The sequence below is a fragment of the Tritonibacter litoralis genome (assembly GCF_009496005.1).
GTDB lineage: Bacteria > Pseudomonadota > Alphaproteobacteria > Rhodobacterales > Rhodobacteraceae > Epibacterium > Epibacterium litoralis.
Genome location: NZ_WIBF01000004.1, coordinates 110,035 through 167,221, shown reverse-complemented (window position 1 = coordinate 167,221; position 57,187 = coordinate 110,035). Strand labels below are relative to the sequence as shown.

General features: G+C 57.5%; 53 protein-coding genes (2 of these 53 running past the window's edge). 25 read left to right on the top strand and 28 right to left on the bottom strand.

The features are described 5' to 3' along the window. A protein-coding gene (locus GFB49_RS08780; RefSeq protein WP_153215481.1) for a c-type cytochrome crosses the window boundary here: on the top strand, nt 1-207 show its final stretch. Its footprint begins 207 nt before the window's first position; only the last 207 of its 414 coding nucleotides appear in the window; the start codon falls outside the window, past its left edge; its stop codon occupies nt 205-207. 160 nt (nt 208-367) lie between these two features. Further along, a complete protein-coding gene (gene idi / locus GFB49_RS08775) occupies nt 368-898 on the top strand; it encodes an isopentenyl-diphosphate Delta-isomerase (protein ID WP_153215480.1) in 531 nt (176 codons plus the stop codon). Between the two features lie 12 nt (nt 899-910). On the opposite strand, the gene panC is transcribed toward idi, so the two are convergent. From panC to GFB49_RS08760, 3 genes are all read right to left on the bottom strand, one after another. Then, a complete protein-coding gene (gene panC, locus GFB49_RS08770) occupies nt 911-1,762 on the bottom strand; it encodes a pantoate--beta-alanine ligase (RefSeq protein WP_153215479.1) in 852 nt (283 codons plus the stop codon). Further along, entirely contained in the window at nt 1,759-2,601 is an 843-nt protein-coding gene (panB, locus tag GFB49_RS08765; RefSeq protein ID WP_153215478.1) for a 3-methyl-2-oxobutanoate hydroxymethyltransferase, read from the bottom strand. The genes panC and panB overlap by 4 nt, the downstream gene beginning before the upstream one ends. 254 nt (nt 2,602-2,855) lie before the next feature. Next, entirely contained in the window at nt 2,856-3,974 is a 1,119-nt protein-coding gene (locus GFB49_RS08760; RefSeq protein WP_153215477.1) for an acetoin utilization protein AcuC, read from the bottom strand. Between the two features lie 133 nt (nt 3,975-4,107). Between GFB49_RS08760 and GFB49_RS08755 the strand changes: the two genes are divergently transcribed. Further along, nucleotides 4,108-4,668 carry a GNAT family N-acetyltransferase gene (locus tag GFB49_RS08755; RefSeq protein WP_214644948.1) on the top strand — a complete coding sequence of 187 codons (561 nt, stop codon included), beginning with the start codon at nt 4,108-4,110 and terminating at the stop codon, nt 4,666-4,668. A 145-nt stretch (nt 4,669-4,813) separates the two neighbouring features. On the opposite strand, the gene pncB is transcribed toward GFB49_RS08755, so the two are convergent. The 3 genes from pncB to pncA form a co-directional block, all read right to left on the bottom strand. Beyond that, nucleotides 4,814-6,106 carry a nicotinate phosphoribosyltransferase gene (pncB, locus tag GFB49_RS08750; RefSeq protein ID WP_153215476.1) on the bottom strand — a complete coding sequence of 431 codons (1,293 nt, stop codon included), beginning with the start codon at nt 6,104-6,106 and terminating at the stop codon, nt 4,814-4,816. A 6-nt stretch (nt 6,107-6,112) separates the two neighbouring features. Further along, nucleotides 6,113-8,263, bottom strand: coding sequence for a PAS domain-containing hybrid sensor histidine kinase/response regulator (locus GFB49_RS08745; RefSeq protein ID WP_194269298.1), 2,151 nt, complete (start codon nt 8,261-8,263; stop codon nt 6,113-6,115). Between the two features lie 216 nt (nt 8,264-8,479). Further along, nucleotides 8,480-9,076: a bifunctional nicotinamidase/pyrazinamidase gene (gene pncA, locus GFB49_RS08740; RefSeq protein WP_153215474.1), complete on the bottom strand. Its 597-nt coding sequence runs from the start codon at nt 9,074-9,076 to the stop codon at nt 8,480-8,482. Between the two features lie 194 nt (nt 9,077-9,270). Between pncA and trhO the strand changes: the two genes are divergently transcribed. Both trhO and GFB49_RS08730 read left to right on the top strand, forming a co-directional pair. Beyond that, a complete protein-coding gene (trhO, locus tag GFB49_RS08735; RefSeq protein WP_153215473.1) occupies nt 9,271-10,182 on the top strand; it encodes an oxygen-dependent tRNA uridine(34) hydroxylase TrhO in 912 nt (303 codons plus the stop codon). 268 nt (nt 10,183-10,450) lie between these two features. Then, nucleotides 10,451-11,200 carry a phosphate ABC transporter ATP-binding protein gene (locus tag GFB49_RS08730; RefSeq protein ID WP_153215635.1) on the top strand — a complete coding sequence of 250 codons (750 nt, stop codon included), beginning with the start codon at nt 10,451-10,453 and terminating at the stop codon, nt 11,198-11,200. Between the two features lie 45 nt (nt 11,201-11,245). On the opposite strand, the gene gyrB is transcribed toward GFB49_RS08730, so the two are convergent. Both gyrB and GFB49_RS08720 read right to left on the bottom strand, forming a co-directional pair. After that, complete coding sequence (gene gyrB, locus GFB49_RS08725) at nt 11,246-13,663, bottom strand: DNA topoisomerase (ATP-hydrolyzing) subunit B (RefSeq protein WP_153215472.1); 2,418 nt, start codon at nt 13,661-13,663, stop codon at nt 11,246-11,248. Nucleotides 13,664-13,760: 97 nt separating this feature from the next. Next, nucleotides 13,761-14,354 carry an NAD(P)H-dependent oxidoreductase gene (locus GFB49_RS08720; protein WP_153215471.1) on the bottom strand — a complete coding sequence of 198 codons (594 nt, stop codon included), beginning with the start codon at nt 14,352-14,354 and terminating at the stop codon, nt 13,761-13,763. A 102-nt stretch (nt 14,355-14,456) separates the two neighbouring features. On the opposite strand from GFB49_RS08720, the gene GFB49_RS08715 reads away from it, so the two are divergent. After that, complete coding sequence (locus tag GFB49_RS08715; protein ID WP_153215470.1) at nt 14,457-15,041, top strand: TetR/AcrR family transcriptional regulator; 585 nt, start codon at nt 14,457-14,459, stop codon at nt 15,039-15,041. Here the strand turns inward: GFB49_RS08715 and recF are convergent. The 6 genes from recF to mutM all read right to left on the bottom strand — a co-directional run bounded on the left by recF (nt 15,031) and on the right by mutM (nt 21,761). Continuing rightward, nucleotides 15,031-16,128 (bottom strand): DNA replication/repair protein RecF, encoded by a 1,098-nt coding sequence (gene recF / locus GFB49_RS08710; protein ID WP_153215469.1) that lies wholly within the window; start codon nt 16,126-16,128, stop codon nt 15,031-15,033. The two genes, GFB49_RS08715 and recF, sit on opposite strands and share 11 nt — an antisense overlap. A gap of 63 nt (nt 16,129-16,191) precedes the next feature. Beyond that, a complete protein-coding gene (gene dnaN / locus GFB49_RS08705; protein ID WP_153215468.1) occupies nt 16,192-17,313 on the bottom strand; it encodes a DNA polymerase III subunit beta in 1,122 nt (373 codons plus the stop codon). Nucleotides 17,314-17,558: 245 nt separating this feature from the next. Continuing rightward, nucleotides 17,559-19,019, bottom strand: coding sequence for a chromosomal replication initiator protein DnaA (dnaA, locus tag GFB49_RS08700; protein WP_153215467.1), 1,461 nt, complete (start codon nt 19,017-19,019; stop codon nt 17,559-17,561). Nucleotides 19,020-19,571: 552 nt separating this feature from the next. Then, nucleotides 19,572-19,835: a 30S ribosomal protein S20 gene (gene rpsT / locus GFB49_RS08695; RefSeq protein ID WP_153215466.1), complete on the bottom strand. Its 264-nt coding sequence runs from the start codon at nt 19,833-19,835 to the stop codon at nt 19,572-19,574. 232 nt (nt 19,836-20,067) lie between these two features. Next, nucleotides 20,068-20,844: an enoyl-CoA hydratase gene (locus GFB49_RS08690; protein WP_153215465.1), complete on the bottom strand. Its 777-nt coding sequence runs from the start codon at nt 20,842-20,844 to the stop codon at nt 20,068-20,070. A 65-nt stretch (nt 20,845-20,909) separates the two neighbouring features. Next, complete coding sequence (mutM, locus tag GFB49_RS08685; protein ID WP_153215464.1) at nt 20,910-21,761, bottom strand: bifunctional DNA-formamidopyrimidine glycosylase/DNA-(apurinic or apyrimidinic site) lyase; 852 nt, start codon at nt 21,759-21,761, stop codon at nt 20,910-20,912. 93 nt (nt 21,762-21,854) lie between these two features. Here mutM and ubiE point away from each other — a divergent pair, with 93 nt between their 5' ends. The 5 genes from ubiE (at nt 21,855) to tdh (ending at nt 27,134) form a co-directional block, all read left to right on the top strand. Continuing rightward, the gene (gene ubiE, locus GFB49_RS08680) at nt 21,855-22,607 is read left to right on the top strand and encodes a bifunctional demethylmenaquinone methyltransferase/2-methoxy-6-polyprenyl-1,4-benzoquinol methylase UbiE (RefSeq protein ID WP_153215463.1); all 753 of its coding nucleotides are present in this window, start codon (nt 21,855-21,857) and stop codon (nt 22,605-22,607) included. A gap of 3 nt (nt 22,608-22,610) precedes the next feature. Continuing rightward, complete coding sequence (ubiB, locus tag GFB49_RS08675; RefSeq protein WP_153215462.1) at nt 22,611-24,140, top strand: 2-polyprenylphenol 6-hydroxylase; 1,530 nt, start codon at nt 22,611-22,613, stop codon at nt 24,138-24,140. 53 nt (nt 24,141-24,193) lie between these two features. Beyond that, a complete protein-coding gene (locus GFB49_RS08670; RefSeq protein ID WP_153215461.1) occupies nt 24,194-24,760 on the top strand; it encodes a helix-turn-helix domain-containing protein in 567 nt (188 codons plus the stop codon). Nucleotides 24,761-24,903: 143 nt separating this feature from the next. Further along, a complete protein-coding gene (locus GFB49_RS08665) occupies nt 24,904-26,088 on the top strand; it encodes a glycine C-acetyltransferase (RefSeq protein WP_153215460.1) in 1,185 nt (394 codons plus the stop codon). Between the two features lie 14 nt (nt 26,089-26,102). Next, a complete protein-coding gene (gene tdh, locus GFB49_RS08660) occupies nt 26,103-27,134 on the top strand; it encodes an L-threonine 3-dehydrogenase (protein WP_153215634.1) in 1,032 nt (343 codons plus the stop codon). Nucleotides 27,135-27,193: 59 nt separating this feature from the next. Here tdh and GFB49_RS08655 read toward each other — a convergent pair whose 3' ends face one another. The 3 genes from GFB49_RS08655 to GFB49_RS08645 form a co-directional block, all read right to left on the bottom strand. Then, on the bottom strand, nt 27,194-27,943 hold the full coding sequence (locus GFB49_RS08655; RefSeq protein WP_153215459.1) for a metallophosphoesterase: 750 nt from the start codon (nt 27,941-27,943) through the stop codon (nt 27,194-27,196). A gap of 133 nt (nt 27,944-28,076) precedes the next feature. After that, complete coding sequence (serA, locus tag GFB49_RS08650; protein ID WP_153215458.1) at nt 28,077-29,672, bottom strand: phosphoglycerate dehydrogenase; 1,596 nt, start codon at nt 29,670-29,672, stop codon at nt 28,077-28,079. A gap of 69 nt (nt 29,673-29,741) precedes the next feature. Further along, on the bottom strand, nt 29,742-30,887 hold the full coding sequence (locus tag GFB49_RS08645) for a phosphoserine transaminase (RefSeq protein WP_153215457.1): 1,146 nt from the start codon (nt 30,885-30,887) through the stop codon (nt 29,742-29,744). Between the two features lie 257 nt (nt 30,888-31,144). On the opposite strand from GFB49_RS08645, the gene serB reads away from it, so the two are divergent. The 3 genes from serB to GFB49_RS08630 all read left to right on the top strand — a co-directional run bounded on the left by serB (nt 31,145) and on the right by GFB49_RS08630 (nt 33,162). Then, nucleotides 31,145-32,020: a phosphoserine phosphatase SerB gene (gene serB / locus GFB49_RS08640; RefSeq protein WP_153215456.1), complete on the top strand. Its 876-nt coding sequence runs from the start codon at nt 31,145-31,147 to the stop codon at nt 32,018-32,020. Then, nucleotides 32,020-32,778 (top strand): TSUP family transporter, encoded by a 759-nt coding sequence (locus tag GFB49_RS08635; RefSeq protein ID WP_153215455.1) that lies wholly within the window; start codon nt 32,020-32,022, stop codon nt 32,776-32,778. The genes serB and GFB49_RS08635 overlap by 1 nt, the downstream gene beginning before the upstream one ends. Before the next feature lie 63 nt (nt 32,779-32,841). Beyond that, complete coding sequence (locus tag GFB49_RS08630) at nt 32,842-33,162, top strand: YciI family protein (RefSeq protein ID WP_153215454.1); 321 nt, start codon at nt 32,842-32,844, stop codon at nt 33,160-33,162. A 6-nt stretch (nt 33,163-33,168) separates the two neighbouring features. On the opposite strand, the gene GFB49_RS08625 is transcribed toward GFB49_RS08630, so the two are convergent. Beyond that, complete coding sequence (locus GFB49_RS08625; RefSeq protein ID WP_153215453.1) at nt 33,169-34,167, bottom strand: asparaginase; 999 nt, start codon at nt 34,165-34,167, stop codon at nt 33,169-33,171. Nucleotides 34,168-34,336: 169 nt separating this feature from the next. On the opposite strand from GFB49_RS08625, the gene GFB49_RS08620 reads away from it, so the two are divergent. After that, nucleotides 34,337-34,903, top strand: coding sequence for an invasion associated locus B family protein (locus GFB49_RS08620; protein ID WP_153215452.1), 567 nt, complete (start codon nt 34,337-34,339; stop codon nt 34,901-34,903). Nucleotides 34,904-35,076: 173 nt separating this feature from the next. Beyond that, nucleotides 35,077-36,270: a dual-specificity RNA methyltransferase RlmN gene (gene rlmN, locus GFB49_RS08615; protein ID WP_153215633.1), complete on the top strand. Its 1,194-nt coding sequence runs from the start codon at nt 35,077-35,079 to the stop codon at nt 36,268-36,270. A 34-nt stretch (nt 36,271-36,304) separates the two neighbouring features. Here rlmN and GFB49_RS08610 read toward each other — a convergent pair whose 3' ends face one another. Further along, a complete protein-coding gene (locus GFB49_RS08610; RefSeq protein ID WP_153215451.1) occupies nt 36,305-37,153 on the bottom strand; it encodes an LOG family protein in 849 nt (282 codons plus the stop codon). 185 nt (nt 37,154-37,338) lie between these two features. Here GFB49_RS08610 and GFB49_RS08605 point away from each other — a divergent pair, with 185 nt between their 5' ends. From GFB49_RS08605 to GFB49_RS08595, 3 genes are all read left to right on the top strand, one after another. After that, nucleotides 37,339-37,938: a GntR family transcriptional regulator gene (locus GFB49_RS08605; RefSeq protein ID WP_153215450.1), complete on the top strand. Its 600-nt coding sequence runs from the start codon at nt 37,339-37,341 to the stop codon at nt 37,936-37,938. 92 nt (nt 37,939-38,030) lie between these two features. Then, nucleotides 38,031-38,858 carry a 2,3,4,5-tetrahydropyridine-2,6-dicarboxylate N-succinyltransferase gene (dapD, locus tag GFB49_RS08600; RefSeq protein WP_153215449.1) on the top strand — a complete coding sequence of 276 codons (828 nt, stop codon included), beginning with the start codon at nt 38,031-38,033 and terminating at the stop codon, nt 38,856-38,858. Nucleotides 38,859-39,057: 199 nt separating this feature from the next. Next, on the top strand, nt 39,058-39,408 hold the full coding sequence (locus GFB49_RS08595) for a hypothetical protein (protein ID WP_153215448.1): 351 nt from the start codon (nt 39,058-39,060) through the stop codon (nt 39,406-39,408). 12 nt (nt 39,409-39,420) lie between these two features. Here GFB49_RS08595 and GFB49_RS08590 read toward each other — a convergent pair whose 3' ends face one another. The 3 genes from GFB49_RS08590 to GFB49_RS08580 all read right to left on the bottom strand — a co-directional run bounded on the left by GFB49_RS08590 (nt 39,421) and on the right by GFB49_RS08580 (nt 43,186). Continuing rightward, nucleotides 39,421-40,476, bottom strand: a complete 1,056-nt coding sequence (locus GFB49_RS08590) for a transporter substrate-binding domain-containing protein (protein ID WP_281347149.1) — start codon at nt 40,474-40,476, stop codon at nt 39,421-39,423. Nucleotides 40,477-40,543: 67 nt separating this feature from the next. Beyond that, nucleotides 40,544-41,617 carry a Hint domain-containing protein gene (locus tag GFB49_RS08585; RefSeq protein WP_153215447.1) on the bottom strand — a complete coding sequence of 358 codons (1,074 nt, stop codon included), beginning with the start codon at nt 41,615-41,617 and terminating at the stop codon, nt 40,544-40,546. A gap of 3 nt (nt 41,618-41,620) precedes the next feature. After that, nucleotides 41,621-43,186 (bottom strand): Hint domain-containing protein, encoded by a 1,566-nt coding sequence (locus tag GFB49_RS08580; protein ID WP_153215446.1) that lies wholly within the window; start codon nt 43,184-43,186, stop codon nt 41,621-41,623. A gap of 355 nt (nt 43,187-43,541) precedes the next feature. Between GFB49_RS08580 and dapE the strand changes: the two genes are divergently transcribed. From dapE to GFB49_RS08555, 5 genes are all read left to right on the top strand, one after another. Next, nucleotides 43,542-44,687 (top strand): succinyl-diaminopimelate desuccinylase, encoded by a 1,146-nt coding sequence (gene dapE, locus GFB49_RS08575; RefSeq protein WP_153215445.1) that lies wholly within the window; start codon nt 43,542-43,544, stop codon nt 44,685-44,687. Next, nucleotides 44,684-45,109, top strand: a complete 426-nt coding sequence (locus GFB49_RS08570; protein ID WP_343032521.1) for a GNAT family N-acetyltransferase — start codon at nt 44,684-44,686, stop codon at nt 45,107-45,109. Before dapE ends, GFB49_RS08570 begins: the two co-directional genes overlap by 4 nt. Beyond that, on the top strand, nt 45,106-45,690 hold the full coding sequence (locus GFB49_RS08565) for a TIGR04282 family arsenosugar biosynthesis glycosyltransferase (RefSeq protein WP_153215444.1): 585 nt from the start codon (nt 45,106-45,108) through the stop codon (nt 45,688-45,690). The genes GFB49_RS08570 and GFB49_RS08565 overlap by 4 nt, the downstream gene beginning before the upstream one ends. A gap of 52 nt (nt 45,691-45,742) precedes the next feature. Beyond that, nucleotides 45,743-48,022: a ribonuclease R gene (gene rnr / locus GFB49_RS08560; protein WP_153215443.1), complete on the top strand. Its 2,280-nt coding sequence runs from the start codon at nt 45,743-45,745 to the stop codon at nt 48,020-48,022. Nucleotides 48,023-48,129: 107 nt separating this feature from the next. Further along, nucleotides 48,130-49,443: a lytic murein transglycosylase gene (locus GFB49_RS08555; protein ID WP_153215442.1), complete on the top strand. Its 1,314-nt coding sequence runs from the start codon at nt 48,130-48,132 to the stop codon at nt 49,441-49,443. A gap of 48 nt (nt 49,444-49,491) precedes the next feature. On the opposite strand, the gene GFB49_RS08550 is transcribed toward GFB49_RS08555, so the two are convergent. From GFB49_RS08550 to GFB49_RS08525, 6 genes are all read right to left on the bottom strand, one after another. Then, nucleotides 49,492-50,412, bottom strand: a complete 921-nt coding sequence (locus GFB49_RS08550; RefSeq protein ID WP_153215441.1) for an ABC transporter permease — start codon at nt 50,410-50,412, stop codon at nt 49,492-49,494. Between the two features lie 4 nt (nt 50,413-50,416). Next, nucleotides 50,417-51,733: an ABC transporter permease gene (locus tag GFB49_RS08545; RefSeq protein ID WP_153215440.1), complete on the bottom strand. Its 1,317-nt coding sequence runs from the start codon at nt 51,731-51,733 to the stop codon at nt 50,417-50,419. Nucleotides 51,734-51,830: 97 nt separating this feature from the next. Continuing rightward, nucleotides 51,831-52,904 (bottom strand): ABC transporter substrate-binding protein, encoded by a 1,074-nt coding sequence (locus GFB49_RS08540; protein WP_153215439.1) that lies wholly within the window; start codon nt 52,902-52,904, stop codon nt 51,831-51,833. Between the two features lie 86 nt (nt 52,905-52,990). Then, nucleotides 52,991-54,082 carry an ABC transporter ATP-binding protein gene (locus GFB49_RS08535; RefSeq protein WP_343032533.1) on the bottom strand — a complete coding sequence of 364 codons (1,092 nt, stop codon included), beginning with the start codon at nt 54,080-54,082 and terminating at the stop codon, nt 52,991-52,993. A 355-nt stretch (nt 54,083-54,437) separates the two neighbouring features. Further along, on the bottom strand, nt 54,438-55,832 hold the full coding sequence (locus GFB49_RS08530) for an aspartate aminotransferase family protein (protein ID WP_153215437.1): 1,395 nt from the start codon (nt 55,830-55,832) through the stop codon (nt 54,438-54,440). Between the two features lie 43 nt (nt 55,833-55,875). Then, on the bottom strand, nt 55,876-56,580 hold the full coding sequence (locus GFB49_RS08525; protein WP_425505195.1) for a GntR family transcriptional regulator: 705 nt from the start codon (nt 56,578-56,580) through the stop codon (nt 55,876-55,878). Between the two features lie 140 nt (nt 56,581-56,720). On the opposite strand from GFB49_RS08525, the gene GFB49_RS08520 reads away from it, so the two are divergent. After that, nucleotides 56,721-57,187, top strand: the beginning of a protein-coding gene (locus tag GFB49_RS08520; RefSeq protein WP_153215436.1) for a polyamine ABC transporter substrate-binding protein. 619 nt of this gene lie beyond the right edge of the window; 467 of the gene's 1,086 nt are visible here — the first part of the coding sequence; it begins with the start codon at nt 56,721-56,723; the stop codon falls past the right edge of the window.

The window sequence follows — 57,187 nt, the reverse complement described above, 5'->3', positions numbered from 1 at the left end:
GGCTTTAAATACAGCAAGTCGATGATTGCGGCGGGTGAAGCTGGTCAGGCCTGGGACATGGAGTCCTTTGCGGCGTTCACCGCAGATCCCAATGGGTATCTGAAAGAGGCAACTGGCGATTCAAAAGCCAAATCCAAAATGTCCTTCCGCCTGAAAAATGGCGCTGAGGATGTTTACGCCTATCTGGAAAGTGTCGCCGCCGAATAAGGCCGACCACCCGCTTGGATGACGCGGGTTCTGTGATTTTCTCAAAGCCGCGACCACGGGCCGCGGCTTTTCTTGTGCCGAGGGCCTTGTTCTCCTGCTATCCTTTTCTCCTCACCCTGCCCATTTGGGCACGCGCAACCCTTCTGGATCCCGTCTGCACATGAGCCATCTCATCCCGGCTTGGGTAAATGGAGAATTACAACCCGTCGACAAGGTCGCAGCCCATGAGAAGGGTCTGCGCCACAAAGCCGTGTCGGTGTTTGTGGTGAAATCCGGCGCAATCCTGATGCAGCGGCGCGCGCTCAGCAAATATCACACGCCCGGTCTGTGGGCGAACAGCTGCTGCACCCATCCCAAATGGGATGAGGAACCCGTGGCCTGCGCCATGCGGCGGCTGCGCGAAGAACTGGGCATTCGGGGCCTTTATCCCGAATTTCGGCACCGGCTGGAATACCGCGCAGATGTCGGCAATGGCATGATCGAGCATGAAGAGGTCGATGTGTTTCTGGCCCACGCCCACCGGGTGATCAATGTCACGCCAAATCCCGAAGAAGTTATGGAAACCCGCTGGGTGGATTATCACGACCTGCAGGCCGAGATCGCGCGCCACCCGGAACGTTTCACGCCCTGGCTCAAGATCTATTTGGCGGATTATGCCGATGTGATTTTTGGCCCAGATCTCAAGATCTGAGCGGCCGCGCGTTTACGCAGAGGCCACCGCAATATTGTCGATCAGCCGAACCCCATCCAGCCAGGCCGCCGCCAAAAGACGCGCGGGTTTTGTAAGGTCGGACACAGGTTGCAAGGTGTCCGCGCAGCGCAGTTCAAAATACTCAACCTCGCCAAACCCGGCCTGTGCCAGTTCGGTGAGTGCGGATTTCTGAACCTCTTCCCAATTCATGCCTTCCGCCAATTGCGCCGTTGCAGCGGTCATCAGTTGATACAGAACACAGGCTTTGGCCTTGGCCGCATCACCAAGGCGCAGATTGCGTGAGGACATCGCAAGGCCCGAGGCTTCGCGCACAGTGGGACAGCCGACCACCTCGATCGGGATGTTCAGATCCCGCGCCATCTGACGCACCAACATCAGCTGCTGATAATCCTTCTCGCCAAAAAACGCCTTGTGCGCGCCGGTCATCAGGAACAGCTTGGCCACCACCGTTGCCACCCCGTCAAAATGGCCGGGACGGAAGGCCCCTTCCAATGTGTCGCTGACTCCGGTTACAGACACCGTGGTTGCATAGCCCTCAGGATAGATCTCATCCGCGTTGGGGACAAAGACCACATCCACATCAAAGGGCGCCAGCTTGGCCGCATCCTGGTCTTCGGTTCGGGGGTATTTTGCCAGGTCTTCCGGGCTGTTGAACTGTTTGGGGTTCACGAAGATGGTAACAATCACCCGGTCACAGGCCGCTTTGGCGGCTTGGACCAGCGACAGATGACCTTGGTGCAGCGCGCCCATTGTGGGCACAACACCCACAGTTTCACCTGCTCGCACCCAAGTTTGATATTGCGCCCGCAGATCCGCAAGGGCGCGCACAATTGGCGCGCTCATGAGGCTGTCCCTTTTTTGGCAGGGGCCTGATCTGCAAAGACATGTTCAGGGGCCGGGAAGCTTCGCGCGCGCACTTCGGCTGCATATTCCGCAATCGCCGCTTCGGCTGCCGGGCCAAGATCTGCATAGCGTTTCACAAATTTCGGCTTAAAGGCGGTGAAAAAGCCCAGCATGTCATCCACCACAAGGATCTGCCCGTCACAGCCTACAGAAGCTCCAATCCCAATGGTCGGGATCGCGATTTCAGCAGTGATCCGATCCGAAAGCGAAGCGGGCAGTTTTTCCAGAACAACAGAAAAGGCCCCCGCCGCTTCAATCGCCTTGGCATCGGCCAGAACCTGTTCCGCGGCTGCATCCCGGCCCTGCACCTTGTATCCGCCCAATGTGTTCACAGATTGTGGTGTCAAACCAATATGGGCCATCACAGGAATGCCGCGCTGAGTCAGGAAGCGGATGGTCTCTTCCATATGGACGCCACCTTCCAGCTTGACCGCCGCTGCGCCGGTTTCCGCCATCAAACGCGCCGCATTGCGAAAGGCCTGGGCCGGTCCTTCCTCGTATGAGGCAAAGGGCATGTCGATCACCAACATGGATCTCTCAATGCCGCGGGCAACCGCCTGCCCGTGCATGATCATCATCTCCATCGTCACAGCCAGGGTCGAAGGCAGACCATGCAACACCATACCAACGCTGTCTCCAACCAGAACAATGTCGCAATGAGGATCCATCAAACCCGCCATTGGCGTGGTATAGGCGGTCAAGCAGACCAGGGGCTCCCCCCCTTTGCGGGCTCGAATGTCATCAGCATTTGGTGCTTTTTTGCGGGCCGTCGCGCTCATTGGCGGTCCTCCAGTCGGCTGCGGTTGGGGTGACCTATCAATTTTGGACAGGAGATTCCAGTGGTTCAAACGCCGCCCCGCTGCGCTGCAGCGCAAGATTGTTACCCGACCGTTTGATCGCGGCTCATAAAAAAGCCCCACCCAAACAGGGGTTTACCCGCTGTGGGCTTTTCTGATTTGAGCCCTTTGGCCGCACCTTCAAAGGGTTCCGTAAAAATACGGGGCGTTGCGTCAAATGACGCCTTTTCCTGTGATCACAGCTGGTGGCGGGCCTGCAAAAACGCAATTCGCTCGGCGACCTCGTCGCTGATCGGCCCATTGCGCGGCGCGTCCCGCAGCGTTGTAAACCAATGCTCTGGCGGATTGCGCCCCAGCCGGTGGCCATCAAACCGCAGCTGCCGCAAAACAGCCTGGGCTGGTTCGGGCAATAGGGCTGGGATATCAAACCCGTTGAGCGTGCCCCAAATTCCCGTCCACAGTCGTGCCACCGACCAGGGGTTATAGCCGCCGCCACCCAGAACCAGCAGGCGGGGGGCCACCCCCATCAGATGGTCCAGAAACGCCCAATGCGCATTGTTGGACAGGGCAAGATGCGCCAGCGGATCTTCAACCACCGCGTCCGCTCCGCATTGCAGGATAATCGCCTCTGGCTCGAACCGCTGTACCAGGGGTAAAACCAAAGCCTCCCGCGCCAGGGCCATTTCGCTGTCGTTGAACCCACGTGGCACCGGCAAGTTGACCGCCGATCCGCCTGCAGTCTCCTGCACGCCGCCGGTCCGTGGCCACAGATTGTCTTCGTGGATGGAGATCATAAGAACCTCCGGATCCCCTTGAAAACCCACCTCCACCCCATCCGGGTGATGTGCGTCGATGTCCACATAGACCACCCGGCGCACACCTTGATGGCGCAAGGACAAAATCGCCAAGACCGGATCGTTCAAATAGCAGAACCCATTGGCCCGGTCCGGCATCCCGTGGTGGGTCCCGCCCGCGGGGTTATAGACCTGCCCCCCCCGGGCCAAAAGCTCACCCGCCAGAATGGACGCCCCGGCTGAGGTGGCCGGGCGGCGGAACATCTCGGCAAAGACGGGGTTGGAATGGGTGCCCAGCTGATGCCGCTTGCGGGTGTCTTCTGTGACCTGTTGCGCCTGTTCGGCGGCCACCAGCGCAGCGATATAGTCCGGGTGATGCCAGGCCTCCAACGCACGGGGTTTTGCCCGCGGCGCGCGCCGAAAGGCCGAGGGCGGCAGCCAGCCCAAGGCGCGGGACAAGTCCATCACCGACGACACCCGTGGCACGCGCAAAGGGTGGCTTTTGCCATAGCTGGAGAGGCGGTAAATATCGTGGCCGATAAAGAGCGGATCATGAAGCATAGTCTGGATCTAACCCGAGCGCGTCGTGATCCAAACTGCTTTTACAGCCGGAGTTAATCACTTTGCCTTAGGCTCCAATGCGCTATCGGCACTGTGAGCCGACGATTCGACATTTAACACCGGGTCCATAGACTTGCGCAGCAGCCCACCGACGACCGCACCGACGCATCTGACGTCTCTCCAGCACACTCCGACGGGCGTGCAGGCAGATCGATCGCCTGTTGACGGTTTGGTTCTGCGGCCCATCGCACCACAAGAGGCCTTGCGGTTCCTGCCGCTGTTTTCACGCTATCTTGGGGAAAGCGATCCTCAGACCGTTTCTGATGCGATCAAGAAAAGCAAACGCGCCTTGAACCGCGCCGATCATGACGCGTTCTGGCTGCTCCATGCCGGGCGCGAGATCGGGTTTGCCGTGGTTTTGCACCTTCCCGAAGGGCAACACGAATTGTCGGATTTCACCATATTTCCGGAGCACCGCCGCCACGGGTATGGCCAACGGGCTGCGCGCCATCTGTTTGCACGGTTTCCGGGGCGCTGGCGAATGGGCGTATCCAGCACGTCCCTGGCCGCGGCAGCCTTTTGGGGCACCTGCCTGAGTTCGCTTGCCAATGTGGAGAATGTGGCCACCGGCGCGCCATTTACCAGCCGTCAAAGCAAGAGCTTCAGCTTTTGCGTTAAGCCCGGTATCACCTGATACAAGGTCAGAGGTTTTGCGCCGCGCGATGCGCGTCGCCGGGGGGCAGGCCGCGCCTTCGGCGCGGCCTGCCTGGCCCAAGAGGATGGGGATGCATTTTTAATGCAGACCAGACGCGCGGGAGCTCCCCCTTGCCCGGCTGCGGTTAAACAACCACCTCAAAACTGTCTTGGCGTCCGACGTTGAACACACGTTTGTAGCGCGCGATTTCATCTGCGGGGCCCATCGCCTTTTGTGGATTGTCCGACAGCTTGACCGTGGGTTTGCCATTGGCGGACACTGCTTTGCAGACCAGCGAGAACGGCGCGAGGCGATCATCAGGAACTAGACCGCGGAAATCATTGGTCAACAATGTGCCCCAGCCAAACGAGACCTGCACACGGCCCGCAAACTGGGCGTGTAACTCTTCCATTTTGGTCACATCCAACCCATCCGAGAAAATGACCCGTTTCTGCGTTGGATCCTCCCCCCGTTCGATCCACCAGCGGATCGCGGTCTCGGCTCCTGATGCCGGGTCACCACTGTCAATGCGAATGCCTGTCCACCCGGCCAACCAGCCCGGTGCCCGATCCAGGAATCCTTGGGTGCCGTAAGTATCCGGCAGAATAATACGCAGGTTGCCGTCGTGTTCCTCATGCCAATCCGACAGAACCTCATAAGGGGCCTTTGCCAGGGCGGCGTCATCCGCTGCCAACGCCGAATAAACCATTGGCAACTCATGGGCATTGGTGCCGATCGCCTCAACTTCGCGACGCATGGCGATCAAACAATTTGATGTGCCGGTAAACCGCGGCCCCAACCCTTCGATCATCGCTTGTACGCACCAGTCCTGCCACAGGAACCCGTGACGGCGGCGGGTGCCGAAATCTGCAACCGACAGTCCATCAATCTGACGCAGACGCTCGATTTTCTCCCAAACCCGGGTCATTGCGCGCGCATACAGCACCTGCAGTTCAAACCGGCCCATCTGGTCCAGCACCGCACGCGAGCGCAGTTCCATCAGCACTGCCAGTGCCGGGATTTCCCACAACATGACCTCGTGCCATTTGCCTTCAAAGGTCAGCTCGTATTGGTCGCCCTTGCGCTCCAACTCGTAAGGGGGCAGCCGCAGGTTCTCAAACCACTCCATAAAATCAGAGCGGAACATCTGGCGTTTGCCATAAAACGTATTGCCGCGCAGCCAGGTGCTTTCGCCGCGTGACAAGGACAGAGAGCGGATATGGTCCAGCTGTTCACGCAGTTCACCTTCGTCGATCAACTGGGCCAGCGGCACATCCTGCGATCGGTTGATCAGCGAGAACCGCACCTGTGCGTCTGGTCGGTTGCGAAACACCGACTGACACATCAGAAGTTTGTAGAAATCCGTGTCGATCAAGGATCGGACAATCGGATCGATCTTCCATTTGTGATTGTAGACCCGTGTCGCGATATCCACCATGTCGCCCTACCTGACCGTTTTCTCCGTTTGTAAGGCAGCTCCGGGTTCGGCGCAAAGAGAAAGGGGTGTGCCGAGGTCATGCTGGGAAAAGGCCAGCACCAAGCTCTCGACAAGTTGTTGTCGGCTCACGGGTTTAGACAGGAACTCATCCATGCCCGCCTTCAAACAGGCGTCCCGATCTTCGTCAAAGGCATTGGCTGTGACCGCAATGATATAAGGCTGGGGCACGCTGGATTGGCGAATGCTCTGCGTCGCCTCAAGCCCGCTCACATTCGGCATCGACAAATCCATCAATATCACCTGCGGTTCCAGCTCGATTGTGCGGTCAATGGCCTCTTGCCCGTCCACAGCGAAACACAGCTGCGCCCCTGTGCCTTTGAGGAATTTCTGAACCAAGAGCCGGTTCACCTGATTATCATCTGCAACCAGGATCCGCGCGCCATTGAGGTCGACCTCCTGCGGGCTTCTTTTTTCGGGCACCTCAGCAAGCTGACAGGCCGGGGCCAGTTGCAGCTGAGTGGTGAAACAGGAGCCCTGCCCTTCGGCCGAGGACACGGTTATTGTTCCCCCCATCGCATGTGCCAACCGTTGTGAGATCGTCAGCCCCAGTCCGGTGCCGCCAAATTTGCGGGAAATCGCCGTGTCGGCTTGGGAAAACCGTTCAAAAATCCGGGCCTGCAGCTCTTCGGGGATGCCGATGCCGGTATCAAACACATGGAAGTTCAACTTTGGAGCTTTGGGCGTACCACTGACATCCACAACCACCCGTACGCCACCTTTGGCCGTGAACTTTAGTGCATTACCAACCACATTCATCAATATCTGAGTGATGCGGCGGTCATCGCCATGCAGAACCTCTGGCACATCCGAAGCCACATCGAGCTCGAAGTAAATTGATTTCTCCTGCGCCAGAGGTTTCAGCAGGTCGATCGTATTTTCAAAACAGCGCCGCACATCAAAATTGGTCGGCGTCAGGGTGACATCGCGCGCATCCATCTTGGACAATTCCAAAACGTCATTGATCAGCGCCAGCAACGACCGTGCAGAGCTGTGGATGGTTTCCGCGTATTTTCGCTGGTCTTCGTCAAGCTGCGTATGTTCCAGCAGCTGGGTCATGCCAATGACACCGTTCAACGGCGTGCGGATCTCATGGCTCATCGTGGCCAGGAATTCGGCCTTGGTTCGGGCCCCTTCTTCGGCGGCGCGGCGGGCTTCCTCAAGCTCTTTTTCATGCTCTTTGGTGGCTGTGATGTCCCGCTCGACGGCAATAAGCGTCTCCAGCTCACCTGCGGCGTTCAGCATTGGCACTTGGCTGGTTTCGAGCCAGATCCTCCGGCCATCTTTACGGCGGCTGAACAGCACGGTTCGAACCGTATCACCTTTGATAAGCCGCGCGTTCATATCAGCGACCTCATCCAGGTCGGTTTCATCACAATTTAACAAATCCGCCGGTCGTTGGCCGATTGCGTCCTTTGCCGTGTATCCCGTTATGCGTGTAAAGCTTTCGTTCACCCATGTGATCCGAAAATCTCGGTTGATGATCATCACACTGTCATTGGCGCTCTCGGCAACCAATGCCAACCGGCGGGCTTCAACTTGTTGCGAATACATCTGCGCATAAGCGTTTTGTAGCTCACGTTGTTGGCGGGCCTGCTTGAGCTCGGTCTGGAGGCGGCGGACGTGGCGGGATTGTACCAGCCGGGCGATCCAAATGGACGTGAGGGCAAAAATAACAACCCCGCCAATATCCAACTCGTGGGCGTAATACCCAAATTCATGATGGGGCCCACCGGATACCAAAATCCCCAAGGGTACGACAAAATAGATAACCGCACGAATGATAACACCTATGGGATTCAGCGGCACAAACATCAAATGTGCGATCCCGGCGCCCATCAACAAATAGATAGAGAAAATAGGCTTCCAATGCGCGTGCCCATACTCGGGCTCTAGACAGCAAAGGTAAGTCGGCAAACTGGCAGCAATAACAAAGCAAACAGCGTCAAACGTGCCTGCAGCTATGCTGATACGCTTTGCGCGCTGTTCATCAATCTCGTCAATGCGAGCTGCGGACAAACGGCGCATAAAATACGTCTCGACCAGATCTCCCGCGACGACAAGCGCCAGACAAATCATCGCGATTTCAAAAGACGCCATGACAGCAACAAAACTGCACCACCCGACGGCAAACAAAAGCCGCGTATTAAGATGGTCTACCTTGTGACCGGCATAGCGTTGCAGCAGGCCAACAGGGCTGTATCTTCTTTCATGTTTGGCGACCGGACAGGTGGCTGGAGACATTGAACAGAACTTCCCTGTGAGCACATCCCTTTGACTAGAGATTCTATCTACTAAGGGTTATTTTTTGGTAGTTTAACTCTTTAGCGTCACGCCAGAGCCCCGCATGTAAGTCAATGACGCCTCTAACGAGCCGTCCAGATCGATACCGCGACAGGCAGACAGCCCCACTGTGACCTCATATCCCAGCTTTCGGGCATCCAAAGCGGAATAAGATACGCAGAAATCTGTGGCCAAACCCACAAGCGTCAGCTGGGTTATTCCGCGTTCGCTGAGATAGCCGTGCAAACCTGTGACCGTCTCTTGGTCGTTTTCAAAAAACGCGGAATAGCTGTCGATGGCGCTGCGAAATCCTTTGCGGATAATCAGATCCCCGTCCGTGCGCAATTCCGGGTGAAACGCGGCACCTTCGGTGCCCTGCACACAGTGGTCGGGCCACAGGACCTGCGGCCCATAAGGCAGGGTCACTGTCTCATAGGGCGCTTTGCCCGGATGGGCGCTGGCAAAGGATTGGTGCCCCGCTGGGTGCCAGTCCTGTGTCAGAATGACGGTATCAAACACATCCATCATCGCATTGATCGGCGCGACAACCTCGTCCCCTGCGGGCACAGCAAGAGCACCGCCCGGGCAAAAGTCATTCTGCACGTCGATGACAAGTAATGCTGCGGTCATTTGTTTGCTCTCCTCGACTTTTGGCCTGGTCTTCTTTTTGTCGTTATCAAAACTTTGCCTGTCTCTGCGCATCACGCAAGCGTTAATAATATATTTACGATATGTTATTTTTGGAACACAAACCCAGCAAATACTGCGTCTGGCGCGTGTTTCCTGCGCTTGAATTACGGCGCGTGTCGATTTAAGGGCGAGGCATGTACACAATCGCTGCTCTCTATCACTTCACCCGATTTGAAAACCCGGCTGACATCAAGCCTGCGTTGCTGGACCTGTGTCAGGCGCAAGAGGTCAAAGGCTCGCTGCTGCTGGCCAAGGAAGGCATCAACGGGACCATCGCCGGTCCCCGTGTCGGCATTGATGCGGTTTTGAACCATATCAAAGCCCTACCGGGTTGTGCCGATCTGGAGTGGAAAGAGGCGACCAGTGATCATCCGCCGTTTGGCAAGATGAAGGTACGCCTGAAGAAAGAGATCGTCACCATGGGCCAACCCGACGTCGATCCCCGCGCCAAGGTTGGCAACTATGTCGAGCCACAGGAGTGGAACGATCTGATCCGTCAGGACGATGTTGTGGTGATCGACACCCGCAACGATTACGAGGTGGCGATTGGCACGTTTGAGGGCGCAATCGACCCGAAAACCGTGAGCTTTGGTGAATTCCCGGACTGGTGGGAGGAAAACCAAGCGCGATTCCACAACAAACGTGTGGCAATGTTCTGCACCGGAGGGATTCGTTGCGAAAAATCAACGAACTACTTGCTGGGGCAAGGGGTTGAGGATGTCTATCACCTAAAAGGTGGCATTCTGCGCTACTTGGAAGAAATGCCCGCCGAAGACAGCACCTGGCAGGGCGAATGCTTTGTCTTCGACAACCGCGTCTCCGTCGGTCACGGGCTGGAAGAAGGGCCGCATTTGTTGTGCCACGGTTGCCGCCGCCCGATCTTGCCCGAGGATATGAAGCGCCCGGAATTTGAACTGGGTGTCTCCTGCCACCATTGCGCCCATGAAACGTCAGAGGCGGACAAGGCGCGGTTCCGCGAACGGCAGAAACAGATCCGTCTGGCCCGGGAACGCGGGGACAAGACCTATGCGGGCAATCCCCTGTAAGACCTGCCTGCAAGACCGCCCTGTAAAACCCCTCTCAAAGCAGCCCATTTAGTGCTGTTCCGACGAGCCCGCACCGATGGTTGCGGGCTTTTTGTGCGTTGGTGCTGTGTTCACCAAGTTTCAAACAGAGGTTTGTCGCAGATCAATTCACGGTGGCGGGAATCATGGCACTTGGAGGGCGCGGAACCCAAAGGAGGCCACGATGTTGGATCAAGCCTTTCTCAAGACCCCGATTGCCCAAGTTTTAAACCACAATAGCGCGCCACTGATGCAAGTGCGTGACCTGTCCCTGTTTTATGGAGCCAAACAGGCGCTGGAGGACGTCAGTTTTGACCTTTTCCCGCGCGAGATCCTTGCCTTTATCGGCCCGTCCGGCTGCGGCAAGACCACTGCCTTGAAATGCCTGAACCGAATGCATGACGGCACCCGTGGCGTGCGGATCGAAGGCAGTATTGAAATGGATGGGCGTGACATTCACCATCCCGATATTGACCCGCCGCTGTACCGGCGTCGGTTTGGTTGGGTGGCGCAAAAGCCGAACCCGTTTCCAAGCTCCATTTGGCAAAACGTCGCCTATGGCGCGCGGATCCACGGGCTGATGAACACCTCGGCGGATATGGAGGCCCATGTCGAAGACTGCCTGCGCCGCGCGTTCCTGTGGGATGAGGTCAAGGACCATCTGCACAAGAAACAAGGCACCGACCTGTCCGGCGGCCAACAACAACGTCTGTGTGTGGCCCGAGCCTTGGCCACGCAGCCAGACGTTCTGTTGATGGATGAGCCCACCGGCTCGATCGACCCGATCGCAACGGCCAAGCTCGAAGAGCTGATGGTGGAGCTCAAATCCAACCACGCCATTGTGGTGGTGACCCATTCTATGATGGAAGCCCGCCGCATCGCTGACCGTGTCGCCTATTTCCACATGGGCAAACTGTTAGAGATCGGCCCGACTCAGATGATCTTTGATCATGCACAAAACGCCAAAACCCGCGCTTTTGTGGGTGGTGAGTTCGGATAGATCTGCGCAAATGAAAATCCCCGGCTTGAAAGCCGGGGATTGGTATCAGAAGTCCAGGTTTTCGACGCTCAGCGCGTTTTTCTGGATGAACTCACGACGGGGTTCCACAACGTCCCCCATCAGCTTGGTAAAGAGGTCGTCAGCTTCCATGCTGTCATCAACACGGACCTGCAACAGGGTGCGCGCATCGGGATCCAATGTGGTTTCCCACAGCTGATCAGGGTTCATTTCACCCAGACCTTTGTAACGCTGCAGGCTGAGGCCCTTTTCACCCTCTTCCAGGATCGCTTTCAACAGCCCCAGCGGGCCGTGGATCATCTGGCTGCGATCCTTGCGCTGAAGAACGGCGGTTGATCCATAGATCTCCTGCAACGAAGCCGTAAAGCTGCCGGTTTTGCGCGCCTCGCCTGAGCGCAGCATTGGGCCGTCCAACGTGCGCACTTCTTCGACGCCGCGCAGGATCCGCGCCAAGCGGATACCATGGTCCTGCGTGATCCGGCCCTGCCAGCCGCGTTCATATTCCAGTGCAATCTGGTCCAGACGGGCCGCAACCTTGTCTGCCACGCCTTGCAAATCGGAATCCACCGCACCGGGGATAAAGGCGCCGGCCACTGCGGCCTGTTCCAGGATCTGGCGCGGATAATGGGTCGGGAAGGCATCCAGCACACGTTTCAGCTGCCGCGCTTCCTCCACCACACGTGTGAGGTCGGCACTGGCGATTTCCGCACCGTTGCCCAGTTTCAGAACCGCACCTTCCACGCCCTGATTGATCAGGTAATCATCCAGTGCATTCTGATCCTTGAGGTAAACCTCAGACTTGCCGCGCGAAACCTTATAAAGCGGCGGCTGCGCGATGTAGAGGTAGCCCCCTTCGATCAACTCCGGCATCTGGCGATAGAAGAACGTCAACAGCAGCGTCCGGATATGGGCCCCGTCGACGTCCGCATCGGTCATGATGACGATCTTGTGGTAACGCAGTTTGTCGATGTTGAATTCATCCCGGCCAATGCCGGTTCCCAGCGCCATCACAAGGTTGCCGATCTCTTGCGACGACAGCATCCGATCAAACCGCGCCCGTTCCACGTTCAGGATTTTACCGCGCAAGGGCAAGATCGCCTGCGTCTGACGGTCACGACCTGTCTGTGCCGAACCACCAGCGGAGTCACCCTCCACCAGGAAGACTTCGGTCTTGGACGGGTCTTTTTCCGAACAATCCTTGAGCTTACCGGCCAGGAAGTTCACATCCATCGCGGTCTTGCGGCGGGTCAGTTCGCGGGCTTTTCGGGCGGCTTCACGGGCCAGGGCGGCCTCGATGATTTTACCCACCACCTGTTTGGCCACATTGGGATTTTCTTCGAACCACTCGGCCAGTTTCTCCCCCATCAGGCTTTCGACCACCGGGCGCACCTCAGACGAAACCAGCTTGTCCTTGGTTTGGCTCGAAAATTTCGGGTCCGGCACTTTGACGGACAACACACAGGTCAAGCCTTCGCGCGCGTCATCACCGGTAAAGGAGACCTTCTCCTTCTTGGCGATGCCGGACGACTGGGCATAGTTGTTGATGGTCCGGGTCAACGCGCCCCGGAAACCGGCCACATGGGTGCCGCCATCACGCTGCGGGATGTTGTTGGTAAAGGGCAGAACGGTTTCATGATAGCTGTCGTTCCACCACATGGCGATTTCCACGCCAATCTCATCCTTTTCGCCCTTGATATAGATCGGCGCATCCATGACCGGCGATTTGGAGCGATCAAGGTATTTCACAAACTCATTGACGCCGCCTTCGTAGTACAGCTCTGTCTCAAGCCGTTCCGCGGGACGTTCGTCGATCAAAATGATCCGCACGCCTGAATTCAAAAACGCCAGCTCCCGCAAGCGCTTTTCCAGCGTGTCAAAAACATACTCCAGGTTGGAAAACGTATCCGTTGACGCCAGAAACCGCACTTCGGTTCCTGTGCGATCCCCGCAGTCGCCGACCACTTCCAGATGTTTGGCGGTATCGCCGCGTTCAAACCGCGCCACGTGTTCTTTGCCATTGCGCCAGATGCGCAGCTCCAGCCAATCTGACAGCGCGTTGACCACCGACACACCCACACCATGCAGACCGCCGGACACCTTATAGGAGTTGCTGTCAAACTTACCACCGGCGTGCAGCTGGGTCATGATCACCTCAGCCGCTGAAACACCTTCTTCTTGGTGGATATCCACCGGAATCCCGCGCCCGTTGTCGCTGACAGAAACACTTGAATCCGCGTGAATTTTAACGGTAACGGCATCCGCATGACCGGCCAGGGCTTCGTCGATCCCATTGTCGACAACCTCATAGACCATATGGTGGAGGCCCGAGCCATCATCCGTATCACCGATATACATGCCAGGCCGTTTGCGTACAGCCTCCAACCCCTTGAGAACTTTGATGGAATCTGCGCCATATTCTGCTGGGGTCTGCTCGTTTTCGGACATTCACATTTTCCTGCTTTAGCTTTCAGATTTTATACGCTGAAAGCGGGGGCTTGTCACGCGCAAGCCCCCTTTTTTCTTGCCAGAATCGGGGCTCGAATCAGGCGGCGTCAGCGCCAAGCTGCGCAACTTTTTGACGCCAGCTTTGCACCGTTTTCTCATCGGCATGAGAGGCCGGAGCAAACCAGGTGAAACGGGTGGGATGAATGCCGACAAATCCAAAGATCTGACGGGCAAAGATCTTCTTGATCGCATTGCCGTACATCAACCACAACAGAACCGCCGGGGTATCCGATGTCATCAGGACACGCGCGGTTTTGCCTTTGAGCATCGGCTTTGGAAACCCAACGGCCGTTGTGTTGCGGGTGTCAAACGCGCGGCCCGGCTTCAGCGCCCGATCCAAGGCCCCCTTGAGCTTGGCAGGCATCGCACCCCACCACAGCGGCGAGGTCAAAACCACATGGTCCGCCCACTCCAGATCGGACAATAGCGCCTCTAGCACCGGCTCCAGCGGCTTGGGATTGGCATAGCCCCCTTCCCCGTAATCCATGTCAAACTCCATGGCAGAGATATCGTGATAGCGCACCTCATGCCCACGCGCCTCAGCGCTTTGACGGTAGGTTTCCGCCAAGGATTTATTCAGCGACGACTGACCGGGGTGGCCATTGATGAGGATGATCTTCCTGGTGGACATGACGGGCTCCAGATTGCTAAATTGACCTTGGTCAGTTTATGACTCACAAAAATGACCAAGGTCAATTTTTTTTTGACCATGGTCACATTTAATGGAGACCTCATGTCACGCGCGCCCCAGAAACGCCGCTTGGAAACCCGCGCCAAACTGCTTTTGGTCGCACAGGAAATCGTGTCCGAACAGGGCTACAGCGGCTTGCGGGTCGAAGATGTCGTTGCCCGTGCAGGCGTGGCCAAGGGCACGCTGTTTTCCCATTTTGGCGACAAGGACGGGCTGCTTGCGGTGCTGATCGGTGGCGAAGTCATGGGCCAGCTGGACCAGATCCATGGCCTTGGCAGCCCCGAATCAATCCACGACTTGACCGAGCGCCTGTTTGTTCACGTGGATTTTGTCGCCAAGGATCGGATGATCTTTGACATCCTGCTGCGCTATTCCGGCGCCACAGGGTCCGAGACCAATGAGGTTGTAGCAGCATCCTTCACCCGACGCTGCGACCTTGTCACAGGGTGGATTTCCCAGATGCAGACTGCAGGCACAGTGCGCACGGGGCTGGACCCTGAATTTCTGGCTGAAGGGATCGAGGCCTTTCTTGCCCATGTCCTCGCCATCAGCTTTTGCATGGAACATGAGCTGCGCGACCCTAAAGCTGCGCTTCCCCCCTTTTTACACGCCTGGCTCAGCCCGTAACGAGGGTTGATTGCCCATCGTCTTCGCGCACCTCAACCCTTTGCGCCCGATCACCAAGCTCACCAAAGAGCTCAGGCCCCGTGCCCGTCATCCAGGCCTGCACACCAAGCGCGCAAATCTCATCATAAAGCGCGGCGCGACGTGTGCTGTCCAAATGCGCCGCAACCTCGTCCAGCAACAGGATCGGCGGGCCGCTTCCCTGCTCCATCAGCGCGCGCGCATTGGCCAGGATCAACGAGATCAAAAGCGCCTTCTGCTCACCGGTTGAACAATCCTTGGCCGGCAGGGATTTCGCGCGATAGGTCCCCAAAAGATCCGTGCGGTGGGGCCCGATCAAGGTACGCCCCGCTACCAGATCGCGAAACCGGCTTTCCTCCAAGGCGGCCTGCAGATCCGCAGCACTGTCGGGCATATCGCCATCGGTCTGCAGCAACTCAAGCTCAGCCGTGGGAAAGGCCGTCTCGGCGTTGGACTGCGCCTGATGCAGGTAATCCACGGCTTGAACCCGCGCCTGATGGATGCGGTGCCCGGCCTCTGCCATCTGCTGTTCAACCGCGCGATACCAGACCGCATCGCGGATTTCCTGCTTCAACAGCTTGTTGCGCTCCCGCATGGCTTTTTCATAGATCAGCGTGGCTTCGGCGTGATCCGGTGCAAAACTGAGCGCAACCCGGTCCAGAAACCGCCGGCGCCCTTCGGCGCTTTCGATCCACAGACGATCCATTGCGGGCACCAGCCAGACCACCCGCGCGATTTTCCCCAACGCGATCTGATTACTGGCCTTATTGTCGATCCGCACCTGCCGCGCGGCCCCGGCTTCGGACCAGGTCTCCACCTCGAAATCCTGACCGCCACTGGCCAGAACCCCGCTCAGCTTCCAGCCCAAAGCCTCGGGTTTGCGCGCCATATCCGACGCACTGGCACGGCGAATGCCACGGCCCGGCGAAAACAGCGACACGGCTTCCAACACATTGGTTTTGCCAGCGCCATTGTTGCCAAACAGCGCCACCGGACGACCATCCAATTCCAGATCCGCCCGCAGATGCGAGCGAAAATGCGACAGCGTCAAAGAGGTCAGTGCGCGCATGGGACCGCCCTCGCTTTCATCTTTTCCGAAATACTTCCGCCGGAGGCTGTGCCGTCAGGCACATCAAACCCGCATGGGCATCACGACGTAAACCGCGCTTTCATCGCCGCCTTCGCGCATCAGGGTTGGATCCCCGGATGAGTTGAACATGAACACCGCGTTTTCGCGATCCACCTGATTGGCGATTTCCAGCAGGTATTTGGCGTTAAACCCAATGTCCAGATGTTCGTCGTTATAGGCGACGGCCAGCTCTTCCTCGGCGGCGCCGCTGTCCGGCGCATTGACCGACAGAACCAGACGATCCTCGCCCAGCTGCAGCTTGACGGCCCGCGACCGCTCTGATGACACGGTGGCCACACGGTCCACAGCCTGAGCAAACTCGCTGGCATCCACTTCCAGACGGCGGGTGTTGCCCACTGGAATAACACGCGTGTAATCCGGGAAGGTGCCATCGATGACCTTGGAGGTCAGGGTGATGTTTGGCGTCGCAAAGCGTACCTTGGTTTCCGAGACCGAGACAGCGATGTCCATCTCATCATCATCCAACAGCTTGCGCAGCTCACCCACTGTCTTGCGCGGAACAATTACACCCGGCATGTCTTCTGCACCCGGCGGGACATCCGCGTCGATGCGGGCCAGACGGTGGCCGTCGGTTGCGACACAGCGCAGAACCCGTCCACCGGTGCTGCCGTCGGACACATGCATGTAGACACCGTTCAGGTAATACCGCGTCTCTTCGGTGGAAATGGCAAATTTCGATTTATCAAACAGACGGCGTAGGACCGCGCCATTGGCGGCGAAATTCGACTGATACTCGGACGAGGCCATCACCGGGAAATCTTCGCGCGGCAGGGTCGCCAATGAGAAGTTCGAACGCCCCGCCTCAACCGTCAGACGACCAGTGGCGGCATCGGCGGTCAGGGTCACCAAGGCACCATCGGGCAGTTTGCGCACAATCTCATGCAGGGTGGTGGCGGCGACCGTTGTGGCGCCGGCGCGTTCCACTTGGGCATTGGCTTTGTCGACGACCTCAATATCCAGGTCAGTTGCCCGGAACTGTACGGTATCGCCTTCGGCTTCGATCAACACGTTGGCCAGGATCGGAATGGTGTTGCGACGCTCCACAACCGACTGGGCTTGCGCCACAGCTTTGAGAAGGGTGCCGCGTTCGATACTGATCTTCATATCCCTCATTCCTTTCGTCTGGCTTCACCAGCAACCGGGCGCCAAGCCGGGAGGCCACGGTAACCTTTTCAGCCCCCAAGACAAGACTTTATTCGATTTCTCCAATTGTAGGTGACCAGCGTCAAGAGGCCAAAGGGCGCTATTTCACAGAAGCCCGTGAAACGTTGCTTTCTGGCTGTGTCTTTACGTAAAAAACGGCCGCGCCCCGGGGGCGCGACCGTTTCCAAATTCGCTCCAGTTGCAGCTTACGCTTCCAGCGCGCGCCGCAGCATTTCCACATCTTCTGCAATCTGGCCGTCAATCAATCGCAGCTCTTCAATTCGCTTGACCCCATGCATCACTGTAGTGTGGTCGCGCCCCCCAAACCGGCGGCCAATTTCAGGCAACGAGCGGCTGGTCAGCTGCTTGCTCAGATACATCGCCACCTGACGCGGGCGCGCATAAGAGCGCAGACGTTTGGGGCCGATAATATCGGACATGCGGATGTTGTAGTATTCCGAAACCTTGCGCTGGATTTCCTCGACGGTAATCTTTCGCTCTGACGCCCGCAGAACATCCGCCAGACAGTCCTGGGTCAGCTCCATGTCGATCTCGCGCCCGACCAAGGATGCAAAAGCAAACAGGCGGGTCAGAGCGCCTTCCAGCACGCGCACGTTGGTCGAAATACGATGGGCCAAAAACTCCAGCACGCCATCAGCGATTTGCAGATCTGGAAAGGTCTGACGGTGCTGCTGCACTTTGGTCTGCAAAATGCCCAGACGCAATTCGTAATCAGTCGGGTGCAGATCCACCACAAGGCCACATTGCAGGCGGGATTTCACCCGCTCTTCCAGCTCTTTGATCTCACCCGGTGCACGGTCGGCCGAGATGATGATCTGTTTGTTTTGATCCACCAAAGCGTTAAACGTGTGGAAGAACTCCTCCTGTGTGGAGTCCTTGCCGGCGATGAACTGGACGTCATCAACCATCAACACGTCAACAGAGCGGAACAGATGTTTGAAATCCATCATTTTGCGCTCACGCAGGGCTTGCACAAAACGGTACATGAACTGCTCGGCAGACAGATACAGCACATTCAGATCCGGCTTGGAGCGTTTCAGCTCCCATGCAATCGCGTGCATCAGGTGGGTTTTACCCAAGCCAACGCCGCCATAAAGCACCAGCGGATTGAACGTCACGGGGCCAGCTTCACCCACACGACGGGCGGCGGCATGTGCCAGCTCGTTCGGCTTGCCCACGACAAAAGTGTCAAAGGTAAAACGCGGATCCAGAGGGGCAGCCTGTAACGCTTCCAACGTATCTTTTCCGTTTCCACTGGTTTCCACAAAAGAAGACGCTTTGGGTTGTGCAACCACATCGGCAGGCGTTGCGGGAACGTCCTCGGGCTCAACTTCGGCAGCTGGCGCGTTTTGAACAACCTCAAACAGGGGCTGCCCGGATTTGGCTGCTGGGCGACTGGGGGAATTCACCGCAACGTTAAACGCCAAACGTTGGACGTGCTCGCCAGACATATTCAATTCATGCAGAATCAAATCGGAAAAGTTCTGGCCAACGTAATTGCCCATAAAATTTGTGGGCACATTAAAAACGGCGATCCCGTCGTCCAAGTTTTGCAATTCCAGTGGTTCAATCCACGTTGTGAAATTGTTTTGCCCGACGGTTTTTAGCAGTCTCTGCCGTACACTGCCCCATTTATCGTTCGTCATTACTCGCCTCTCGCGTCCCCACGTGCGTGGCCTCTTTGGGCCTATTGTTTCGTCCCGTGCTCATTTCAGAGCTTATATTAAAGGAAAAAGAACCCGGTGGCCGAAAAGACATTTCTTTGCCAGCCATAGGGCACGCCCCTCTTTCCCATCAATTTTTCAAGCAATCGGTGATAATCATCACCATGCAACAATTCATGATGTGAGAATCGAAAATCTCAGAAACGACAGGCCAACTCACAGAAAAGTTGGTCAACAAAACAGTTCACGGCCACTTTGCAACCGCACCAGTCTCTCGTCTTCAATTTTCAAGATCTCAGTGGAACCACCTGTGGCAGCCAGTTCCCCCCAGCGCATGAATCGCTGTATATTAGTAGCAATTTCGTATGGGCAGCAGCAACGAAACTATGATGTTGACTCTGTCTTTGGTCACAAAGAATCTCTTCCGATCAGGATAAGGTTTTGTCCTTGTGGAAAAAAAAAGAGACGCCGCAAATCGCAGCGCCTCACAATTTTGTGGTGGTAGAACTCCACCGTCAAAGAGGGGTTAAAGAATCAACCCAGCGCTTTGACACGTGCCGACAGGCGGGACACCTTACGGGACGCAGTGTTCTTGTGGTAAACACCTTTGGTGACGCCGCGCATCAGCTCAGGCTGAGCGGCACGCAGAGCAGCGGTTGCGGCTTCTTTGTCGCCGGATTCGATTGCTTCTTCGACGTTACGCAGGAAGGTGCGGATGCGCGAACGACGGGCTTTGTTGACTGCAAAACGCTTTTCGTTCTGACGTGCGCGTTTTTTGGCCTGGGGCGAATTTGCCATTTGGATGGACCTCTACAGGGTTTGTGTTCGAATAGGCGCAATGCCAACCAACCCCGGGTCCGATCGCCGGTGTGATTCTAGCCTAGGCGGGCTGCACGCGCATGTATGACGGCGGTGTTTATCCAGATCAGCCGCAGAATGCAAGCGCTGTTCACAAAGAGGAAAAAGCCAGCCGTGTGGCTGGCTTTCTTACTTAAGTGATTACCCTAGGGCTTGCGCAAAAGGGATCGGCTTACTTGTCGCGGAACTGCGCTTCACGCTTTTCCAGGAACGCGCCCATGCCCTCTTTCTGGTCTTCGGTCGCAAACAGCGAATGGAACAGCCGACGTTCGTACAACAGGCCTTCCGCCAGCGGAACTTCATAGCTGCGGTTCACCGCTTCCTTGGTGGCCATAACGCTCAGCTGGGATTTTTCGGCAATCTTCTGCGCCGCGCCGGTTGCTTCATCCATCAGTTTCTTGGCCGGAACCACGCGCGACACAAGACCTGCGCGCTCGGCTTCTTCGGCTTCCATAAACCGGCCCGTCAGGTTCATATCCATCGCCTTGGATTTGCCAATAAACCGGGTCAAGCGCTGGCTGCCGCCCATGCCAGGCATCACACCCAGGTTGATTTCAGGCTGGCCAAATTTGGCCGTGTCAGAGGCGATGATAAAATCGCACATCATCGCCAGCTCGCACCCGCCGCCCAAGGCATAACCGGACACAGCCGCGATAATGGGTTTGCGAATGCCAATGATACGGTTGCTGACCTTGGCAAAAAGATCTTCGCTGTAGACATCAACAAAGCTCTTTTCCGACATCTCTTTGATGTCAGCGCCGGCGGCAAATGCCTTTTCCGAGCCGGTCACAATAATGCAGCGCACTTTGTCGCTGGCATCTGCGTCCTCCAATGCTGTCGCAAGTTCCGACAACAATTCGGTGTTGAGCGCGTTCAACGCCTCCGGGCGGTTCAGTTTAATGAGGCAAACATGGTCCTGCACGTCGACGTTAATCGTCTCAAATGCCATAAGGTTTTGCTTTCGGTTGTTCCCTTTAGGACAGATTCCTTACCATGCGCGTGCCTCGGATCAAGTTATCTTTGACATTGACTGCAATAGAAAGTGGACCGTCCAGATTGGGTAATTCGGGCCACTTTTCCCCCACATCCCCCACGTCGGCAAGGCTCTCCTTCACGGCCATAAACATCAAAGCTGTGTTGAAAATATCCAAGTTCTCCATTGGCTTGGCGGAAATCCTTGAGCGAAGAGCCGCCGGCATTTATTGCATCTTGCAATACTTCGCGAATGGCCGGAACCAGGCTTGCAACCCGTGATGGCGCTATCTGACCCGCCTTACGTTTTGGCGAAATTCCGCAACGGAACAACGTCTCGCACACATAAATATTGCCGAGACCTGCGATGATTCCCTGATCCAACAAGGCGGATTTCACCGGTGTATTGCGCCCTTTAAAGGCCTCAATCAGATAGGTTTCATCAAATTCATTGCCCAATGGCTCTGGCCCTAGAACCGACAACAGCTTGTGCGCCTCCAGCTGATCGGTCGCGATCAGATCCATCGCCCCAAACCTGCGCGGGTCGTTAAAGGTGATGCGCGCGCCGTTCTCCATGTCAAAGATAACATGATCGTGTTTCTGATGGGCCGGGTGGTCGTGAACGAACTGTCCCAACGGGTCACCGGACACCGTCATCCGCCCGGACATGCCCAAATGCACCAACAACGTCTCACCCCGGTCCAGCGCGGCAAGGATGTATTTCGACCGCCGTCGCAGCCCCAAAATACGCGCGCCCGTCAGCCGATCTGCCATGTTTTCAGGGAAGGGCCAGCGCAGATCCGGTCGGTTCACCTGCGCATGGGTAATCACCGCGCCTTCCATTGACGGGGCTAAACCTCGCATCACGGTCTCGACCTCGGGCAGTTCAGGCATTACATCGCTCCTGCAACAGATGACGGTGGGCCGCATTGTGCCGCCCAATTTGCGCTCTATAACTGGGGCGAACCACAGGAAACGGCAAGCCGAATGACCGATACTCAGGACAACACCACCCATTTTGGATTTGAAACCGTGCCCGAACACGAAAAAGCGGGCCGTGTGCAGGGGGTCTTTAACTCGGTCGCCTCAAAATATGACATCATGAATGATGTCATGAGCATGGGTATTCACCGAGTCTGGAAAGACGCGATGATGGATTGGCTGGCGCCCCGTCCAGGGCAAAAGCTGTTGGATGTGGCCGGTGGAACCGGCGACATCTCGTTCCGCTTTCTGAAGCGCGCGGGCTACGGTCATTCGACTGTTCTGGACCTGACCCGCCCGATGTTGGAAGAGGGGCGCAAACGCGCAGACGCGGAACGGATGGCCGACAGCCTGGATTGGGTCACCGGCGACGCCATGGCGCTGCCGTTTCAGGACAACACGTTTGACGTCTACACCATCTCATTTGGGATCCGGAACGTGACCCGCCCGCTGGAGGCGCTCAAAGAAGCGTACCGCGTGTTAAAACCGGGTGGCCGTTTGATGGTTCTGGAATTCAGCCAGCTCCCCAATGACGGGTTGCAGAAGCTTTATGACCTGTATTCCTTCAACGTGATCCCACGTATGGGTCAGCTGATTGCCGATGACTATGACAGCTATCAGTATCTGGTGGAATCAATCCGCAAATTCCCGGATCAAGAGACCTTCTTGGATATGCTGCGTGAAGCTGGGTTTGAAAACGCCAAATACCGCAACCTGTCCATGGGTATCGCGGCCCTGCACTCTGGCTGGAAGATCTGATTTATGCGCGGTCCTCACAATATTGTCCGCCTGATCCGAACAGGCGCAACGATGGTGCGCACGGGTGCCATGAACGCCGTTCTGGATGCGTTTGAAGCCCCGCGCCCTTTGCGTGCTGTGGCCTATACCCTGGGCTGGCCGTTTCAATGGATGGGCTACAAAGGCGACGAGGAAATGCCCGCCGCCACCCGCGCGCTGACGGCGCTGGGACCGGCCTACATCAAATTTGGTCAGGTTCTGTCGACGCGCCCCGATGTGGTCGGCAATGATCTGGCGCGACAATTGCGGGTGCTGCAGGACAAGCTGCCGCCGTTTTCGCGTTCTGAGGCCATTCAGCAAGTGGAACAGGAATTGGGTCGCCCGATGGGTGAGGTCTTCTCTGAGTTCAGCGAACCCATTGCGGCGGCCTCTATCGCGCAGGTACACAAAGCGCGTCTGGTCGACAGCGGCCAGGAGGTGGCTGTCAAAGTGCTGCGCCCCGGTATCGAACGTGCCTTTAACCGTGATGTGGATGCGTTTTACCTGGCAGCGCGGATCGCAGACCTTTTTGCCCCGGGCGCACGCCGGTTGCGGCCGATGGATGTGATCAAACATTTCGACGGTGTGGTCCAAGGTGAACTGGACCTGCGTCTCGAAAGCGCTGCTGCGTCCGAGTTTGCCGCCAATACGGTCAATGACGAGGGGTTCCAGCTGCCGCAGGTTCTGTGGAACTACTCCGGGCGCCGGGTGATGACCCTGGGCTGGGCTGATGGCACAGCTTTGGGCGACAACGCGGCCTTGGATGCGGCGGGTCATGACCGCCGGGTGCTGGCAGAACGCGTGCTGTCGCTGTTTCTGCGCCACGCATTGCGCGATGGGTTTTTCCACGCCGATATGCATCAGGGCAACCTGAAGGTCGCCGCCAATGGCGATATCATCGCCTATGACTTTGGCATCATGGGGCATATCGACGAATACACCCGCCGGGTCTACGCCGAGATCCTCTATGGCTTTATCAAACGCGACTACAAACGTGTGGCCGAGGTCCATTTTGAGGCCGGTTATGTCCCCGCCGATCAGGATGTCGATGAATTCGCCCGTGCCCTGCGCGCCGTTGGTGAGCCAATTTTTGGCATGGATGCGGCCCATATCTCGATGGGGCGGCTGCTGAATTATCTGTTTGAGGTCACCGAACGCTTTGGCATGGAGACCCGGACCGAGCTGATCCTGTTGCAGCGTACGATGGTTGTGGTGGAGGGCGTTGCACGCTCGCTTGATCCGCATATGAACATCTGGGAATCCGCCCATCCGGTGGTGGAGGATTACATCAAGTCTTCGATCGGGCCCAAGGCCGTTGCGTCGGATCTGGCCAAAACCGCCAAAGTGCTGGCCCGCTTTGGACCGCGTCTGCCTGCCTTGGTCGAACGGGCGCTGATCGATCAATCCAAACCCGCTCCGCAGCGGTCAGACCGCAAAATGGACTGGCTTGTTCCGGGGGCGGTGGGATTGGGCCTGGGCGTGTTGCTGTGCCTCGGCGTGACCTATCTGACCTGAGGTCTGCCAGCCGCAGTTTGACAATTTCCGCAAAGGCGACCAGAGTTTCCAGCATGACGGAACACACCGACGATATCCTGAACCTCCTCCCCGCCCGCCTGAAAGAGGCGCGCCGGGCCCAGGGTCTGTCCTTGGAGGCGGTGGCAAACCTGTCGGGTGTCAGCCGCTCTATGGTCAGCCAGATCGAGCGCGGCGAATCCAGCCCGACCATTGCCACGCTTTGGAACCTGACCCGCGCCTTGCAGGTCGATTTTGCAGGGCTCCTGGAAGCCAGCGCCAAACAGGATCGCGTGGATGTGTTGCGCGCCAGTGATGTGCCAATCATTCAAAACATGGGACAAGGTTGCAAAATCAGCATCTTATCCCCACCCGAAGATGCTGGCGGGCATGAGGTTTATGATATCCAACTGTCCCCCGATGGCGCTTTGATCAGCCAACCTCATACGGTCGGAACCCAAGAGCAGCTGACTGTGTTGGACGGCACTGTCCGCCTGACCTCGGGCGGCGCGGAGGAGATCCTGCACGCCGGGGACACCGGCCGATATGCTGCCGACGTGCCCCATTCCATCGCCGCCCAAGGGGATGCGGCGCGGGTCTTCTTGATCGTCAAAAACGGCTAACCCAAAAAACACCGTCGCTGAACCGTAACGTCAGTCTGCGTCGATTGTCCGCTATCACGGATAGTTTTCCACTATTTCAAAATTCCCCCTTTACGGACGTATATCCAATATGACAGAACTTCTGCAACAAGCGGAGTTCTGTCATGTCCCAAGCCTTCTATTCCCACCTGTCCGACACCCTCTCCCAGATCGAAGCGGATGGGCTTTATAAACGTGAGCGCATGATCACCTCCCCGCAGGCGGGGGAAATCCAGGTTGGTGCGCGCAGTGTTATCAACCTTTGTGCAAACAATTATTTGGGTCTGGCGGACCATCCCGACCTGATCGCCGCCGCCAAAGGCGCGATGGAGCCCAAAGGGTTTGGCATGGCCTCGGTCCGGTTTATCTGCGGCACGCAGGACATCCACCGGGACCTGGAACAGAAGCTGGCGCAGTTTCTGGGCAAAGACGATTCGATCCTGTTTGCGGCCTGTTTTGACGCCAATGGTGGGTTGTTTGAACCGCTGTTGACTGCCGAAGACGCGATTATCTCAGACAGTTTGAACCACGCCTCCATCATCGATGGCATCCGCCTGTGTAAGGCTCAGCGCTACCGCTATGCGAACAACGATATGGACGATCTGGAAGCCAAGCTGAAGGAGGCCCGCGAAAAGGGCGCGCGTCACATCATGATTGCCACAGATGGCGTGTTTTCCATGGATGGCTATCTGGCCAATCTGCCCGCCATTCGCGCCCTCGCCGATCAATATGACGCGGTGATGATGGTGGATGACTGCCACGCCACCGGGTTTATGGGACCACGCGGGGCTGGCACACCGGATCATTTTGGCGTGGATGTCGACATTCTGACCGGCACATTGGGCAAGGCGCTTGGCGGTGCAATTGGCGGCTATATCGCGGGTCCACAGCCGGTGATTGACCTGCTGCGCCAACGCGCCCGCCCCTATCTGTTCTCTAACTCACTGCCGCCCGCAATTGTCGCGGCTGGGATCGAAGCCCTGCGTTTGGTGGAGGAAGGCGCAGACCGGCGCGCGCAGCTGTTTGAAAACGCCGCCTATTGGCGCGCGGGATTGGAAAAACTGGGGTTTGAGCTTTTGCCAGGGGAGCATCCGATCATCCCCGTGATGCTGGGCGAAGCGCAATTGGCGCAGGATATGGCCAACCGTCTGTTTGAAGAAGGCGTCTATGTCTCAGGCTTTTTCTTCCCCGTGGTGCCGCGCGGCCAGGCCCGGATCCGCACGCAAATGAATGCGGCTCTGACCCGTGAAGAACTGGATCGTGCCCTCAAGGCGTTTGAAGTGGCTGGCAAGGCCTGTGGAGTGATCTGATGCGACCCAACACGATGAAAGCACTGGAGAAATCCAAACCCCAAGAAGGCCTGTGGATGGTGCAAGCACCGGTTCCGGAAATTGGCCCCGATGAAGTCTTGATCAAGGTCAACAAAACCGGGATCTGCGGCACCGATATTCACATCTGGAACTGGGATGACTGGGCAGCAGCCACCGTGCCCGTGCCGATGATCACCGGGCATGAGTTTGCCGGTGAAATCGTTGAGATCGGCAAAGACGTCACCGGGCTTGAAATCGGCCAACGCTGTTCGGGCGAAGGGCATTTGATTGAACACGACAGCCGACAGTCACGGGCCGGCAAGTTTCACCTGGATCCGGGCACCCGCGGCATTGGCGTGAATGTACAGGGGGCCTTTGCCCAGTATCTGCGCTTGCCCGCGTTTAATGTGGTGCCCCTGCCCGATGACATCCCGGATGAGATCGGCGCGATCCTGGATCCCTTGGGCAATGCGGTTCATACAGCGCTCAGCTTTGATCTGCTGGGCGAAGATGTTTTGATCACCGGGGCCGGTCCCATCGGGATTATGGCCGCCGCAGTTGCCCGCCACGCGGGCGCGCGCAATGTGGTAATCACCGATGTAAACCCCGACCGCCTGTCGCTGGCCGAACATGTGGCCCCGACGGTGCGCCCGGTGAATGTCGCAACCGAAGATCTGAACGATGTGATCCATGAACTGGGTCTGAGCCAGGGGTTTGATGTCGGGCTTGAGATGTCGGGCAATCAAATGGCGCTGGATCAGATGATTGAGGCACTGGTCATGGGCGGCAAAATCGCGCTGTTGGGCATCCCGCCAGGCAAATCACCGGTGGATTGGTCCCGCATCGTGTTCAAGGCCATCACCCTCAAAGGGGTCTACGGCCGCGAGATGTTTGAGACATGGTACAAAATGATCGCGATGTTGCAAAACGGTCTGGATGTCAGCCGGGTGATCACCCATCAGTTCCCGGTGGACGCCTTTGCCGACGGCTTTGCCGCGATGAAATCCGGCAAAAGCGGCAAGGTTGTTTTGGACTGGAACGCCTGATCAAAATGCGCAGCCTACGCCCGATGCAGGGGCTGCGCAGGGTCGCCGAACCGGTTGGGTTAAGCTGGCACGCAATCCGGTGACATTGGAACCGGCTGACGTCCGCTGGGCGTCAGCAACTGCACTTCACGCCCTTCAACCACTGCTGGATGCAAGGGACGACCAAACCCGGTGCCCCCATCCAGATCCACGCGGTTCCCAAAATGGGTGGCGTGCTGCAGCGCGGTGTGCCCGTGGATGACCAACCAGGGAAAGGGCTCCGTGTGAGTCAAAAAGGGGTCACGGATCCAGACCAGATCGTTCTCATGCTGGGCGCCGAGGTTCTTTCCGGGACGGATGCCTGCGTGCACAAAGAGACAGGGCTCTGCCAAGTGATAGGTCGGCAGACTGTTGAGAAACGCGATGTGGCTGCCTGGTACTTTGGCCAGCGCCGCCTTATGCACTTGCTCCAAGCGATCCGTCTCATTGAGGATCACACCGTAGGATTCCAGCGTCTCTATCCCGCCCAGCTTGGGGTGTAGCCAGTGATAGCCGACTTTCATATGCGGATCATGGCGCGGCGTGTCTTCCAGGAACCATTTGAACATCCGGTCGTGATTGCCCAAAAGCGCGGTCCAGTTGCGCCCTGCGGCGATCCCTGTGCTAAGCAGTTCAATCACCCCGCGGCTGTCGGGGCCACGGTCCACATAATCACCCAGAAATACAATCTTGGCGTCTTGGCCGCCATCCGCCTCGATCAGCTCAAGCGCCTGATGCAAGTGGTCGATCTGGCCATGAATATCGCCAATCGCATACGTGGGTTGAGTCATGGGACGATCCCTCCTTTGGGCGGCTTCACCGGGGAAAATGTCAGCGCCAACATGATGGGGCTGTGTAACGTTCTCAACAAAAAAGGCCGCCCATTGGGGCGACCTTTTTCAATTGTTGCATTTGCGGATCGCCTTAGGCGACGTCAAAGACCAGCGGCTTGATCTGAGTGAACAAATCCAGTTCTGCCAGTTTTGCGCGCGCTTCGGCCGGAACCGGAGCGTCGACATATAGCAGGGCAATCGCTTCACCACCCGCATCGCTGCGGCCCAGGGTAAAGTTCGCGATGTTCACGTTCATATCACCCATGGTTTTACCCAGCGCGCCGATGATGCCCGGCACGTCTTTGTTGGTGGTATAGAGCATATGTTCGCCAACTTCGGCATCGATGTTGATGCCTTTGATCTGGATGAAACGCGGCTTGCCGTCCGAGAAGACGGTGCCCGCAACCGAACGCTCACGCTTGGAGGTCACGATGGTCACTTTGACGTAGCCATCAAAAGAACCGGTTTTGTCCTGCGTGGTGGTCGAGATCTGGATACCGCGCTCTTTGGCGATAACCGGAGCAGAGACCATGTTCACATCCGGGTTGGCCTTTTTCATGATGCCTGCGATGACCGCACAGTTCAACGCATCCAGGTTCATATCGGCAACGATACCATCATAGCAAATGTTGATGGCTTCGATCGGTTCATCCGACATCTGACCGGCAAAAGCACCCAGGTGATCCGCCAGTTTGATCCACGGACCCATAACCTTGGCTTCTTCAGCCGTCACAGATGGCATGTTCAGCGCGTTTTCAACTGCACCGGTCAGCAGGTAGTTGGACATCTGCTCGGCCACTTGCAGCGCCACGTTTTCCTGTGCCTCGGTGGTCGCCGCGCCCAGGTGCGGGGTGCAGACCACATTCGGCAGGTTGAAAAGCGCGTTTTCCTTGGCCGGCTCTTCGGAGAAGACGTCGAACGCCGCACCTGCGACATGGCCGGATTTGAGCAATTCAGCCAGCGCGGCCTCATCCACCAGACCACCGCGGGCACAGTTGATGATGCGCACGCCTTTTTTGGTCTTGGCCAGGTTTTCAGCAGACAGGATGTTCTTGGTGCCTTCGGTCAGCGGCACGTGCAGGGTGATGAAATCCGCGCGGGTCAGCAACTCGTCCAACTCGACTTTCTCGACCTGCATCTTTTCGGCCTTCTCTTCCGACAGGAAGGGGTCATAAGCCACAACTTTCATTTTCAGACCACGCGCGCGGTCGCAAACGATGCCACCGATGTTACCCGCGCCGATCACGCCCAGGGTCTTGTTCGTCAGCTCAACGCCCATGAACTTGGACTTTTCCCATTTACCGGCATGGGTGGAGGCAGAGGCTTCCGGGATCTGACGCGCAACAGCGAACATCATCGCGATCGCGTGCTCGGCGGTGGTGATCATGTTGCCGAACGGCGTGTTCATGACGATCACGCCTTTTTTGGACGACGCTTCTTTGTCCACGTTGTCGGTGCCGATACCTGCGCGGCCAACAACTTTCAGGTTGGTTGCCGCTTCCAGGATGGTCGGGGTCACTTTGGTCGCAGAGCGGATCGCCAGACCATCATATTGGCCAATCACTTCGGCCAGCTTCTCTTTGTCTTTGCCAAGGTCGGGCATGAAATCAACGTCGATGCCACGATCACGGAAGATTTGGACGGCGGTTTCAGACAGTTTGTCGGATACGAGTACTTTGGGAGCCATGGGTTTGGGTCCTTCAAATATGGGGTGCGGGAGGGCGCGCAGTTTGGTGCGCGCCCAGATCAATTGGAGTTAAGCTTGCGCTTCGATTTCGGCCTCAAAGGCCCAGGTGAGCCAAGGCAGCATGGCTTCCAGATCGGAAGTCTCAACCGTGCCGCCACACCAGATGCGCAGACCGGCCGGCGCGTCACGATAGGCACCAACATCCAGCGCCACATCTTCGGCTTCCAGACGCTTGGCAACCGCCTTGGCAAAGGCTGCGCCGTCTTGGATGCGGTCATCGGTGAATTTCAGGCAAACCGAAGTGTTGGAGCGGGTTGCACCGTCCACGGCCAGATTGGCGATCCAATCATTGGCGTCACAGAAGTCGAACACGACCTTGGCGTTTGCATCGGCGCGAGCCTTGAGACCCTCGAACCCACCAACAGACCGCGCCCAGTCCAGTGCGACCAGATAGTCCTCAACCGCCAGCATGGAGGGCGTGTTGATGGTGGCACCGGTAAAGATACCGTCGATCAGTTTGCCACCTTTGGTCAGGCGGAAGATTTTCGGCAGCGGCCACGCAGGCGTATAGCTTTCCAAACGTTCAACCGCACGCGGCGACAGGATCAGCATGCCGTGGGCCGCTTCGCCGCCCAGAACCTTCTGCCAGGAGAAGGTGGTCACATCCAGCTTGTCCCAGGGCAGATCCTGCGCAAACGCCGCAGAGGTCGCATCACAGATGGTCAGACCTTCGCGGTCATCCGCAATCCAGTCACCATTGGGAACTTTGACGCCCGAGGTGGTGCCGTTCCACGTGAAGACAACATCATTCTTGGGATCAACAGTCGCCAGATCAACGATCTCACCATATTCGGCGGTTTTGACCTCAGCTTCGATTTTCAGCTGTTTCACAACATCCGTGACCCAGCCCGCGCCAAAGCTTTCCCAGGCCAGCATCTCAACCTTGCGCTCACCCAGAAGGTTCCACAGGGCCATTTCGACCGCACCGGTGTCAGATGCGGGAACGATGCCGATTTTGTAATCAGCGGGGATGCCCAGAACTTCGCGGGTGCCTTCGATGGCGTCCTTCAGCTTGGCTTTACCAACAGCTGCGCGGTGCGAACGGCCAAGAGGCGCGTCGGCAAGTTTGGACAATTCAAAAACGGGGGGTTTGGCACAAGGGCCAGAGGAGAAACGCGGGTTCGCCGGCCGCGTTGCCGGTTGAGAAATAGCCATCAATGCTACCCTTCCAGATAAATGCCTCTCGTTGGGGAGAGGTGTCCCACAGACCGGAATAGAGAGCGCCGCAAATTTGAGCAACCGTCAAAATCGCCCAATACCGGCCTTTCTGATTCCAATTGCGACCATAAATTTCGCCTTTCGGAAACTTTTGCCCCTCTGCGGTCGCTTTGTGGAAACACGGATGAGGGGTGGTTTCGCTGCGCGCGCCTCGCTATGAGTTGCCGGGAATCACTGCAAAGGACGCGCGCCCCATGTTTGTCACCACCCTGCTGTGCAACCCCGCATCTCCGACCCTGGAACCGGCCCTCGCCGACTCGCTGCGCAATGCCTGGGGCGGCGGTGAGCTCCGGTGGCTGGCCCCTGGTATCGCTGCCGAATTCACGCTGCCAGAGATGCCCGAAAACCGCTGGGACGTTTGGGAAGACCTGCAGAAGATCGGCGTCGATCTGGTCCTTCAACCCCTTGAAGGTCGTCAGAAAAAGATGCTGTTGGCGGATATGGATTCCACCATGATCCAGCAGGAATGCATTGACGAGCTGGCCGATGAAGCGGGCGTCGGCGAACGGGTCAAAGAGATCACTGCGCGCGCCATGAATGGCGAATTGGATTTCGAAGGCGCGCTAACCGAACGGGTTGGCCTGTTGAAAGGTCTGCCCGAAGAGGTGATCGCGCAGGTGCTGTCCACCCGCATTACCTTTATGCCCGGCGGCAAAGCACTGCTTGCCACGATGAAGGCCAACGGAGCCTATGCGGCGCTGGTCTCGGGCGGGTTCACTGCCTTTACGGCCAAGGTTGCGGCGGAACTGGGCTTTGATGAAAACCGCGCCAATACGTTGCTGGTGGAAAACGGTACGCTGACCGGCGACGTGGGCCGCCCGATTCTGGGGCGCGAGGCCAAAGTCGAGGCCTTGGAACAGATCACCCAACGCCTTGGCCTGTTGGACACTGACGTTATTGCGGTGGGCGACGGGGCCAATGATCTGGGCATGCTGGGACGTGCGGGCGCAGGCGTCGCTCTGCACGCCAAACCCTCGGTTGCGGCGCAATGTGATATCCGCATCAACCATGGCGACCTCTCGGCGCTTCTGTATATCCAAGGCTATGCCCAAGACGACTTTGTCGCCTGATGTTCGAAGTCAGCTTTGACCTGCTGGTCCTGCTGATTGCAGCCGGATTTCTGGCGGGCTTTATCGACGCCGTGGCCGGTGGAGGCGGGCTGATCACCGTTCCAACACTGTTGCTGGCGGGCGCCGATCCCGTAACGGCTCTGGCCACTAACAAGGTTCAAGGCGTTTTCGGCGCAGGCACCGCAGCGGTGTCTTACGCTCGTGGCGGCCATGTCAAGCTGCGTCGGCAACTGTGGCCCGCAACCATCGCCTTTGGTGCTGCGATGGCCGGCGCATTGCTGGTGACAGTATTGCCAACCGACGCCATCCGTTTGTTCCTGCCAATTCTTTTGATCGGCATCGCGATCTTTTTCGCGACCAAGAAAGGCCTGGGCGATGGCGACCGGCAGCAACGGTTGTCGCCCGCGCTCTTTGCCGCCACGGCGGTGCCGCTGTGTGCTGCCTATGATGGCGTGTTGGGACCGGGCGCAGGCAGTTTTTATATGCTGAGTTTCGTATCGCTCGCGGGTTATGGGATCCTCAAGGCGACGGCGCATACAAAGCTGTTGAATTTTGCCTCGAACTTAGGTGGTTTGACCGTCTTTGCGCTGGTTGCAACACCCTGGTGGATGACCGGTCTGGCCATGGCCGCCGCACAGATCGCCGGGGCCCAATGTGGCGCTGCACTGGCTCAAAAGATCGGCGCGCGATTGATCAAACCTCTGTTGGTGGCGACATCACTTATTCTTGCGGCCAAGCTGCTGTGGGAGATGTTTTGACGCGCCTTTTCTGATAGACTGCACCGCATTCCCAATGTGCATAATCGGTAAAGGATGGTCCCAATGCCTCAATATATTTTCGCCTATCATGGCGGCAAAACACCTGAAACACCTGAGGAAGGTGAACAGGAAATGGCAGCCTGGATGACATGGTTCAACGACATGGGAGAGGCCGTGGCCATCCCGGGCAATCCGGTTGGGCTGTCGAAAACGGTCACAGGTTCCGGCGTGGTCGACAACGGCGGGGCAAACCCCCTGTCGGGGTTTACTGTCGTCAACGCAGACACAATCGAAGCCGCCTGTGCCATGGCCGCGGGATGCCCGATTGTCAAAGATGACTCCGGCACCGTTGAAGTTGCCGAAATCATTGAATTAGAGATGTAACAGCTCTTAGCTTAACAATGCTGCGGCGGGACGCATCTCGCCGCATTTGAGCCCACGCCAATTTGTGATGGGCGCCTGGACAAAGGCCTGGGCGTCAGGATGATCGGCGTGCAACACGCCCAACCGTACGAGAATCGCTGCAATCGCAGATTCCGCCGCGCGGGTGCCACCATCCGTGATCTTGAGCGCGACGCCCTTTTCAATCTCAGGCAAGATCGCAATAAAATAGGCCTCAGCCCCGGTTTTCACCGCTCCCTTGCCGTCCATCGCCCGCATCAGACGTGTGCAGGCACGACCTTCGCCCGCCACCAGTTCAGGATGCGCCATCATCGCATCGCGGATCTGCACCGCCGCCAAGGATTGCGCATCCTCCCGGTGATGTGCCGTGGCAAACCAGGCCATTGCCCGCGCCATGCCCCGCATCGAGCAGGAGAAATTCGGCGCAGAACAGCCATCCAGCCCAACATGCTGCGAGGTTTCACCGGTCAGCGCATCAAAAGTCGCACGGACCGTCTGCTGTACGGGATGATCCACCGCAGTGTAATCGGCATCGCCACCCAGATATTGGTTCAGCGTCAGGAACCCTGCGTGTTTGCCCGAGCAATTGTTGTGAAACTGGCTGGGTTTCTGATCCGCGCGGATCAGCCGTTCCCGTTCCGCCCGGTCTTTTGGAGTTTGCGGACCACAGCAAAAATCAGCCTCACCCAGGCCCAGTTTCTCAACCCAGTTCTGTACGGCGGTCACATGCAGATCAGCGCCGCTGTGAGAGGCTGAGGCCAACGCCAGCTGCTGCGGGCCAAGGCCGTATTTTTCAGCCGCACCAGAGGTCACCAAGGGCAAAGCCTGGATCATCTTGGCCGAGCTGCGGGGATAGACAACCGCATCTGGATCGCCCCAGGCCTCGACAATCTGACCGTCGCCATCACAGACCACAGCGTGGCCGAAATGAAACGATTCCAGTAGATCACCGCGCCAAACTTCTACCAAAGGAACCGGGTTTGTCATTTTGACCTCTTTTCTTGGCGATTTCCCGCCAAACTCCCTTTCAACCATAGCGTCTGATACGCTAATATGTTTGAGTGACGCAAGCGCGGGACAGGGACGAAGACGGTGCAACAACGCCGCAAGACCCCAGCGCAATTGAGGTAGAAGACAGTCTTTGGAGTCGGGACAAATGGCATCGAAACTCGTCCGCATAATTGCGGGACTGAGCGTGGCCTGCGTTGCCAGCATGGCCGTGGCACAACAAGCAACAACAGATAATCGCGTCGGCGCCAATGTCGATTGGAGCGTGTTTCAAGGGGACAGCCCCAAGGAATGCTGGGGGGTTTCCGCCCCAAAAGAGACGGTGAACACGCGCGATGGCCGTGTCGTCTCGGTCCGGCGCAGCCAAATTCAGCTGTTTGTCACCTATAATCTGGGTGCAGGGTCCAATCCCTCGGTGTCCTTTACCGGCGGCTACCCTTTTGCACCGTCTTCGACAGTCAGCATGGCGATTGGGGATGAAGTGTTTCAGCTGTTCACCGTCGCAAAGGATGATCCGAACACACCCGGCGATGATCGCGAATGGGCCTGGCCGTCCACCCCCGCCGAGGACGCCAAGATCGTAGCGGCGATGAAACGTGGGGCGCAGGCCGTTTTGACCGCCCGTTCCGCACGTGGCACCCAAACCAAAGACACGTTCTCTTTGCTTGGGTTCACCGCCGCTGTAGAAGACGCGGAAAAGCGCTGCGGCAGCTGATCCACCGCGATCCAGTACAGTATTCAAAGGCCGCTCCGTTTGGGCGGTCTTTTTCTTTTGCCATGACGCATAACGGATATGCGGTAGGCTGTGCGCATCTTTCGTTTGGCAGAACCGGCTTTTTCCTCTATAGAACCGCCTTCAATCCCATCACAGCCGCCGAGTCCCAAGCCATGACCGCCAAAGCGCCGATCACGCAAGACGTTCTGACCCTGCCCCGCAAAGACGCGGAAGGCGACAAGATCAATCTTGTTGGCCTGACCCGTCCGCAAATGCGGGACGTGCTAATTGCCAATGGCACGCCGGAAAAGCAGGCCAAAATGCGTGTCGGCCAGATTTGGCAGTGGATCTATCAATGGGGCAAACGCGATTTTGCCGAAATGACCAACCTGGCCAAGGCCTATCGCGCGGATCTGGAAGAGAAATTCGAAATCCGCATTCCGGAAGTGGTCAGCAAACAGGTCTCCACCGATGGCACCCGCAAATATCTGGTGCGCATCAACGGCGGCCACGAGGTCGAGGTCGTGTATATTCCCGAAGACGATCGGGGCACGCTCTGTATCTCGTCACAGGTGGGCTGCACCTTGACCTGTTCCTTCTGCCACACTGGCACCCAAAAGCTGGTGCGCAACCTGACCCCGGCTGAGATTGTCGGTCAGGTCATGATGGCCCGTGACGATCTGGAGGAATGGCCAGTACCTGGCGCGCCGAAGGACGAGACACGCCTTCTGTCCAACATCGTTCTGATGGGCATGGGGGAGCCACTCTATAACTTCGAGAACGTTCGCGACGCGATGAAAATTGCCATGGACCCCGAAGGGATCTCCCTGTCGCGCCGTCGTATCACCCTGTCGACCTCGGGCGTGGTGCCGGAAATTGCCCGCACCGCCGAGGAAATCGGTTGTTTGCTGGCGATTTCCTTCCATGCGACGACCAACGACACCCGTGATGTGCTGGTTCCAATCAACAAACGCTGGAATATTGATCAGCTGCTGCAGTCGCTGGCCGATTACCCGAAGGTATCGAACTCTGAACGGATTACCTTTGAATATGTGATGCTGGATGGTGTCAATGATACCGACGAAGACGCACACCGCCTGATTGACCACATCAAACGCTACAACATCCCGGCCAAGATCAACCTGATCCCGTTTAATGAATGGCCCGGCGCGCCCTACAAGCGGTCCTCAAACAACCGGATCCGGGCCTTTGCCAATATTATCTATCAAGCGGGCTATGCCTCACCGATCCGCAAGACGCGGGGTGAGGATATTATGGCAGCCTGCGGCCAGCTGAAGTCTGCCACCGAACGCGCCCGCAAGTCGCGCAAGCAGATCGAAGCCGAAGCCGGTATGAACAACGGATAAGAAAACGCCCGGCCATTGGCCGGGCTTTTTTGTATCAGCGCTCGCGGCCGGGCAAATTATCCCGCGGCGGCGCACTTTCCCAAGCTTCAAAGATCTCCATCGCCTCTTGTGCGCTTTCGGCGAACTTAAAGAGGTTCAGATCGTCTGCGGAAATGGTGCCCGCATCCGACAGCGCATCCCAATTGATGATCCGCTCCCAGAATTCACGCCCAAACAGGATAAATGGCACCCGCTCCATACGCCCGGTCTGAATAAGCGTCAGGCTCTCAAACAGCTCGTCCAAGGTTCCAAACCCACCGGGAAACACAGTGATCGCCCGCGCGCGCATCAGGAAATGCATCTTGCGGATCGCGAAGTAGTGGAAGTTGAAGCTGAGCGAAGGGGTCACAAATTCATTGGGCGCCTGCTCATGCGGCAACACAATACTCAGCCCGACCGAGCGCCCGCCTGCCTCAATCGCACCTTTGTTTCCGGCCTCCATCACGCCGGGGCCACCGCCGGTGACCACCACATTCTCGCGCCCGCCCGTTTCCATCGACTTCAACGTCATCAGACGCGCAAACTCCTGCGCCTCATCATAGAAATGCGACAGATCTGCCAGGGTCTGCGTGCGTGCCTTTCCCTTCTGTGCGGGCGCAGGGATACGCGCGCCGCCAAACATCACAATGGTGCTTTCCACCCCTTGCTCGTCCAGCATCAGCTGAGGTTTCAGCAATTCCAGCTGCAAACGCACCGGCCGCAATTCATCCCGGCACAGAAACTCTTCATCCGCAAATGCCAGCGCATAGGCCGGGGACGCTGTCTGGGGTGTCAGGGGCACATGTTCTGCGCGATCCCGGTCAGAATGCGCGTCGGGAAATCGGCTATGGCGTTCTTCGGTCATGGAAATAAGACCTCGTTAATTCCGTTAGAACTCAACCCTATCCACGTGTCGCAATGGAGGCCAGCCCCACACAGACCAAAGATGGATTTCAATGTGATGAATTGCAGCCGACGTGGTTTTTTCCTAGGTTGTCGCAACTTGTGCGCCTGCAAGATCAGCAGCTGCGATATCAACATTGAAGCCAGATGACCCAAACGATCGCCGATAAAATCTACCTTCTGCTGCGCGAGCGTATTGTCACCGGAGAATTGGCGGCAGACGAAAAACTGCGTCAGGATCACATCGCCCGCGAGTTTGATGCAAGCCACGTCCCAGTGCGCGAGGCCCTGTTGCGGCTGGAGGCCCATGGGCTGGCCACATCCATTCCCCGCCGCGGCATGCGTGTCAGCGCGCTTGATCCCCAGGAAATCCGCGAAGTGGTGGAAATGCGCGTCGCCCTGGAAGTGCTGGCTCTGTCGCATGCGGTGCCGCGCATGCGCGAAAAAGATGTCACCGCGATCCGCACCGCCTTTGACGCCTGCGACGCAGCGACCGATATGGTGACCTGGGACCGGGCCAACCGGGCCTTTCACATGGCGCTCTTGACGCCCTGCGCCATGCCCCGCCTGCTGGATACAATTGCCGATCTGGAACTGGCTGCCGCCCGCCACCTGTTCGCCCATTGGCGCGACACCTGGAAACCGCGACGTGATTCGGATCACGCCGCGCTGGTGGAGGCCATTGACCGCCGCGACGCAGCCGGGGCCTGCGACGTGATGCGCCGCCATTTGCGACGGGTGCGATAAATATCCCCATCTGCCCGTGCAGATTGAGGCATGACCTCTGTGCATTTTCCCGCTATGTAACGCCGAAGAATTTTGATCCTTGGAGAACTCTTATGTCCAATGCGCAGCTGGAAGCCGCAATCGAAGCCGCCTGGGAGGCGCGCGACACAATCACTCCGGCCACTACGGGCGAAACCCGCGACGCCATCGAAGACACGCTGAACGCGCTCGACGGCGGCACATTGCGCGTGGCCGAAAAGCTGGACAATGGCGATTGGCATGTGAACCAATGGGCCAAAAAAGCCGTGCTTTTGGGCTTCCGCATCAAAGATATGGAAGAACAGTCCGGTGGCGCCCAAGGCTCTGGCTGGTGGGACAAGGTCGACAGCAAGTTCAAAGGCTGGGGCGAGACCCAGTGGAAAGACGCAGGTTTTCGCGCCGTGCCAAATGCCGTGGTCCGCAAATCAGCCTATATCGCACCGGGCGTGGTGCTGATGCCATCTTTTGTGAACCTCGGCGCCTTTGTGGACACCGGCACCATGGTGGACACTTGGGCCACCGTCGGCAGCTGCGCTCAGATCGGCAAAAACGTGCACCTCTCCGGCGGCGTTGGTATTGGTGGCGTTCTGGAACCCATGCAGGCAGGCCCCACCATCATTGAAGACAATTGCTTCATCGGCGCGCGCTCCGAAGTGGTCGAAGGCTGTATCATCCGCGAAGGTTCGGTTCTGGGCATGGGTGTTTTCATCGGCCAGTCAACCAAAATCGTGGACCGTGAAACAGGCGAAGTCTTCTATGGCGAAGTACCGCCCTATTCGGTGGTTGTTGCAGGCTCCATGCCGTCGAAAAACGGTATCAACCTCTATTGCGCGGTCATCGTGAAACGCGTGGATGAGAAAACCCGCTCCAAAACCGGCATCAACGAATTGCTGCGCGATTAAGTCTTTTCTTGGGGCTCTGCCCCAAACCCCGAAGTATTTGGAAAAAGATGAAAGACGCGCTGCCTTTTCGCCTTTTTGATAAATACTTCGGGGGAGCCGCGTGAGCGGCGGGGGCAGAGCCCCTCAACTGACCGCGCAAGTTACACTGCCCGGTTTTACCATTTGACCCCAGCCGGTTTTCCCGGCACATGCTTGCCCCATGTCCGAGAAAAAGAAATCCCGCCAACAAATCTATACCCTTCTGGTCCAAATCGGGCGCAAGGAAGGGGATGGCCTACCCAAAGACGCAACTGGGGCCGCGTTGATGGTCTTTGCGTCAGGTATTGACGAAGCCGAAGCGGTCCGTGAGACCGTGGCGATCCTAAAACAAGCAGACACGGCTCCGCTGGACGTGACCGGATATGGTTCGGTGGCCGAACGCGAAGCTGCGGGCCATGACATCAGCCAGGAAGAACGCGAACTGATGCAGCGGGCAAAGGATGAAAATGCGGTTATCGTGGCGCAGATGACGCCCTATTTTGACGATGACACACCAGATACGCTGCACTAACGGCTCGCCCAGTTAGTTTATGCGCCCAAACCATTTGGCATAGATCCGGTCATAGGTCCCGTCTTCGCGCAGCTCCAAGAGTACCCGATTGACCTCCTCTTTCAAAGGGGAGCCCTGTGGCAATGCAATGCCGTAGCTTTCCTGAAGAAACACCTGCCCCACCGTCTGACCAATTCCGCGCCCGGAATGGTTTGTGTAGTAATTCAGCACCGGTGCATCAAAGACCACGATCTGCACGTCGTCGCGTTCAAAGGCGGCGAGTAGCTCTTGGAGATCCCCAAAACCGCGGAAATCCACCTCTCTTCGGTCCAGAAATCCAGCCGCGGTAGACCCCGACAGGGTACCCACCCGTTTGCCATAAAGGTCATTGACTGAATTCACGCTGCCGCTGATGGCCTCGACCGTCATAACGGCCGTGATTTTGGCCACAAAAACCGACACAATAAACAGGGATGAGATCACCAACAACACGCCAAAAACGCGCCCCACGGGGGTGCGCGGGACCCGCTCTTCAAAGCCGCCGTTGACCACCAGATTGAGGGCCCACCAAAAAGATGGGAACCAGGCCTCTTTGAGGGGGCGGTCAAAATAGGGTTGCGCACGCCGCTCGACGGCCCACATCAACATGCCCCCGCCCGCCAAAAGCAGGAATGCGACCCCGATAGCAATCGCCAAGTCTTTGGAAAACAGCGCCCGAACCAGGGAAGGTTGCCGCAAATCTTCGGTTTTCACCATGATTTGCAAACCGCTTTCGAAAATCGGGTGGCTAAAGTCCATATGAACTTCGCGTGCTGAAGTGACCGAAATATTGGCCGCGGCCATATCCGTTTCACCTTCGCTTACATTCAGAAGCATCTCGCCAAAACTGTCGTTTCGGCGCACTTCGAAGGGCTGGTCCATCCGCTTCAACAATGCAGCGACAAGATCCATGGAAAACCCGGCATCACGCCCGTTTTCCACCATCGAAAACGGCGGGCGCGTGACGGTGTCCACAATCAGAGATTGGCTCCAGGCTGCGCCTGCCAGATGCAGAAGCACCAAAAACAAAAATGCACGCGTTCGGGTCAAGGAGGCTCTCTCTCACAAAGAATATGTCGGCGCATGATTAGGGGCAGGCGCGCGTTCAAGCAAGAAATTAAGCGACCCGCGCCTGCAAGAGTGTCTCTGCGTCAAAGGCACCCAAACAGGGGTAAGACGCGCTGTTCTGCCGCCTGATTTGGCTTGTCGGCAGTTTGGCAGCCAGGCTGGCCGCGATCTGCTCCGGCGCATGACGCAGCGCGGCAAAGGTCAGGCTGGGTATCCACAGCCCTGCGGCTTGGAAAGGTTCACCCATTGGCAGCACCAATTGCCATAGACGGTCGACTTTGGGAGCAGCAATACCCTGTACCGCAAATGGCATTGGCAAATCGCCGGCGCGGACCAACGCGGCTGATGTCCCAAACAAATACGTGACCTCAGCCCCGTGGACCAGAAGCCTTTGAGCGGCGCTTAGGGTCACGTTTTGCCGGGCCCCAAGGTACGGCGCGCGCAGCTGAATGGGATGGGCCGTCCCCGCCATAAGAACCCTATGGCTGACGGCGGCAATCAAAGGCACGTCTCGCCCATCTTCGGTCAAGATTTTGTCGCCGGGGCGCAGATCACATATGGGGCGGTCGCCCTCAGATGTGCTGACCTTCAGATCTCCGGGCAGCCCAGGCTGCGGACCGATGGGTTCCGGTCGATCCGAAAGACCTAGTAGCGACACCTCACGACGTGACCTGCAAGCGTTATTTGGACGCAAAACCGCCAACAGATCTGCCACCCGCCATGGCTTTGGCCTGGCAACAGGCTGTGTCTGCATCCGACCTGTACTGAGGCATTCCAGAGAGATCCGCCCCCAACCACAGGGCGCATCCCAGGCATAGACCAACCGCAGTGTCTCTATCCGCGATGTGTCACAGCCCGCAAACACATGGTGGGCCACCTGCCCCAGTTGATCAAGCACAAAGGAAACAGCGCCATTGGGCAATACTGTCAGCGCCAAACGAAGCGGCCAGATGCCAGATTGCGCGAAGGCAAGCAATGGACGCGGGCTTGGCCCGTCGGGCAGTTGGAATTCCACCATCAGCGACCCCTGTGCCAACAGCCGGTCACCTTCGGTGGTCAACTGCTCGGGATCACTCAACGGCACAAACCCCGAAGCCCGATCCCAAAGCGCCAGCCAGGTCATCCGCTAAGCCACCGCTGTCACAACACGGCCTTCATAGCCACGCAGCACCCTGCGCGCAGCGCTGCCATAGCCTGCGCCGGTTTTGGGGTCCAGTTCCGGGAAAATCGCGCAGATCTCTTCCAACACCGCTGGGTCAAACAGGCGGCTGGTCTGATCACCGGGCAGAAAGCTTTCGCTAGCCAGACCATTGGCAAAAATAATCTGGTGGTCATCAAACATAAGATGGACATAGGTCACCCAACCGCCGGGCCGCCGTGTGACCGTTTGGTCATTCAACAGCGCTTTGGCTGGGATCAACACTTCGTCTTCCCCAAACAGCAGTTCGGCCCGCGCATCCGACAGAACCACCCGATGTTGCGGGGACAACCACAGATCGCGGGTATTGCCCAGCGCGCCTTTGGCAATGCGGATCGGAGCCATGCGCCCCTGGGCGGTGACAGTGCGGTTGCCTGCCCAGCGAATGGGTTGATCGCCGTGATCGCGGGTCCTGACCAGATCGCCCACCGCCAGATCTTCGACCCGGCGCAGCCCGTTTGGCGTTTCAATCAACGTGCCTGCCACAAAACAGGGAATGGTGCTGGCTTCGACAAAGCCGATGTCCGTATTGTCGCCATCTGCCACCGTGTAGGTGAAATTGAAATCCTCAGCATCGCCATCGCCCACCAGCGTCAGGGTGCCGTCCTCGTTCAGCATCACATCCTGACCAGTGCCAAGGGTGATGGTCTCCCCAACCTCGATGCGCTGCCCATTGATATGGGTGATCGTCAGCACATTGCCGCTGGAACTTTCATCATTGGCCAGAACATCAACAGTTTTGCTGCCGTCCGGGTCCACATGCACAATGTCCTGATTGGCCACCAATGAGGTCTGAACAGAATCGGCCGCAATCAGCAAACTGCTGTCAAAGGCGGCGTCTGACACATCCGCGATGCCGATCCGGATCGTGTTGATCTGATCCGGGTTCACATCCACCTTAAGCGTCAGTGTGACGGTCAGCCCGTCCATTTCAGTGTTGAAATCACTGTCCGAATTGTCGAGGTAAAGGTTCTGGTTCTCGCCATCATTGATATTGCCGGGATCCGTGTCGCCAGTGCCGATGCCCAGTTCGACAAACTCGTCATTGACCCAGACGCCGACAAAATCCTGAAACACCGAGTCCTGAAATTCCGGGTATTCATCCGAGGCAAAGACAAACTGCATCGTCAGCGTGTCGCCGGTCGGGATGAATTCGACGTCCAGAAATGACGCATCAAAGGTGCGTGTGCCTGCTGCTGCGTTAAACTCGGCCACATCATTGGGGCCGCCGGTGTTGGTGGTGCGCGACGCGGACTGGTTCGCATCACCCGTCGAATTGGTGTAATCCGCCGCCCGCCCGGTGGAGAAGATCACGCCGGTGTCCGACGGTGTCGCGTCCCGCGCCAATGCATCTCCGCCAGAATAGATCGCCGAAGACAGGGGATCCCCTGTATAGCTTGCGCTTTCAACGGAAACGCCATCGCCAAAGATCGTCTGTGCCAACTGCTCTGCGGTTGCAGAGGTATCATATGTCAGTTCGGACGCTGCTACCATTTGCTCTGCCTTTGCCTGCCGATTGGCCCCCCAAGGGACCAACAGAATTGAACAAGGCATACGCAGCCCACATCCGGCCTGCGCCGGGCGTCGGTTGTTCTTTGCAAGAGGATACCGCGACTCTTGCATAAGATGATATGGATGTCGGCCCGGATTTTCCGGTTGTCCAACACGTCTGCTGCCCTGCCTCGGGTCTTGTTAAGAAATGGTTAATCAAACTTAACACATGAGTCATCCGGCTCCGTGAAGACAGTTGATTTGCGCAGTTTTTTTGCCACAGATAAGCGCGCTGCCGATTTGCACCCATGGGCGTTCCGAGGTAGGCCAAACCAACGCCATAGATCAGGAGCCCCTTATGCCCATCACCGATCCCGTCCAATTGACCGCAGATCTGATCCGTTGCCCCTCGGTCACGCCTGTCGAAGGTGGCGCGCTGGTTCTGTTGGAGCGTCTGCTGAGCGCGGCCGGATTTGAATGCACGCGTGTGGATCGCGGCGACACCAGCAATCTGTTTGCCCGTTGGGGTGCCAAGGGGCATGCCCGCAGCTTTGGCTTTAACGGTCATACCGATGTGGTGCCTGTGGGTGACGCAGCTGCCTGGACCGTTGACCCCTTTGGAGCCGCAGAAAAAGACGGGCTGCTGTATGGGCGTGGGGCTACAGACATGAAGTCCGGCGTCGCGGCCTTTGTCGCCGCCGCCATCGACCTGGTGCAGGACACACCGCCCGACGGTGCGATCCTCCTGACCATCACCGGCGATGAGGAGGGCGACGCCACCGATGGCACCACCGCCTTGTTGGACTATATGGAGACGGCACAGGAACAGATGAGCGTCTGCCTGGTGGGTGAACCAACCTGCCCCAATCAGATGGGCGACATGATCAAGATCGGCCGCCGTGGATCCATGACCGCATGGTTTACGGTCACAGGCAAACAGGGGCACTCTGCCTATCCGCATCGGGCCAACAATCCGCTGAACCCGATGGTGCGCCTGATGGACCGGCTGGCCAGCCACACGCTGGACACAGGCACCGAACATTTTGACCCCTCGACCCTGGCGGTTGTCACCGTGGACACCGGCAACCCGGCCACCAATGTGATCCCGGCGCAGGCGACCTCTGCCGTCAATATCCGGTTCAACGATGCCCATTCCGGGGCCAGCCTGTCAAAATGGCTGGAAGACGAAGCCGCCAAGGTCGCCGCAGAATTTGGGGTTACGATTGAGACCAAGATCAAGATCTCGGGCGAAAGCTTTATCACCCCACCCGGAGCGCTGTCGGATCTGGTCTCTGGCGCGGTTGCCGCTGAAACAGGCGTCCAACCGGAACTGTCGACCACTGGCGGAACCTCGGATGCGCGTTTTGTGAAAAACCATTGCCCGGTGGTGGAATTTGGCCTGGTGGGCAAGACGATGCACCAGGTGGACGAACATGTGGTGATTGACCATGTGCATCAGCTAAAGTCGATCTATTCCCGCATTCTCAAGGACTATTTCGCGTGACCCTCACAATTGAAACCGTCACCGACTATGCCCCCTGTATGGCGCTGCGCATGGAGGTCTTTGTCCATGAACAAGGCGTCCCGGTGGAAGATGAGCTGGATGATCTGGACGATCAGGCCATTCACATTCTAGCCCGTGACGGGGACACCCCCATTGGCACCGCACGGGTGCTGGTGAACGGCGACACCGCCAAAATCGGCCGGGTCTGCGTTTTGAAATCCGGTCGCGGCACGGGTTTGGGCCGGGACCTGATGCAATTTGCGCTGGATCTGGTGGCCCAAAGGCCAGATGTGACACGCGCCAAGCTGGGTGCTCAAACTTACGCGATTGGCTTCTATGAAGGCTTGGGTTTTCAAGCCTTTGGCCCCATTTACGATGACGGCGGCATTCCGCATCGTGATATGGTGAAAGAACTCAAATGACACAGACCCTTGTGGTGATGATCAAGGAACCGCGACCGGGACGTGTAAAAACACGCCTGGGGCGCGACATCGGACTTGTGGCCTCGGCCTGGTGGTTTCGGCATCAATCCGCGCGCCTGCTGCGGCGGCTGCGGGATCCGCGCTGGCGCATTGTTCTGGCCACGGCACCAGATGGGGCCATCGGCTCACGCGTTTGGCCTGCCGATCTTGAGCGGCTGCCACAGGGCGGCGGCAATCTGGGCCAGCGCATGGCACGGATGCTGAAACAGGCCGCAGACCACGGTCCTGTCTGTCTGATTGGTGCGGACATCCCCGGCATCTCCCGCACCCATATTGCCCGCGCGTTCAATGCGTTGGGGGATCATGACGCGGTCTTTGGTCCAGCACCTGATGGCGGGTTCTGGCTGGTTGGGGCAAAACACCCCAAACGCCTGCCCCGCACCACATTCCACGGCGCCCGCTGGTCCAGTGTCTATGCGCTGTCAGACACGCTCAATACCCTGCCGGATCAACGCATCGCCCTGGTCGATACTTTGGCAGATGTGGACACCGTGGAAGACCTGCGTCGCGTGCAAGGCTGACCTGTCGCATTTTACTCATGACCTTGTGATCTGACCGTGTTAGGCGAGGGATATGAGCTCTATTCCCAGCAAGGCCGAGATCCTCGATTGGATCTCCGCCCACCCGACCCAGACCTCCAAACGTGATATCGCCAAAGCCTTTGGCATCAAAGGATCCGACCGGATCGATTTGAAACGTGTGCTCAAAGAGCTGGAGGCCGAAGGGCATCTGGAAAAACGCAAAAGATCCTATCGCGACCCGGATCGTCTGCCCCCCGTCAGCGTGCTGGTGGTAAAGGCCCCGAATGAGGATGGCGACCTGTTTGCCCAGCCTATGGAATGGCACGGCGAAGGCGAGGAACCGCGCGTGTTGGTGAGCCCGCGCGCCTCGGATCCGGCTCTGGGCAAAGGGGACCGAATCCTCGGTCGTCTGACGCTGGTTCAGGGCGAGGATCATCATTACGAGGCGCGGCTGATCCGCCGCATTGGCACCAATCCCAAACGGGTGTTGGGGATCTTTCGCGAGGGCGCCGAAGGTGGGCGCATCGTGCCCATCGAAAAGGCCAGCGATCTGGAATGGATGGTGGCGCCCGATGCGGTAATGGGTGCCAAAGACGGTGAACTGGTGGAGGCCGAACAAGCGGGCCCCAAGGGGCGCATGGGCCTGCCCCGCGCCCGTGTGGTGGAACGTCTCGGCGATCCCTCTGCGCCGAAATCCGTATCCCTGATTGCCATCCACCAACATGGCATCCCTGACCATTTCCCCGACAAGGTCATTGCTGAGGCCGATCAGGCCAAACCCATGGGTCTGAACGGGCGCGAGGATCTACGTGAACTGCCGCTGGTGACCATCGACCCAGCCGATGCGCGCGATCATGATGACGCCTGTTACGCCCATGCGGATGATGACCCCAATAACCCCGGCGGTCATATCATCTGGGTCGCCATTGCCGATGTCGCGGCCTATGTGAAACCCGGCACCGCGCTGGACCGCGAGGCCCGCAAACGCGGCAATTCCAGCTATTTCCCGGACAGGGTTGTGCCGATGCTGCCGGATCGCCTGTCAGGTGATCTGTGTTCTCTGCACGAAGGGGTTCCGCGCGCCTGTATCGCTGTGCGCATGCAGATCGACGCGGACGGCAACAAGATCGGCCAGCGCTTTGTGCGGGGCCTGATGCGCTCTGCCGCCTCGCTGCATTACGCCGAGGTGCAAGAGGCCTTTGATGGCACCCCGAATGAGAAATGCGCGCCCTTTCTCGACGATGTGATCAAACCGCTTTATGCGGCCTATGCCGCGCTGGTGAACGCCCGCAAAGCCCGCCAGCCGCTGGATCTGGATCTGCCGGAACGTAAGATTGTGCTGGATGACGAGGGTCAGGTGGCCTCGGTCGCGTTCCGGGATCGGTTGGATGCGCATAAGCTGATCGAAGAGTTCATGGTGCTGGCCAATGTCGCCGCCGCCGAAACCCTGATCAAGAAACGCTCTCCCCAACTGTTCCGCGTGCACGAAGAGCCAGCCGAGGAAAAACTGGAATCCCTGCGCGAAACCGCCAAAGCGGCGGGCTTTGCCCTGGCCAAAGGACAGGTTCTGCAAACCCGGCACCTGAACGCGCTGCTGAATGCGGCGGCAGGCACTGATGATGCAGAGGTGATCAATATTACCACCCTGCGGTCTATGCAGCAGGCCTATTACAATCCGGAAAACTTTGGCCACTTTGGCCTCGCCCTGCGCAACTATGCGCATTTCACCTCTCCGATCCGGCGCTATGCGGATCTGATCGTGCATCGCTCTCTGATCTCCAGCCACGGGTGGGGCGATGATGGGCTGACACCGGACGACATCGAGCGTTTGGACGACACCGCGCAGCATATCTCGGACACGGAACGCCGCTCGATGGTGGCCGAGCGGGACACAACCGACCGTTATTTGGCGGCCTATCTGTCCGAACGCGTCGGCAGTGAGTTTGAAGGCCGCATCAGCGGTGTGGCGCGGTTCGGCATCTTTGTGAAGCTGGATGAAACCGGTGCGGACGGGCTGGTGCCCATTCGCACAATCGGACGCGAGTACTTCAACTTTGACGCCCAAGCAGGCACCTTGATGGGTGTCGACACCGGGATCATCCTGTCCATTGGTCAACGGGTGACCGTACGTCTGGCGCAGGCGGCGGCGGTTACGGGCGGTTTGGAGCTTGAGCTTTTGACGCTGGAAGATGCGGTTATGCCCAAGGGGCACGGCCACAAGCCCGGTCGCGGACGCCGCAGCCCCGCGGGACGTGCGCCAAAACGCAAAGCCGCCAAAGCCAAGATCAAGAAGGACAAGGTCAAACGCAAAGTGATCCGCAAGCGTAAGTAAAACACGGGCGACTCATAGCCGATTGCGACGCTTTTGCGATGTGAAGTCTTTTTTGAATATCTGGCCTCGGCTACACTGAACCAGAGCAGTTGTTATTGAGGTGCACAATGATCAAGTTGGTTTCCAAAACCGCTGTGCTGGTTGCGCTCGGCACATCCGGAATGGCGTCCCCTGAAATCTCTTTGCGGCCCGCAGCCCGTCCTGTGACGCAAGGCCCCGTGGTATTGGCTTCTGTTGAAGCTCAACGCCCAACCGCGCGGCCAGCGGTGGTGTCGCAGACACAGGCAACACCTGTTGCGGCAAACCCTGGCTTTGATGCCTGGACCCGCGGGTTTCGCACGCGCGCGCGCAGCCAAGGCATCAGCGACCGCACCCTGAAACGCGCCTTCAAAGGCATTTCCTATGACGCGGACGTCATCCGCCGGGATCGCAACCAATCCGAATTCACCAAAACAATCTGGGAATATCTGGACAGCGCCGCCTCGGACACGCGGATCAAAAACGGTAAATCCGCCCTGCGGGAACATCGCCGCACGCTGGAACGGATCGAAGCGCATTACGGCGTTCCCAAAGAGGTCGTCGCCGCCGTCTGGGGATTGGAAAGCGCTTATGGCAGCTACAAAGGTGACAATGACGTCATCCAATCGCTGGCCACGCTGGCCTATGACGGGCGGCGCGGGCGGTTTTTTGAATCCCAGCTGATTGCCGCGCTCAAGATCCTGCAAGCCGGGGATGTCGCCCCGCGCAAGATGACCGGCAGCTGGGCCGGCGCCATGGGGCATACGCAGTTTATTCCAACGTCTTACCTGGCCTATGCGGTGGATTTCACCGGCGATGGCAAACGCGACATCTGGTCCGATGACCCTACGGATGCCTTGGCTTCCACTGCGGCCTATCTGGCGAAATTCGGCTGGGTCAAAGGGCAGCCCTGGGGGGTTGAAGTCCAGCTGCCGCGCAATTTCAACTTTGCGCTGGCCAGCCGCAAGATCCAGAAATCCCCCGCCGATTGGGCCAAGCTTGGCGTCAAAGGGTTGGACGGGCGCAGCGTGCCGAACTATGGCAGCGCCTCGATCCTTTTGCCTGCGGGCGGTCAGGGCGCGGCCTTTATGATCTTCAAGAACTTTGCGGTTATTGAACGCTATAACACCGCGGATGCCTATGTCATTGGTGTGGGCCACCTGTCCGACCGGCTGAAGGGCGCAGGCCCCATTCAGGCCAAATGGCCCCGCAGCGACCGCGCGCTGACCTTCAAAGAACGCAAGGAAATGCAGCGCCGCCTGACCCGCGCGGGTTTCAGCACCCAAGGGGTGGATGGCAAGATCGGCCCCAACACCATCGCCGCCGTGCGCGCCTATCAAGCGTCCCAGGGGTTAACACAGGACGGCTACCCCTCGCTCAGCCTTTTGAAAAGCCTGCGATAAAAAAAGCCCCCTTCAAGGGGGCTTTTCTTTTCTCATTTGTCCAGGGCGTTACTGCGGGCTCATGCCCCGCAGTTTCTCGGAACGTCGGCGCAGCAGCTCAACCGTGGTGAGCAGAGCGATTGAGATCAGGACCAGAATGGTTGCCACCGACAAGATCGCCGGGCTGATCTGTTCACGAATACCATTCCACATCTGGCGCGGGATCGTCTGTTCGTCCAGACCACCCACAAAGAGCACAACCACCACTTCGTCAAACGAGGTGACAAAGGCAAAGAGCGCGCCAGAAATCACACCTGGCAAGATCAATGGCATCTGCACCCGCAGAAAGGTTGTCACCGGATCCGCGCCAAGGTTGGCAGCAGCACGGGTCAAGGAATGGTCAAACCCTACAAGCGTGGCGGTCACCGTGATGATGACAAAGGGAATGCCCAATGTGGCGTGGGCCAGGATCACCCCAAGGTAAGGAATACCCCAGTCCTGAATACCGATGGACGAGTAGAAAAAGAACAACCCGGTCGCCACAATAATGATCGGGACGATCATTGGCGAAATCAGGATGGCCATGATCACGCGACGCCCCGGCATTTCCGGACGGGACAGACCAAGCGCCGCCACAGTGCCCAGAACTGTCGCCAAGACAGTGGAAAAGAACCCCACAATCACCGAGTTTTTGGCCGCATTGATCCAGGCTGCGTTGCTCCAGGTGTCGGCCCACCAGCTCCACCCACGCGGGGCCTCGGGATCGGTCATGCCAAAGGTCAAAAGCAAGTCATACCAGCGGGTGGAATACCCTGTGGGATCAAGCTTCAGCATCTTCTCTGTGAAGGTGAAATACGGCTCGGCGTTGAAGCTGAGCGGGATCACCACCAGAATGGGCGCAATAAGGAACAGGAAGATCGCAGCGCAGATTACCAGATAGGTGTAGTGCCAGATACGTTCCAGGCGGGATGCATGTGTCGGAAGAGCCATGTCGTTACCCCAGCTTCAGGTTGTCGATGCCCACCAGCCGGTCATACAGCCAGTAGAGGATAAGAATACCGCCCAGAAGCAGAGCCGCCAGTGCGGCCGCCAAGGACCAGTTCAGCGATTTTTGCATGTGGAACGCAATAAGGTTCGAAATCAGCTGACCATCAGCCCCGCCCACCAGAGCAGGCGTGATGTAATAGCCAACCGCCAGAATAAAGACCAACAGTGCCCCGGCCCCAATGCCAGGCACAGTCTGCGGGAAATAAATCCGACGGAATGCCGTCCAGCTGGTTGCGCCCAGCGAGCGCGCGGCGCGCACATAGGATGGGTTGATCGGCCGCATAACCGAGTAAAGCGGCAGCACCATAAATGGCAGCAGGATATGGGTCATCGCAATCAACGTACCCATTTGATTGTACATCATTTCAAGCCGGTTTTCGTCGCCCAAGAGGCCCATACCCACCAGTGCATCATTGACCACGCCTTGACTTTGAAGCAGCACCATCCAGCTTGTCGTCCGCACCAGAAGTGATGTCCAAAATGGCAAAAGGACCAGGATCATCAGCAGGTTGGACTTGCCCAAAGGCAAAGTCGCCAGAAGATGGGCGATTGGGTAGGCAAGGATCAGGGTCAAAAGGGTAATAATGATCGACAAGAACAAGGTGCGCTTGAACAGCTTTACGTAGACTTGGCGATTTTCATTCACCTGTGTCACCTTGCCATCCGCATCTTTGGTCCGGTCCAAAGCTGCGAGATAGAAATTCGCAGTATAAGACGAGCTGGCATCACGCATAACGCGCCACAGGCTTGGGTCGACCCAATCCTCATCCAGCTCCAACAAAGCTTCTTTGTAAGGCGCTTCCAGTTTGTTCGCCCGCCGCGCGGCTTTGGTGAACATGGACCGCGAGCCCGAGCGCTCATAGTTGATCCGAGTGCCCGCTTGCCCCGCAGCCTTGACCTCACGCAGAACCACGAGATCTGCGGCCAATGCAGCAAACGCCGCCTCATCCGGCTCTGTGCCAAGCGGATTGTCATCAAACCACTGAGAGAGATTGGTCATGATCGGCGTACGGTGACCTGTTGTCACATCTTCATGCCAAGTAAAGCCCTCATTGTGCACGGACCGGTGCAACATCTGCCCGATGGGCATCACAAAGGTCAGAAGAATAAACGCCAACAAAGGCGCCACCAGTAAAAACGCGCGACGACGCGCATGAGACTGAGCGCGCAATAGCGCTTGTTTCAGAGGTTTTCCGTCAGCCGTCGTTAAACCGGCCGATGGTTCGTTGACCGCTGTAGCTTGTGAAAGCGTTGCGTCACTCATTGGATGTACACCTTATTCCCCGAAAGATGGGCCGGGCCTTATGAACTGGCCCGGTCCCAATGGTTGTATCATCCTGTGTTTAAACAGGATGTATGGATTAGTTAGCCAACCACGCGTTGAAGCGCTCGTTCAGCTCGGTGTCTTTGTCGACCCAGAACTCAAAGTTGTTAACCAGAGCGTTGCCCAGGTTTGCTTCGGCGGTCGGCATGTGCGGCGCCATTTCGGTTTTTCCATCAGAGAACAAACCGACCAAAGACCCCGAAGACTTGCGTGCCGGACCATAAGAGATCCAGGATGCCTGATCCGCCAGACGCTGTGTGTCGGTCGAGTAGGCGATGAAATCCAGCGCGGCTTCTTTGTTGGGTGCGCCTTTGGGGACAACGAACAAGTCAAAGTCCAGGATCTGACCGTCCCAAACAACTTCCAGCGGCTGGCTTTCGGCCACGGCTGCGTTAAAGATACGGCCGTTGTAGGCGGTGGACATTACAACTTCGCCATCGGCCAGCAACTGCGGCGGCTGCGCACCAGCTTCCCACCAAACGATATCGTCTTTGATTTTATCCAGAACCGCAAAGGCACGATCAACACCTTCTTCGGTATCCAGAATGTCATAGACTTCTGCTGCCGGAACACCGTCCGCCATCAGAGCCATTTCCAAAGTCGCTTTGGCCGACTTGCGCAGACCACGCTTACCGGGGATCTTTGTTGTGTCAAAGAAGTCTGCGATGCTCGCTGGCGCGCTGGAGACGTTTTCGGTGTTATACGCAAAAACAGTGGACCATACGATGTTAGCGACCGCGCAGTCCTGCAGGGCACCTTCGATGAAGTCATCCTCGGCAGGCGTACCATCAGGTGCAGCCGGCAGGATCGAAACATCGATCTCTTCCAAAAGGCCTTCGTCGCACAGACGCACCGCGTCCGAGAATTCTACGTCTGCAACATCGATGGTCACATTGCCTGCTTCAACCTGTGCTTTGATTGGTGTCGCAGGGTTGTCAGCGTCAACAGAAACGATCTTGATACCGGTCTCTGCTGTGAAAGGCTTGTGATACGCTTCGACTTGGCTTTTGGTGTAAGCACCACCCCAAGACATGACAGTCACTTCTTGAGCTTGTGCCACAGCCGCTGCGGTCGTCAGTGCAGATGCCAAAAGTGCAGTTTTGATTTTCATAATAAACTCCCAGTTGAAGCCCGTTTTATCGTTAGATTTCGGCAGTTCGGGCCGATGTTCTGCCGGTTTACAGTCGTGCGCTGGCCTTAAGCGTCCAACGCATGGCAATCCTCGGGCATCCAGCCGATGTCAATCTGCTGGCCCGGTTCCAGACGCACCTGATCCGGCGCGTTCCTGGTTTTGATGATAAACTCGTCATTGCCTGCAACGCGCAGTCGGGTGCGGAAAATGTCACCCATATAGATGAACTCCAATACCTCCGCCTGAAGGGTATGAACCCCTTCCTGCATACGGTCTTTATTGTATTCCACACGTTCCGGACGGATCGAGACTCGGGTGCGCTCTCCAGGTTTGGAGACATTCACCGGTTTACAGTCAATCACTTCACCGTCGTCCAGTTTGACCAACGCGCGGTTGCCGTTGACCTCAGCGACCGTGCCCTCAAGCGTGTTGTTCTCGCCGATGAACTGCGCCACAAAACTGTTGACCGGCGATTCATACAGCTCGGTCGGCGGGGCCAACTGCTGGATGCGGCCATCGTTAAACACCGCAACACGATCCGACATAGTCAATGCTTCGGTCTGGTCATGGGTCACATAAACCGTGGTGATGCCCAGGTTATGCGCCAGACGCGTGATTTCGAACTGCATCTTTTCCCGCAGCTGCTTGTCAAGCGCACCCAGAGGTTCGTCCATCAGAACCAGTTCAGGCTCAAACACAAGCGCACGCGCCAAAGCGATCCGCTGCTGTTGACCACCGGACAATTGCGACGGGCGACGGCCACCAAAGGCGCCCATCTCTACCATATCCAGCGCGCGCTTAACCTTTTCCTCGCGATCGGACTTGCCGATGTTGCGCACTTCCAGCGGGAAGCTCAGGTTTTCCGCGATGGTCATATGTGGAAACAGCGCATAGTTTTGGAACACCATGCCAATGCCGCGTTTATGCGGCGGGATGTGGTTGATCGAAACCCCATCCAGACGAATATCCCCATGGGTCGCGGTCTCAAACCCAGCCAGCATCATCAAGCACGTCGTCTTGCCGGACCCCGACGGGCCAAGCATTGTCAAGAATTCGCCCTTGGGAAGAGTAAGGTTCAAATCTTTAACAACAAGATTTTCACCATCATAGCTTTTTTGAACGCGTTCGAATTCTACGAACGCGTCATTTCGAGACACATGTGCCAAAATAGGCTCCCCGTTATTATCTTGTTCTTGGCGGCTGTTAGCCGCTCTTGGTGATTCACCATACATTTCTGCTTCAGAGGTGCAAGTGCAACAGGCGCTCTGCCCTATGAGCCAAAAGAACTCGGCTCACCTCTGGCCCGAGAACACCTGTATGCGAGAAAAAATAATATCTAAAAAACGTCACGTGATGCACGATTTGCGTCAAAATATCTAGTTTGCGTCAACACAGCCCAACAAACTTCGGTTTTGCGCCAGCTTCCAAGACCTCACTACTTCGTCACCCCAAACAAAAAAGCGCACCTATTGGTGCGCCTTGTTGTTTTTTTAAGCATTTTATTATCAAAGGCTAAGCGCTTTTCAGCAACCCGTCCGCTTTGATCTGCGCATAGCATTCATCAAGCGAAGTCAAAGCCCGGTCCATTAACATGTCAATTTCCTCAGGCTTCAGAATCAAAGGCGGCGAAATTATCATCCGGTCGCCCACATGGCGCATCACCAGGTTATTGGCGAAACACCGCTCACGACAAATATAGCCAACCGTACCCGTTTCAGCTGCAAACGCCGCTCGGCTCTCTTTGTGTGGGGTCAGCGCGATGGATCCCATCATGCCAACGATCTTCGCCTCCCCAACCAAGGGATGCGCGACCAGACTTTCCCATTTTTCCTTGAGGTAAGGTGCCGCCACATCGCGCACATGACCAAGAATGTTTTCTTCTTCCAGGATGCGCAGATTTTCCAGCGCAACTGCGGCCGCAACCGGGTGACCCGAATAGGTATAACCGTGGTTAAACTCACTCTGTGCGATGACTGAGGCAACCTCGTCGCTCACAACAGAGCCACCGATTGGCGCATAGCCCGAGCTGAGCCCCTTGGCGATGGTCATGATGTCCGGGCGGATGTCCAGCTTTTGCGACCCGAACCATTCACCGGTCCGGCCAAAACCACAGATCACCTCATCGGCAATCAACAGGATCTCATATTTGTCGCAGATCTTCTGCACTTCGGGCCAATAGCTGTCTGGTGCAACAATCACACCCCCGGCCCCTTGTACCGGCTCCGCGATAAAGGCGGCGACACGATCCTCACCCAGCTCCAAAATCGCCTGTTCCAGCTCTTGCGCGCGGGCAATGCCAAAGTCTTCGGGCGACATATCGCCCCCTTCAGCCCACCAATTGGGTTGATTGATGTGATGCACATCCGGAATGGGCAGCCCGCCCTGTTCATGCATCGCGCTCATCCCACCCAAGGAGCCAGAACCAACGGACGACCCGTGATAGGCGTTCTTGCGGCTGATGATGATCGACTTGGACGGCTTGCCCTTGAGCGCCCAGTAATGACGTACCATGCGGATATTGGTGTCATTGGCCTCGGACCCCGACCCCGCAAAGAAGACATTGTTCAGATCCCCAGGCGCCAGCTGCGCAATCTTCTGCGCCAGCTCGATTGCGGGACGATGCGTGGTTTGGAAAAACGTATTGTAATACGGCAGCTCGCGCATCTGACGGGCGGCGACATCCGCCAGTTCGTCCCGGCCATAGCCGATGTTCACACACCACAGGCCCGCCATAGCATCCAGGATCTGGTTCCCTTCGCTATCGGTCAGGGTGACGCCATCGGCGCGCGTGATAACTCGTGCACCTTTTTGCGCCAACTCGCCGTTGGCCGTAAACGGATGCATGTGATGCGCCGCATCCAAAGCCTGCAGCTCTTCGGTGGGCATATGGTTGGTGATCGTAGACATGGAGCAACTCCCAAATCAAAGTTATCCCAAGAATATGATCAAATTATCCAATGTCAATCGAATCAACTTGGTCCAGCAGACCTTGGCGAATCTGTTCCATGCCCTGTTTGACGTCCCGTTCCATCGCCAAAGCGGCCAATTCACCGTCCTGTCGACGCAGTGCTTCCAAAATGTCTTTGTGCCGATCCGGGTAATGGCCGGCTTCCAACTGGCCACAGACCACGCGCATTGACGGCCCAAACCGCAACCAGATCCGCTCGGCAATATCTGTCAGAACCGGCGCGTTGGCATGTTTATAAAGCTCTGCGTGGAACCGGTAATTATGGACCAAATACCCATGCACATCTCCGGTTTCCAACGCTTGATCGAGGGCTGCGTCAATCGCAACCAATTGCGCAACCGCATCGTCCGAAACCGTTTCGGCAGCCCGGCGCGCCAACTCACATTCAATTGATTTCCTTATAAAAACCATTTGATCTATGTCATGCGTCGACAAAGACGGGACAGAAACCCTTCGATTGCCCTGGAAGACCAATGCGCCTTCTGAAATCATTCTGCGGATCGCTTCGCGCACGGGTGTCATGCCCACGTCCAGCGTTTCCACCAATCCCTGAATTGTCACAGGCTGGCCTGGCGCCAGTTCTCCAAACAACACTTTCTCACGCAAGCGTTGATACACCACCTCATGTGTGGGACGTTTCTCGTTGGCGTCTGTTGTCTGCATGTCCTGCAAAACTGGGGCGGTCACTGTTCCGCGTCCTCCTACTTTTTTGGCAGAATGCACCAAGAAACGGTCGCAGGAAATATAAACATGTTGCGATCAGATCTTAAACTTGATCAAATTATGACCAGCCGGACGAGGAAGCCGGTCTCAATCGGGAGCGTCAAATGACCACGAAACTTATTACACTGACAACGGCCGCTGCGCTGAGCGCGGTTGCAGCCTCCGCCGAAGAAATTCGCGTCTATAACTGGTCCGACTATATTGATGAGTCGCTGTTGACCAAATTCGAAGAAGAGACCGGCATCAAGCTGATCTATGACGTCTTTGACAGCAACGAACTGCTGGAGACCAAAATGCTTGCGGGCGGCTCCGGCTATGATGTCGTTGTTCCAACCGGCTCTTTCCTGGCCCGCCAGATCCAAGCTGGTGCATTCCAAAAGCTGGACAAATCCAAACTGAGCAACGCCTCAAACATGTGGGGCGCGATTGAAGAGCGCACCGCGCTCTATGATCCCGGCAACGCATACTCCGTCAACTATATGTGGGGCACCACAGGTCTGGGTGTGAACACAGCACAAGTCGCCGAAGCTCTGGGCGCAGACGCGCCTGTGGATTCGCTGGCGCTGGTGTT

Excerpts from the sequence above, each read along its gene's own strand:
- idi (WP_153215480.1), top strand. The coding sequence starts at position 368 with ATGAGCCATCTCATCCCGGCTTGGGTAAATGGAGAATTACAACCCGTC.
- panC (WP_153215479.1), bottom strand. The coding sequence starts at position 1,762 with ATGAGCGCGCCAATTGTGCGCGCCCTTGCGGATCTGCGGGCGCAATAT.
- panB (WP_153215478.1), bottom strand. The coding sequence starts at position 2,601 with ATGAGCGCGACGGCCCGCAAAAAAGCACCAAATGCTGATGACATTCGA.
- GFB49_RS08760 (WP_153215477.1), bottom strand. The coding sequence starts at position 3,974 with ATGCTTCATGATCCGCTCTTTATCGGCCACGATATTTACCGCCTCTCC.
- pncB (WP_153215476.1), bottom strand. The coding sequence starts at position 6,106 with ATGGTGGATATCGCGACACGGGTCTACAATCACAAATGGAAGATCGAT.
- GFB49_RS08745 (WP_194269298.1), bottom strand. The coding sequence starts at position 8,263 with ATGGCGTCTTTTGAAATCGCGATGATTTGTCTGGCGCTTGTCGTCGCG.
- pncA (WP_153215474.1), bottom strand. The coding sequence starts at position 9,076 with ATGACCGCAGCATTACTTGTCATCGACGTGCAGAATGACTTTTGCCCG.
- trhO (WP_153215473.1), top strand. The coding sequence starts at position 9,271 with ATGTACACAATCGCTGCTCTCTATCACTTCACCCGATTTGAAAACCCG.
- GFB49_RS08730 (WP_153215635.1), top strand. The coding sequence starts at position 10,451 with ATGCAAGTGCGTGACCTGTCCCTGTTTTATGGAGCCAAACAGGCGCTG.
- gyrB (WP_153215472.1), bottom strand. The coding sequence starts at position 13,663 with ATGTCCGAAAACGAGCAGACCCCAGCAGAATATGGCGCAGATTCCATC.
- GFB49_RS08720 (WP_153215471.1), bottom strand. The coding sequence starts at position 14,354 with ATGTCCACCAGGAAGATCATCCTCATCAATGGCCACCCCGGTCAGTCG.
- GFB49_RS08715 (WP_153215470.1), top strand. The coding sequence starts at position 14,457 with ATGTCACGCGCGCCCCAGAAACGCCGCTTGGAAACCCGCGCCAAACTG.
- recF (WP_153215469.1), bottom strand. The coding sequence starts at position 16,128 with ATGCGCGCACTGACCTCTTTGACGCTGTCGCATTTTCGCTCGCATCTG.
- dnaN (WP_153215468.1), bottom strand. The coding sequence starts at position 17,313 with ATGAAGATCAGTATCGAACGCGGCACCCTTCTCAAAGCTGTGGCGCAA.
- dnaA (WP_153215467.1), bottom strand. The coding sequence starts at position 19,019 with ATGACGAACGATAAATGGGGCAGTGTACGGCAGAGACTGCTAAAAACC.
- rpsT (WP_153215466.1), bottom strand. The coding sequence starts at position 19,835 with ATGGCAAATTCGCCCCAGGCCAAAAAACGCGCACGTCAGAACGAAAAG.
- GFB49_RS08690 (WP_153215465.1), bottom strand. The coding sequence starts at position 20,844 with ATGGCATTTGAGACGATTAACGTCGACGTGCAGGACCATGTTTGCCTC.
- mutM (WP_153215464.1), bottom strand. The coding sequence starts at position 21,761 with ATGCCTGAACTGCCCGAGGTCGAGACCGTGATGCGAGGTTTAGCCCCG.
- ubiE (WP_153215463.1), top strand. The coding sequence starts at position 21,855 with ATGACCGATACTCAGGACAACACCACCCATTTTGGATTTGAAACCGTG.
- ubiB (WP_153215462.1), top strand. The coding sequence starts at position 22,611 with ATGCGCGGTCCTCACAATATTGTCCGCCTGATCCGAACAGGCGCAACG.
- GFB49_RS08670 (WP_153215461.1), top strand. The coding sequence starts at position 24,194 with ATGACGGAACACACCGACGATATCCTGAACCTCCTCCCCGCCCGCCTG.
- GFB49_RS08665 (WP_153215460.1), top strand. The coding sequence starts at position 24,904 with ATGTCCCAAGCCTTCTATTCCCACCTGTCCGACACCCTCTCCCAGATC.
- tdh (WP_153215634.1), top strand. The coding sequence starts at position 26,103 with ATGAAAGCACTGGAGAAATCCAAACCCCAAGAAGGCCTGTGGATGGTG.
- GFB49_RS08655 (WP_153215459.1), bottom strand. The coding sequence starts at position 27,943 with ATGACTCAACCCACGTATGCGATTGGCGATATTCATGGCCAGATCGAC.
- serA (WP_153215458.1), bottom strand. The coding sequence starts at position 29,672 with ATGGCTCCCAAAGTACTCGTATCCGACAAACTGTCTGAAACCGCCGTC.
- GFB49_RS08645 (WP_153215457.1), bottom strand. The coding sequence starts at position 30,887 with ATGGCTATTTCTCAACCGGCAACGCGGCCGGCGAACCCGCGTTTCTCC.
- serB (WP_153215456.1), top strand. The coding sequence starts at position 31,145 with ATGTTTGTCACCACCCTGCTGTGCAACCCCGCATCTCCGACCCTGGAA.
- GFB49_RS08635 (WP_153215455.1), top strand. The coding sequence starts at position 32,020 with ATGTTCGAAGTCAGCTTTGACCTGCTGGTCCTGCTGATTGCAGCCGGA.
- GFB49_RS08630 (WP_153215454.1), top strand. The coding sequence starts at position 32,842 with ATGCCTCAATATATTTTCGCCTATCATGGCGGCAAAACACCTGAAACA.
- GFB49_RS08625 (WP_153215453.1), bottom strand. The coding sequence starts at position 34,167 with ATGACAAACCCGGTTCCTTTGGTAGAAGTTTGGCGCGGTGATCTACTG.
- GFB49_RS08620 (WP_153215452.1), top strand. The coding sequence starts at position 34,337 with ATGGCATCGAAACTCGTCCGCATAATTGCGGGACTGAGCGTGGCCTGC.
- rlmN (WP_153215633.1), top strand. The coding sequence starts at position 35,077 with ATGACCGCCAAAGCGCCGATCACGCAAGACGTTCTGACCCTGCCCCGC.
- GFB49_RS08610 (WP_153215451.1), bottom strand. The coding sequence starts at position 37,153 with ATGACCGAAGAACGCCATAGCCGATTTCCCGACGCGCATTCTGACCGG.
- GFB49_RS08605 (WP_153215450.1), top strand. The coding sequence starts at position 37,339 with ATGACCCAAACGATCGCCGATAAAATCTACCTTCTGCTGCGCGAGCGT.
- dapD (WP_153215449.1), top strand. The coding sequence starts at position 38,031 with ATGTCCAATGCGCAGCTGGAAGCCGCAATCGAAGCCGCCTGGGAGGCG.
- GFB49_RS08595 (WP_153215448.1), top strand. The coding sequence starts at position 39,058 with ATGTCCGAGAAAAAGAAATCCCGCCAACAAATCTATACCCTTCTGGTC.
- GFB49_RS08585 (WP_153215447.1), bottom strand. The coding sequence starts at position 41,617 with ATGACCTGGCTGGCGCTTTGGGATCGGGCTTCGGGGTTTGTGCCGTTG.
- GFB49_RS08580 (WP_153215446.1), bottom strand. The coding sequence starts at position 43,186 with ATGGTAGCAGCGTCCGAACTGACATATGATACCTCTGCAACCGCAGAG.
- dapE (WP_153215445.1), top strand. The coding sequence starts at position 43,542 with ATGCCCATCACCGATCCCGTCCAATTGACCGCAGATCTGATCCGTTGC.
- GFB49_RS08565 (WP_153215444.1), top strand. The coding sequence starts at position 45,106 with ATGACACAGACCCTTGTGGTGATGATCAAGGAACCGCGACCGGGACGT.
- rnr (WP_153215443.1), top strand. The coding sequence starts at position 45,743 with ATGAGCTCTATTCCCAGCAAGGCCGAGATCCTCGATTGGATCTCCGCC.
- GFB49_RS08555 (WP_153215442.1), top strand. The coding sequence starts at position 48,130 with ATGATCAAGTTGGTTTCCAAAACCGCTGTGCTGGTTGCGCTCGGCACA.
- GFB49_RS08550 (WP_153215441.1), bottom strand. The coding sequence starts at position 50,412 with ATGGCTCTTCCGACACATGCATCCCGCCTGGAACGTATCTGGCACTAC.
- GFB49_RS08545 (WP_153215440.1), bottom strand. The coding sequence starts at position 51,733 with ATGAGTGACGCAACGCTTTCACAAGCTACAGCGGTCAACGAACCATCG.
- GFB49_RS08540 (WP_153215439.1), bottom strand. The coding sequence starts at position 52,904 with ATGAAAATCAAAACTGCACTTTTGGCATCTGCACTGACGACCGCAGCG.
- GFB49_RS08530 (WP_153215437.1), bottom strand. The coding sequence starts at position 55,832 with ATGTCTACGATCACCAACCATATGCCCACCGAAGAGCTGCAGGCTTTG.